This is a genomic window from Deinococcus fonticola, from assembly GCF_004634215.1.
In the GTDB taxonomy this organism is placed as follows: domain Bacteria; phylum Deinococcota; class Deinococci; order Deinococcales; family Deinococcaceae; genus Deinococcus; species Deinococcus fonticola.
Genome location: NZ_SMMH01000019.1, coordinates 1 through 56,271, shown reverse-complemented (window position 1 = coordinate 56,271; position 56,271 = coordinate 1). Strand labels below are relative to the sequence as shown.

Annotated in this window: 53 protein-coding genes (1 of these 53 only partly in view); 24 read left to right on the top strand and 29 right to left on the bottom strand. The window is 65.0% G+C overall.

Features of this window, described 5'->3' with window-relative positions:
* A protein-coding gene (locus E5Z01_RS12190) for an Mrp/NBP35 family ATP-binding protein (protein WP_135229606.1) crosses the window boundary here: on the bottom strand, positions 1–477 show its start. It extends 576 nt beyond the left edge of the window; 477 of the gene's 1,053 nt are visible here — the first part of the coding sequence; the start codon lies at positions 475–477; its stop codon lies off the left edge, out of view.
* 149 nt (positions 478–626) lie between these two features.
* Complete coding sequence (locus E5Z01_RS12185; RefSeq protein ID WP_119765962.1) at positions 627–1,130, bottom strand: LEA/WHy family protein; 504 nt, start codon at positions 1,128–1,130, stop codon at positions 627–629.
* 30 nt (positions 1,131–1,160) lie between these two features.
* Here E5Z01_RS12185 and E5Z01_RS12180 point away from each other — a divergent pair, with 30 nt between their 5' ends.
* From E5Z01_RS12180 to E5Z01_RS12135, 10 genes are all read left to right on the top strand, one after another.
* Entirely contained in the window at positions 1,161–2,132 is a 972-nt protein-coding gene (locus E5Z01_RS12180) for a hypothetical protein (RefSeq protein ID WP_135229605.1), read from the top strand.
* Positions 2,133–2,279: 147 nt separating this feature from the next.
* Positions 2,280–2,801: a hypothetical protein gene (locus tag E5Z01_RS12175; RefSeq protein ID WP_135229604.1), complete on the top strand. Its 522-nt coding sequence runs from the start codon at positions 2,280–2,282 to the stop codon at positions 2,799–2,801.
* 79 nt (positions 2,802–2,880) lie between these two features.
* The gene (locus E5Z01_RS12170) at positions 2,881–3,816 is read left to right on the top strand and encodes a carbohydrate ABC transporter permease (protein ID WP_135229603.1); all 936 of its coding nucleotides are present in this window, start codon (positions 2,881–2,883) and stop codon (positions 3,814–3,816) included.
* Positions 3,809–4,732 (top strand): carbohydrate ABC transporter permease, encoded by a 924-nt coding sequence (locus E5Z01_RS12165; RefSeq protein ID WP_240738357.1) that lies wholly within the window; start codon positions 3,809–3,811, stop codon positions 4,730–4,732. The genes E5Z01_RS12170 and E5Z01_RS12165 overlap by 8 nt, the downstream gene beginning before the upstream one ends.
* Before the next feature lie 139 nt (positions 4,733–4,871).
* On the top strand, positions 4,872–5,246 hold the full coding sequence (locus E5Z01_RS12160) for a hypothetical protein (protein ID WP_135229602.1): 375 nt from the start codon (positions 4,872–4,874) through the stop codon (positions 5,244–5,246).
* Between the two features lie 116 nt (positions 5,247–5,362).
* Positions 5,363–5,650, top strand: coding sequence for a hypothetical protein (locus E5Z01_RS12155; RefSeq protein WP_135229601.1), 288 nt, complete (start codon positions 5,363–5,365; stop codon positions 5,648–5,650).
* A complete protein-coding gene (locus E5Z01_RS12150; protein WP_135229600.1) occupies positions 5,647–7,143 on the top strand; it encodes an FAD-dependent oxidoreductase in 1,497 nt (498 codons plus the stop codon). Before E5Z01_RS12155 ends, E5Z01_RS12150 begins: the two co-directional genes overlap by 4 nt.
* A complete protein-coding gene (locus E5Z01_RS12145) occupies positions 7,140–7,673 on the top strand; it encodes a histidine phosphatase family protein (protein WP_135229599.1) in 534 nt (177 codons plus the stop codon). Before E5Z01_RS12150 ends, E5Z01_RS12145 begins: the two co-directional genes overlap by 4 nt.
* Positions 7,666–8,430, top strand: coding sequence for an alpha/beta hydrolase family protein (locus tag E5Z01_RS12140; RefSeq protein WP_135229598.1), 765 nt, complete (start codon positions 7,666–7,668; stop codon positions 8,428–8,430). The genes E5Z01_RS12145 and E5Z01_RS12140 overlap by 8 nt, the downstream gene beginning before the upstream one ends.
* A gap of 204 nt (positions 8,431–8,634) precedes the next feature.
* On the top strand, positions 8,635–9,573 hold the full coding sequence (locus tag E5Z01_RS12135) for a hypothetical protein (protein WP_135229597.1): 939 nt from the start codon (positions 8,635–8,637) through the stop codon (positions 9,571–9,573).
* Between the two features lie 213 nt (positions 9,574–9,786).
* On the opposite strand, the gene E5Z01_RS12130 is transcribed toward E5Z01_RS12135, so the two are convergent.
* Positions 9,787–12,387: a BamA/OMP85 family outer membrane protein gene (locus tag E5Z01_RS12130; protein ID WP_135229596.1), complete on the bottom strand. Its 2,601-nt coding sequence runs from the start codon at positions 12,385–12,387 to the stop codon at positions 9,787–9,789.
* Between the two features lie 334 nt (positions 12,388–12,721).
* A complete protein-coding gene (locus E5Z01_RS12125; protein WP_135229595.1) occupies positions 12,722–14,278 on the bottom strand; it encodes an ABC transporter ATP-binding protein in 1,557 nt (518 codons plus the stop codon).
* Between the two features lie 161 nt (positions 14,279–14,439).
* Between E5Z01_RS12125 and E5Z01_RS12120 the strand changes: the two genes are divergently transcribed.
* Entirely contained in the window at positions 14,440–15,660 is a 1,221-nt protein-coding gene (locus tag E5Z01_RS12120) for a 23S rRNA (cytosine(2499)-C(5))-methyltransferase (RefSeq protein WP_420810845.1), read from the top strand.
* A gap of 173 nt (positions 15,661–15,833) precedes the next feature.
* Here the strand turns inward: E5Z01_RS12120 and rnhA are convergent, their stop codons facing one another.
* The 4 genes from rnhA to E5Z01_RS12100 form a co-directional block, all read right to left on the bottom strand.
* On the bottom strand, positions 15,834–16,367 hold the full coding sequence (rnhA, locus tag E5Z01_RS12115; protein WP_119765973.1) for a ribonuclease HI: 534 nt from the start codon (positions 16,365–16,367) through the stop codon (positions 15,834–15,836).
* Positions 16,368–16,455: 88 nt separating this feature from the next.
* A complete protein-coding gene (locus E5Z01_RS12110; RefSeq protein ID WP_135229629.1) occupies positions 16,456–18,537 on the bottom strand; it encodes a single-stranded-DNA-specific exonuclease RecJ in 2,082 nt (693 codons plus the stop codon).
* A gap of 59 nt (positions 18,538–18,596) precedes the next feature.
* On the bottom strand, positions 18,597–18,929 hold the full coding sequence (locus E5Z01_RS12105; RefSeq protein ID WP_135229593.1) for a hypothetical protein: 333 nt from the start codon (positions 18,927–18,929) through the stop codon (positions 18,597–18,599).
* 99 nt (positions 18,930–19,028) lie between these two features.
* Positions 19,029–20,258: a collagen-like triple helix repeat-containing protein gene (locus E5Z01_RS12100; RefSeq protein ID WP_135229592.1), complete on the bottom strand. Its 1,230-nt coding sequence runs from the start codon at positions 20,256–20,258 to the stop codon at positions 19,029–19,031.
* A 466-nt stretch (positions 20,259–20,724) separates the two neighbouring features.
* Here E5Z01_RS12100 and E5Z01_RS12095 point away from each other — a divergent pair, with 466 nt between their 5' ends.
* The 5 genes from E5Z01_RS12095 (at position 20,725) to E5Z01_RS12075 (ending at position 27,489) form a co-directional block, all read left to right on the top strand.
* A complete protein-coding gene (locus E5Z01_RS12095; protein WP_338069146.1) occupies positions 20,725–21,543 on the top strand; it encodes an enoyl-CoA hydratase/isomerase family protein in 819 nt (272 codons plus the stop codon).
* Entirely contained in the window at positions 21,540–22,697 is a 1,158-nt protein-coding gene (locus E5Z01_RS12090; RefSeq protein WP_240738354.1) for a phosphohydrolase, read from the top strand. The genes E5Z01_RS12095 and E5Z01_RS12090 overlap by 4 nt, the downstream gene beginning before the upstream one ends.
* A gap of 182 nt (positions 22,698–22,879) precedes the next feature.
* On the top strand, positions 22,880–24,628 hold the full coding sequence (locus E5Z01_RS12085) for a VanW family protein (protein ID WP_240738352.1): 1,749 nt from the start codon (positions 22,880–22,882) through the stop codon (positions 24,626–24,628).
* Positions 24,629–24,852: 224 nt separating this feature from the next.
* On the top strand, positions 24,853–26,415 hold the full coding sequence (locus tag E5Z01_RS12080; RefSeq protein WP_135229591.1) for an acyl-CoA carboxylase subunit beta: 1,563 nt from the start codon (positions 24,853–24,855) through the stop codon (positions 26,413–26,415).
* Between the two features lie 198 nt (positions 26,416–26,613).
* Entirely contained in the window at positions 26,614–27,489 is an 876-nt protein-coding gene (locus E5Z01_RS12075) for an amino acid ABC transporter permease (protein WP_135229590.1), read from the top strand.
* Positions 27,490–27,577: 88 nt separating this feature from the next.
* Here the strand turns inward: E5Z01_RS12075 and argC are convergent, their stop codons facing one another.
* The 14 genes from argC to ald form a co-directional block, all read right to left on the bottom strand.
* Positions 27,578–28,627, bottom strand: a complete 1,050-nt coding sequence (gene argC, locus E5Z01_RS12070) for an N-acetyl-gamma-glutamyl-phosphate reductase (protein ID WP_135229589.1) — start codon at positions 28,625–28,627, stop codon at positions 27,578–27,580.
* A 211-nt stretch (positions 28,628–28,838) separates the two neighbouring features.
* Positions 28,839–29,495 carry an outer membrane lipoprotein carrier protein LolA gene (locus E5Z01_RS12065; RefSeq protein WP_233554679.1) on the bottom strand — a complete coding sequence of 219 codons (657 nt, stop codon included), beginning with the start codon at positions 29,493–29,495 and terminating at the stop codon, positions 28,839–28,841.
* A 309-nt stretch (positions 29,496–29,804) separates the two neighbouring features.
* Positions 29,805–30,233, bottom strand: a complete 429-nt coding sequence (gene aroQ / locus E5Z01_RS12060) for a type II 3-dehydroquinate dehydratase (RefSeq protein WP_135229588.1) — start codon at positions 30,231–30,233, stop codon at positions 29,805–29,807.
* A gap of 27 nt (positions 30,234–30,260) precedes the next feature.
* Positions 30,261–31,259, bottom strand: coding sequence for a 3-dehydroquinate synthase (gene aroB / locus E5Z01_RS12055; protein ID WP_240738350.1), 999 nt, complete (start codon positions 31,257–31,259; stop codon positions 30,261–30,263).
* Between the two features lie 76 nt (positions 31,260–31,335).
* Positions 31,336–31,932, bottom strand: a complete 597-nt coding sequence (locus E5Z01_RS12050) for a shikimate kinase (protein WP_119766626.1) — start codon at positions 31,930–31,932, stop codon at positions 31,336–31,338.
* A gap of 123 nt (positions 31,933–32,055) precedes the next feature.
* On the bottom strand, positions 32,056–33,204 hold the full coding sequence (aroC, locus tag E5Z01_RS12045; protein ID WP_135229587.1) for a chorismate synthase: 1,149 nt from the start codon (positions 33,202–33,204) through the stop codon (positions 32,056–32,058).
* Positions 33,205–33,332: 128 nt separating this feature from the next.
* Positions 33,333–35,498, bottom strand: coding sequence for a secretin N-terminal domain-containing protein (locus E5Z01_RS12040; RefSeq protein ID WP_135229586.1), 2,166 nt, complete (start codon positions 35,496–35,498; stop codon positions 33,333–33,335).
* 3 nt (positions 35,499–35,501) lie between these two features.
* Complete coding sequence (locus E5Z01_RS12035) at positions 35,502–36,860, bottom strand: hypothetical protein (protein ID WP_135229585.1); 1,359 nt, start codon at positions 36,858–36,860, stop codon at positions 35,502–35,504.
* Positions 36,857–37,495: a type 4a pilus biogenesis protein PilO gene (gene pilO / locus E5Z01_RS12030; RefSeq protein ID WP_135229584.1), complete on the bottom strand. Its 639-nt coding sequence runs from the start codon at positions 37,493–37,495 to the stop codon at positions 36,857–36,859. The genes E5Z01_RS12035 and pilO overlap by 4 nt, the downstream gene beginning before the upstream one ends.
* Complete coding sequence (locus E5Z01_RS12025) at positions 37,485–38,195, bottom strand: fimbrial assembly protein (protein ID WP_135229583.1); 711 nt, start codon at positions 38,193–38,195, stop codon at positions 37,485–37,487. Before E5Z01_RS12025 ends, pilO begins: the two co-directional genes overlap by 11 nt.
* Positions 38,188–39,366 carry a type IV pilus assembly protein PilM gene (pilM, locus tag E5Z01_RS12020; protein WP_119765988.1) on the bottom strand — a complete coding sequence of 393 codons (1,179 nt, stop codon included), beginning with the start codon at positions 39,364–39,366 and terminating at the stop codon, positions 38,188–38,190. Before pilM ends, E5Z01_RS12025 begins: the two co-directional genes overlap by 8 nt.
* Positions 39,367–39,670: 304 nt before the next feature.
* Positions 39,671–40,417: a hypothetical protein gene (locus tag E5Z01_RS12015; protein ID WP_135229582.1), complete on the bottom strand. Its 747-nt coding sequence runs from the start codon at positions 40,415–40,417 to the stop codon at positions 39,671–39,673.
* Positions 40,418–40,482: 65 nt separating this feature from the next.
* Entirely contained in the window at positions 40,483–41,778 is a 1,296-nt protein-coding gene (gene murF / locus E5Z01_RS12010) for a UDP-N-acetylmuramoyl-tripeptide--D-alanyl-D-alanine ligase (RefSeq protein ID WP_135229581.1), read from the bottom strand.
* A 165-nt stretch (positions 41,779–41,943) separates the two neighbouring features.
* Positions 41,944–43,050: an alanine dehydrogenase gene (gene ald / locus E5Z01_RS12005; RefSeq protein WP_135229580.1), complete on the bottom strand. Its 1,107-nt coding sequence runs from the start codon at positions 43,048–43,050 to the stop codon at positions 41,944–41,946.
* Between the two features lie 160 nt (positions 43,051–43,210).
* On the opposite strand from ald, the gene E5Z01_RS12000 reads away from it, so the two are divergent.
* The 5 genes from E5Z01_RS12000 (at position 43,211) to E5Z01_RS19530 (ending at position 46,572) form a co-directional block, all read left to right on the top strand.
* Positions 43,211–43,696 (top strand): Lrp/AsnC family transcriptional regulator, encoded by a 486-nt coding sequence (locus E5Z01_RS12000; RefSeq protein WP_233554681.1) that lies wholly within the window; start codon positions 43,211–43,213, stop codon positions 43,694–43,696.
* A 102-nt stretch (positions 43,697–43,798) separates the two neighbouring features.
* Complete coding sequence (locus E5Z01_RS11995; RefSeq protein WP_135229579.1) at positions 43,799–44,395, top strand: sulfite oxidase-like oxidoreductase; 597 nt, start codon at positions 43,799–43,801, stop codon at positions 44,393–44,395.
* Positions 44,388–44,966, top strand: a complete 579-nt coding sequence (locus E5Z01_RS11990; protein WP_135229578.1) for a mismatch-specific DNA-glycosylase — start codon at positions 44,388–44,390, stop codon at positions 44,964–44,966. Before E5Z01_RS11995 ends, E5Z01_RS11990 begins: the two co-directional genes overlap by 8 nt.
* A gap of 41 nt (positions 44,967–45,007) precedes the next feature.
* A complete protein-coding gene (locus tag E5Z01_RS11985; protein ID WP_135229577.1) occupies positions 45,008–46,393 on the top strand; it encodes an alpha/beta hydrolase family protein in 1,386 nt (461 codons plus the stop codon).
* A gap of 20 nt (positions 46,394–46,413) precedes the next feature.
* Positions 46,414–46,572, top strand: a complete 159-nt coding sequence (locus E5Z01_RS19530) for a hypothetical protein (protein ID WP_167757898.1) — start codon at positions 46,414–46,416, stop codon at positions 46,570–46,572.
* Between the two features lie 226 nt (positions 46,573–46,798).
* On the opposite strand, the gene E5Z01_RS11980 is transcribed toward E5Z01_RS19530, so the two are convergent.
* The 3 genes from E5Z01_RS11980 to hisF all read right to left on the bottom strand — a co-directional run bounded on the left by E5Z01_RS11980 (position 46,799) and on the right by hisF (position 49,072).
* The gene (locus E5Z01_RS11980) at positions 46,799–47,329 is read right to left on the bottom strand and encodes a phosphoribosyltransferase family protein (RefSeq protein ID WP_119765995.1); all 531 of its coding nucleotides are present in this window, start codon (positions 47,327–47,329) and stop codon (positions 46,799–46,801) included.
* Between the two features lie 201 nt (positions 47,330–47,530).
* Positions 47,531–48,196, bottom strand: coding sequence for a bifunctional phosphoribosyl-AMP cyclohydrolase/phosphoribosyl-ATP diphosphatase HisIE (gene hisIE / locus E5Z01_RS11975; protein WP_135229576.1), 666 nt, complete (start codon positions 48,194–48,196; stop codon positions 47,531–47,533).
* Between the two features lie 72 nt (positions 48,197–48,268).
* A complete protein-coding gene (gene hisF, locus E5Z01_RS11970; RefSeq protein ID WP_167757897.1) occupies positions 48,269–49,072 on the bottom strand; it encodes an imidazole glycerol phosphate synthase subunit HisF in 804 nt (267 codons plus the stop codon).
* A 208-nt stretch (positions 49,073–49,280) separates the two neighbouring features.
* On the opposite strand from hisF, the gene E5Z01_RS11965 reads away from it, so the two are divergent.
* The 3 genes from E5Z01_RS11965 (at position 49,281) to E5Z01_RS11955 (ending at position 51,304) form a co-directional block, all read left to right on the top strand.
* Complete coding sequence (locus E5Z01_RS11965) at positions 49,281–49,694, top strand: response regulator (RefSeq protein ID WP_135229575.1); 414 nt, start codon at positions 49,281–49,283, stop codon at positions 49,692–49,694.
* A 109-nt stretch (positions 49,695–49,803) separates the two neighbouring features.
* Entirely contained in the window at positions 49,804–50,637 is an 834-nt protein-coding gene (locus E5Z01_RS11960; protein ID WP_135229574.1) for a DUF72 domain-containing protein, read from the top strand.
* Positions 50,638–50,668: 31 nt separating this feature from the next.
* Entirely contained in the window at positions 50,669–51,304 is a 636-nt protein-coding gene (locus E5Z01_RS11955; RefSeq protein ID WP_135229573.1) for an MOSC domain-containing protein, read from the top strand.
* A 332-nt stretch (positions 51,305–51,636) separates the two neighbouring features.
* On the opposite strand, the gene ilvC is transcribed toward E5Z01_RS11955, so the two are convergent.
* From ilvC to E5Z01_RS11935, 4 genes are all read right to left on the bottom strand, one after another.
* Positions 51,637–52,647, bottom strand: coding sequence for a ketol-acid reductoisomerase (ilvC, locus tag E5Z01_RS11950; protein ID WP_135229572.1), 1,011 nt, complete (start codon positions 52,645–52,647; stop codon positions 51,637–51,639).
* A 262-nt stretch (positions 52,648–52,909) separates the two neighbouring features.
* The gene (gene ilvN / locus E5Z01_RS11945) at positions 52,910–53,527 is read right to left on the bottom strand and encodes an acetolactate synthase small subunit (protein ID WP_167757896.1); all 618 of its coding nucleotides are present in this window, start codon (positions 53,525–53,527) and stop codon (positions 52,910–52,912) included.
* The gene (gene ilvB / locus E5Z01_RS11940) at positions 53,524–55,230 is read right to left on the bottom strand and encodes a biosynthetic-type acetolactate synthase large subunit (RefSeq protein ID WP_167757895.1); all 1,707 of its coding nucleotides are present in this window, start codon (positions 55,228–55,230) and stop codon (positions 53,524–53,526) included. Before ilvB ends, ilvN begins: the two co-directional genes overlap by 4 nt.
* 269 nt (positions 55,231–55,499) lie before the next feature.
* The gene (locus E5Z01_RS11935; protein ID WP_135229570.1) at positions 55,500–56,201 is read right to left on the bottom strand and encodes a hypothetical protein; all 702 of its coding nucleotides are present in this window, start codon (positions 56,199–56,201) and stop codon (positions 55,500–55,502) included.
* Positions 56,202–56,271: the final 70 nt, after the last annotated feature.

Below are 56,271 nucleotides of genomic sequence, written 5' to 3'. Positions count from 1 at the left end.
CGCCTCGAGGGGCAGCATCTTGCGCTCCTCGTTCGCGGTGATGCGGGCGGCCCCCTGGCCCATCATGTGGGCCACGCTGGGGCCGTACACGTCGGCGTCGAGCAGGCCCACCTTCGCGCCGTCACGCGCCAGGCTGGCCGCCAGGTTCACGGCCACGCTGCTTTTCCCCACACCACCCTTGCCGCTTCCCACCAGCACCACGTGCTTGACCCCCGGCAGCGCGGGCTGGCTGGGCGCCCGCACCATCGCCCCGAACGTCACCACCACGTCCTGCACGCCCGGCACTTTCAGCAGCGCCTCCCTCACGTCCCCCTCGATCTTGCCCTTGAGAGGGCAGGCAGGCGTGGTCAGGTTCACTTTCACGCGTGCCACGCCGCCGCCGAGTTCCGCCGCCTCGATCATGCCCAGCGAGACCAGGTCTCGGTGCAACTCGGGGTCGTTTACAGTGCGAAGTGCCGCCATCAGCGCGTCATGCATACCCCGCCATATTGCGCGGAAACCGCCCGCCTGACAACCGACTGTGTTACAGACACGGAGGCCGAATGCTCAAGAGGCAGATGGGGGAGGGCAGAAGGCGGAAGGCTAAAACACCCTCAACATCACGTCCTTTCACGCTTGATGTTCCATCAAAACGGCACGATTGGGGCCTGCTTCCACACACCCTGCGCGAGCGTGAACGGCCCGAAGGTGGGGCGGCCCAACCCCCCAAGGTCGGCGGTAAAAGTGCCGTCCAGACGGTAACTGACCTGCTGACCACGGGCCACTTTCAGGAAGGCGCCGGCGGTGGGCAAAGTGACGGGGATGTCGAGGTTGGCGTCTTGCAGGGCTTCGCCGCTGGCGGGCAGGTTGACGTTGGGCAGATTCACGTCACCGACCTTCTCGCCGTCGATGATGACGGATGCAAAGATGTTCGCCAGCCGCACGGGAACGGCGTTGGGATTGTTCACGCGCAGTTTCAGGGTCACGTTCGCCGTGGCGGGGCGCCCACCACTCGGCAGGGTCAGGCGGTTCAGGCGAATCCCCTCGACTTTCATGGTGGGGACTTTCACCGCCTGCTGCAAGGGAGCGCAGGACACGAGGGCCGCCAGGGGCAGTAGAACCAGACGGGTGACGGCAAGGGGGGGGCGCATATTCATACCCTAGCGGGCTACCCTGAGGGCATGCACAGGACTTTGCTCACCATACTTTGCTTTTCCCTGGGCGCCTCCGGGGTCGGCGGCGCGACCAACGTGGATTTCGGCGTGACGTACCCGCTGACGGCGCGGGTGGGCGTGTCCGACTGGCCGGCACTGGGCGGCACGGTGGCGGCGGGGGTGTCCACGCGGGGGGTGGACGTGTCCTACGCCCGTGGTCTGAGCCTGCCGCCGCTGGGCGCGCTAAACACGAGTGTGCAGGCTCAGGTGGCCTGGGCTGGCGGTTTCCGCGTGGCCTCCGCCACATCAGGCGCGTTAGGCCCGGTGGCACTGAGCCTGTCGGGCACTTACTTCACTGCGTCCGCGGCCACGTTTGACCCACTGGCCGGCTGGACGCTGGCCCCCACCGATCTCCGGGGGAACGGTTGGAACGCCGATCTGGGCGTGCGCTACCGCGTGAACCGCAACCTGGTGGCGCTGCTGGGCACCGAACTGGGCGGCCCGTGGAACGTTTACGGCGGCGTGGAGCAGCGGCGTGACCTGACCCGCACCCTGCCCCGCGCGGAAGGCGACGACCCGGACGCCCCGCTGGAAACGGAAACCACCGGAACGCTGTCTTACCGCCTGGGGGCACGCGCAGGTACGGACGTGCTGGGCGCCACCGCCGGATTCACCTACACCACGGCTGACGGCCGGGCTTTTGCGCTCGACGCGCAGGTGGGGCCAGAACGCGGCGGCCACTCCGGGCTGGGCCTGGTCGCCAGCGTGTCCTTCGCGGACGTGCTGGGCGAGAACAGCCGCCTGCGCACCTACGCCGCCTATGAACCCTGGCGCTGGAACACCAACCCCCTGCGGGCCGGCGTGGAGATCACGAAACCCGTCGGCCCCGGTACCCTGAAACTCGACCTGCGCGGCGGCCTGAACCAGGCTGGAGAAACCGGCTTCGGCGCAGCGGCCAGCTACTCCTTCCCGCTGGGCCAGGCTGAGCAGGAACCCTGAATCAGAGGTTTCATGTTCCTGGCCACCGCCTCACTGACCTTTTCTCCCGCGCTTCACGCTCCCGAACCCCATAGCCCCCACCTTCTTCTAAACGTGACCTGAGCCTCTTTTCATTGTTCGAGCCGGTCTGGGGCGCATGCTGACCCCATGACGGACAGTAAAAAGGACAGGGGCCTGCTGGAATCGGTGCTGGACGTGGCGAAAGCCGGCGCGGACGAACTGGTCGACCGCACGAAGGCGGTGATACACGACGTGGCCGCCAACATCGGGAACGACCCGGAGGAAAATGCCAGAGACCGCGCCGACGCGGCGGCGGCCCGCGCCCGCGCCGAGGGGCACAAGACGAGCTACCAGGGCCATATGAAAGACGTGGATGCCCAGATGAACAGCGCCCTGACGGAGGCGAAAAGCAGGGCGAGCGAGTACGCCGACCGGGCGAAAGCCGAAGCGGAACGCCTGAAAGCCGAGGCGAGCCGGATGGCCGACAGGGCGCAGGAGGGGGCCAGCAAGGCCGGGCAGGACATGCAAGACGCCGCCCAGAAGATGGGCCGTGACGCCTCGGACGCGGCCGGGCGCATGAAGGATACGGCCAGCGACGCGGCTGACAAGGTCTCGCAGACGGCGAAGGACACTGCGCAGGACGTAAAAAACGACCTCGACAGATCGTAGCTCCAGGTTTGAGTCTGTCCTCTCCCTTCCCGGGGGGGTTTTTCATGCCTGGGCCGTCAGGGTTCGCTACACTTCCCGAATGACCTCCACTCCCCGGCGCGTTTCACGCCGTGCACAGCACCAGCAGGGGGCCAGCGGCGCGAAAGTCACCGCGAGAAACACCGTGATCGCCTACGCCTTCATGCTGCCGTTCCTGCTGCTGTTGCTGATTTTCCACACCTGGCCTGTCATCTTCGGAACTTTTCTGGCGTTCACGAAGTACAACATCATCAACCCGCCCGAGTGGGTGGGGCTGGAAAACTTCCGCGAACTGTTCCGCGACGAGCAGTTCTGGTCCGGCCTGAAAAACAGCCTGAAGTACATCCTGGTGGTGCCGGTCATTCAGGTCATCAGCATTCTGGTGGCTCTGCTGGTCAACCGCCCGCTGCGGGGCATCGGGTTTTTTCGCACCGCCTACTACGTGCCGGTGGTCACCAGTTTCGCGGTGGTGGGGCTGATGTGGTCGTGGCTGTACCAGCAGAGCGGCCCGGTCAACACGGTTCTGATGGCCCTGGGCCTGATGAAAGAAGACCGCGGCCTGCTGAACAACCCCGCCACGGCGCTGCTGGCGGTCATGTTCGTGACCCTCTGGAAAGGCATCGGCTACTACATGGTGCTGTACCTGGCAGGCTTGCAGAGCATCAGCACCGAACTGGAGGAAGCGGCCGTCATCGACGGGGCCACCCGCACCCAGGTCTTCTGGAACATCACCCTGCCCAGCCTGCGCCCCACCATTCTGGTGTGCAGCCTGCTCTCGACCATCAGCGCCATCAAGGTCTTCGAGGAAATTTACGTGATGACCGGGGGCGGCCCCGCCGGAAGCACGTACTCGGCGCTGTTCTACACCTACTCGCGGGCCTTCTACGACTTCAAGTACGGCCTGGCGGCGGCGGGAGGCATCATCATCGCGTTCATCAGCATCATCTTCGGCATCCTGAACTTCAAACTGACGCGCGGAGGCAAAGCCGATGCCTGACCCCAACCGCGCCGTCATGACCGACGAATTCGCCCGCACCGCCGCTGAACTCAAGGCGAAACGCCAGCAGCGCCAGCGCCTCAGCAACTTCCTCGCGTACCTGGTGCTGACCGTCATCGCGCTGATCATGCTGTACCCGTTCTACTGGACGATCATTACCAGCCTGGAACCCGGCGGCAGCATCTACGAGGCGAAAATCCTGCCCAGGGGCATCAGTTTCAAAAATTACCTGGAGGTCTGGAAAGGCACCACCGTCCCGTTCTGGCGGCTGATCCTGAACAGCGTCATCATCTGCACCCTCGGGATTACGCTGTCGGTCACGCTGGCCACCCTGGCCGCCTACCCGCTCGCCAAGATGCGTTTTCCGGGCCGTGACCTGATCTTCTACGCCATCCTGGCGCTGATGGTGTTGCCCAACGAGTCGGGCCTGATCGTGAATTACATCAGCACCATCAAGCTGGGGTTGCTGTCGCAGACGAACCCGATTCTGGACATGGTGAAGCAGTACTTCGCGGTGGTGCTGCCCGGCGCAGCGTCCATTGTGGGCCTGTTCCTGATCCGGCAGGCGTACCTGAGCGTGCCCATCGAACTGATCGAGGCCGCCCGCATCGATGGGGCCAGCGAACTGAAAATCTGGCGCAGCATCATGCTCCCGCTGGCCCTGCCCACCATCGCCGCCTTCAGCATCCTGGAGTTCGTGGCGTACTGGAACAGCTTCCTGTGGGCCAGAACCATGCTGCCCGACAAGAACCTGATGCCCCTCTCGGCGGGCCTGCTGGAACTGTCCGGCACGTTCAGCACCAACAGCCGCGCGGTCATGGCTGGGGCTGTGATCGCCATTCTTCCCATTCTGATCGTGTTCGCGTTCGGGCAAAAATACTTCATGAAGGGCCTGGAAGGCGCCGTGAAGGGCTAAGCTCGGGAAGAACGAAACCGCCCCGCGAGGACTGCGGCGGTTTTCCCGCTTTCCTTCGCCAGGCGGCATTCCCGCTGACGTCTACAATGGGGATAAATCCTCGACTGATCTTCGGGAGCCTTGAAGGAGGCGTACAAGCATGAAAAGACTCGTTTTGCTGGGCATTCTTGCCGGTCTGACCGCCTGCGGTGTCGTGCCGGTCTCGCGCACCGTGCCGCTGAACGTGGTCGCCGTGGACATCCCTGCTCTCCTCGCGCCCGGCGCAGACCTGAGCGTAACCGTGAAGTACAGCCTGGGCTGCAACGACAAAGACCAGCGTCTTCTGCTTGTCAAGCGTACTGCCAGCATCCTTTCCCTGGAGGCCAGTGCCACGAATAACGGCCTGCAAGTCGCCTGCCCCGCTGTTTACGCCGAGCAAACCCTGACTTACGTGGACTCCGGCGCGGTGGGCCGCACCAACCCCTTCGAAGTTGTGGTGAACGGCAAAAGCTGGGGCAAGGTCGAGGTCAAGTGAATCGGGTTCTTCTGCTCGGCCTGTTCCTTCTCACGGCCTGCCAGACGAAAAAAGACCCAGCGCCTGAGCAAGCGAAGGTGGAGGAGCCCCGGCACATGACGGCAGTTCGGGCCAGCATGCAGGAAGTTCCTGACCAGCCCGGCGCACGCCTGATCACCTGGGAAACGAATTACCATTCCTGCGATCCCTTCCAAAACCTGAACGTGAAACGTGAAGGAAATACTGTGAATATCGATCTTCTGACCACTCCACCACCTGAAGCCTGCACAACGGAAGCCGGAAGCATACAAAAAGTCAGCCTGATCCTTCCGCCGGGCACGTTTTACAGTGATCGTTACCGTATCAGTCAGGCCATTACTGTGCGCCTGAATGGGCAGGAGATCGGTGTGGTGCAACCAGAATGACCCTTTCATACACCACTTCCCAGCGAACCTGGGACGTGATCGTGGCCGGGGGCGGCACCGCAGGCGCTATGGCCGGAATTGCGGCGGCCCGCGCCGGGGCCAGCGTGCTGGTGGTCGAGGCGCAGGGCAGCCTGGGCGGTACCGGCACCAACGCCTGGGTGACGCCCCTGATGCGCAACGTGAGTGACGGGCAGAACCTGAACCGGGGCCTGACCGACGAACTCAAGCGCCGCCTGCATGGCCGGGGAGACGGGGCCACCGACGGGGGCGGCAACGACAACTGGTTCAACCCCGAGGGCCTGAAGTTCGTGCTGGAACAGATGCTGCTCGAAGCCGGCGGGGAAGTGCTGTACCACACGCAGGTCGTGAAACCGCTGCTGACAGAAAGCGGAAGGCCGCAGGCAGCAGGCCAAAAGATGATCGAGGAATTGAACGCCACATCCGTCTTTTCCCACGATTCACGATTCACGCTCCACGCCCTCTCCACACGCCACGCGCCACTAGCCACAAGCCGAATCTCCGCTCTCGTCATTCACAACAAGGGCGGCCTGCAAGCCCTTCGCGCCGCCGTCTTTATCGACGCCACCGGGGACGCGGACGTGGCGGCGGGGGCGGGCGTGCCGTTTCACGCGGGGGACGAGGACGGGCTGCACCAGGCCATGAGTCTGCGCTTCACGCTGGCAGGCGTGGACACGGCGCGGTTGATGGCTTTCCTGTGCGAGAACGGGCAGGGGCAGGAATCGCCGGAGTTCCTTCACTTCTGGATGGTGTGGGGGCGCAAGTCCACCCTGGAACCCCTCTTCCGGCAGGCGGTGCAGGGCGGCGTGCTGCTGGAGCGCGACGGCGATTACTTCCAGGCCTTCAGCGTGCCGGGCCGTCCGGGCGAGTTGTCGTTCAACTGCCCGCGTATTCGCGCAGACCTGAACGACGGCGCAGACCCGTGGCAGCTTTCGGCGGCGCAGACCGACGGACGGGCCGCCATCGAGCGCCTGACCGCCTTCTGCCGCCAGTTCCTGCCGGGCTGTGAGGCGGCGTTCGTCGGCGTGGTGGCCCCCATGGTCGGGGTTCGTGAGACGCGCCGCATCGTCGGGGAGTACACCTTGAGCGTGGAGGACATCCTGGATTGCCGCAAGTTCCCGGACAGCATCTGCCGCAACCACTACCCGGTCGACATTCACAGCGTGAAGGGCGGCGCGAAGCTGCTGCACGAGCGCGACGGTGAGGCCGCGTATTTCGCCAGGGACGCCTACCACGAGATCCCCTTCCGCTGTCTGGTGCCGCAGGGCGTGGGGAACCTGCTGGTGCCGGGCCGGGCGGCCAGCAGCACCTTCGAGGCGCAGTCCAGCATTCGCGTGCAGCAGAACTGCCACACCATGGGCGAGGCCGCCGGGATCGCGGCGGCGTGGGCCGCGAAAAACCATGCTGGAGCTGTCCGGGCGGTGGACGTGAGCGCGCTGCAAGCGGAGATGCGCCGTCTGGGGGGCCTGGTGTGAAATTCCCGGCTGGAACCGTGATTCTGATTCGTCATGCGCGGGCGGGTGGGCAGGAACCGGACGCGCCGCTGACCCCCGAAGGCGAACGGCAAGCCACGCAACTGGCCGAACAACTTGGGGAGGTCGACATTACCCGCATCGTCAGCAGCCCCTGGCTCCGGGCGGTGCAGACCATTCGGCCGCTGGCCGCCCGGCTGGATCTGCCGGTACAGATGGATGAACGCCTGACTGAACGAAGGTTGAGCGGCGGCCATTTACCGTCGTGGCAGACGGCCCTGAGACAGAGCTTCGACGCTCCGGCGCTGGCGTTTCCGGGGGGCGAGTCGGGCCAGGAGGCCAGCACCCGCGCACTGAACGCCCTGAACGCGGCGCGTGACCCGGCAGGGCTGACCGTGCTGGTCACGCACGGCAACCTGCTGGCCCTCCTGCTCGGCCTCGATTTTGGCGGCTGGGCTGCCCTGAAAAATCCGGACGTGTGGGTGCTGGAACCGGCCCGCGCCCCGTACCGGCTGGAGGACTGCTGTGCCTGAACCCTTGCCTGATCCGCCCGCTGCGTCGGAACTGGCGGGCGTGCCGTGCCGGGTGGAGCGGCGCGTCTGGGCGGGCGTGCCCTGCCTGCTGGAGCGTCCCCTGACCGACCGGCCACTGCGGGCGGTGTGCGTGGTGTTTCACGGGGCCTGGGCCAGCAAGGAAGGAAAACTGGGCGTGTACTCGGCCCTGACCGCGCAGGACGTGCTGGTGGTGCTGCCGGACGCGGCCCTGCATGGTGAGCGGCAGGAGGACACGCCCGCCGGCCTCAATGCCCGCGAGTACGTGTGGGAAAGCGTCTCGCGCACCGTGGCGCAGACGCCCGCGCTGCTGGACGCCGTCGCCGCAGAGTTCGGCGCGCTGCCGGTGTGGGTAATCGGTTCCAGCATGGGCGGGTACGTGGCCCTGACCCTGCCCCGCACCGAAGGGCGCGTGCAGAAGGTGGCGGCGGCCATCACGTCCGGCGTGTGGAGGGAACCGCTGGTCGCGCGCCCGGCCCTGCGCGACTTTCTGGACAGCTACCGGCCCGTCGAGCACGCCGCGTCCTTCCCCCCACGACCGCTGCTGCTGATCAGCGGGGCGCAGGACGCGGTGTTTCCGACCACCGAGCACCACGCTCCTACCGCGCAGGCGTTCAAACGCGCCTATGGGGCCGCGGGCCTTCCCCACCTGTTTCAGGAACAGGTGCTGCCGAACGTGGGCCATTACACCAGTCAGCGCCTGCGCCGCGAGGTGATTCGCTTCTTAACGGGCTCCTGATCAGCATCCCGTTTGTTTTGTGCTCCCTGCGGCGTTGTTGCGCAGGAAGCACTGCACTTCCGAGACCCTTGTTGTTCCATCTCGTTCCAGTCGGGTTGCCCAGTGATTGCATAACTGAGGGCCGGAATGCTTATGACTTCACGAAAGGCGTTTACCATGGGGGAATGCCAGTGAACAGCGTTTCAAGTGAACCGGTTGCTGCCCATGCCTGACCTGGGGTGGGCGGCTGGACTGCTGGGCGCGCTGACCACGGCGCACTTCGCGTCCACGGTGTTCTCGGGGCGTGGCAGGGACTTCAGGGGGCTCGCTCTGGCCTCTGGTCTGGTGGTGGTGAGCTGCCTGCTGGGCGCGGACTGGGTGGTTCACCCGGCGGCGGGTCTATTGCTGGCCTTCCTGTTCAGCCGGCTGGGCGGCGCGCGCCGTGGACACATGCCTCTGCCGCTGCTGGGGGTGGCGCTGCTCAGCGCTGCAGCGTTCATGTGGCTGGGGGCCGGCTGGCTGAAGTTCCCGCTGGTGGTCGTCCTGGCACTCACGGCGTTCTCGGCCCTCGGCCAAAGGGGCCAGGTGCGTGGCAAAACGGTCACGGAACGCCCCGAGAGGCCCGCCCAGCTTCCCCAGGGCACCACCGGCACGCCCGTTCAACCTGTCCAGCTTCCGGAAGGCCTTCCGGTGCCGACACCGTCAGCCAGACCGCCGGAGGCTACCCAGTACGCGGCCAGCTCGGGCCCCAACACGGGCCTGAACGCGCTTCATCAGGATCAGCGCCTTCCGGCGCAGGCGCGGGCGCTGCTGGTCGCCATCGACCTGCGCACCATCGAGGCGCAAAAAGCCCTGGCGGCGCAGGGCCAGACCGGTACGCAGGCGGCCTACGAAGCCCGCGCGATCCGCGAGGAGTACGCGCCCGCCGCCGTGCAGGCTTACCTGAAACTGCCGCCCACGCGCGCCGACACCCTGCCCATCGAGGGCCACAGAACCGGGCGTGACCTGCTGTGCGAACAGCTGGAACTGCTGCTCAGCGCCGCGCAGAAGCTGGTGGAATTCAGCACGCATGCCGGTGGACAGGAGCTGCTGACCAACGGCCGCTTCCTGCGCGATAAATTCGGTCAGGTCAGTCCGGACGAGCAGGACTTGAAGTTGAAGTGATCAGAATGCCGGCCCATCACTTACGAAGTCACTGGGCGGGGCCGGGCGGACTTGCAAAGTTGCAAGCAGAGCGAACAGGAGCAACCAGCGTCCCGGATGCTCAGGACGCCCGGTATACGGTTGACCCGGCAAGCTCACGCGGCCGCCTATAGAACGCTGCACGTAAAAGGGCGCTGAAGTCGCCTTCAACGCCCGATATGGAAATAACACGCTTTACCAGAAGTTGCCGATCTTGAACATGAACCGTGCGCCCTGCTGGTTGCCGTTGCCGTCGACCCGCTGGGGGCTCCAGCCGTAATCGAAGCGCAGGGTGGGCAGGCGCGTCCCGCCGATGCCCAGGTTGAGCTGCACGCCGGCCCCGAGGCCGTAAGCGCCCTCGAAGTTGCCGCCGGGCTTCCACACGCCGCCGGCATCGGCCCACAGAATGCCGTACAGGCCCTGCGCGAACCCGGCGTTCAGGCCGAAGTCGTGGCGGTACTCGACGGCGCTGGTGACGTAACTCGTGCCGAACAGTTGCCCGTCGTTCAGGCCGCGCAGTTCGCGCGGGGCGGCGGGGTTCACGCCCCCGATGTAGTACCCGGTGCCTTCGGGCATGGAGCCGACACTGGTGCCGTAGTTCAGGCGGGCGGCGAATACGTTCTTGTAGGTGTCGCTGCCGTACTCCTGCTTGCGCTTCGCGCCGAACCCGAAGTACTTGCTCGCGCCGAGTTCCGCGTCCGTCCAGCCCAGCGGGGTGCTGCCGCTGCGCCCGAAGTTGTAGGCGGCCAGGGCATTGCCGCGCCAGCCGGCGCCGGGGAACTCCTGGTTGTCGGTGCTGTCGTAGGCCAGGCTGCTTTCCAGGCGGGTGGTCAGGTTCTCTTTGGGCAGCAGGGTCGCGGCCTTCTCGTTGCTGGTGGTGGTGGTCTCACCGGACTGGATGGTTTCCAGATAGTAGGTCTTGTAGTTGATCTGGGCCCCCACGCTGGCACTCAGGTTGGGGGTGATGTTGCGGCCCAGGTTCACACTCAGGCCGGTGGTGCGCACGGTGTAGTCGCGCCCGGTGTCTTCCTTGGTGACCTTGCCCGCCAAGTCGGTGACGTTGTCGTACAGCGTCTGGTTGCCGCCCACGGTGCTGTACAGGTTGAAGCTGGCGGACGTGCGCCGGCGTTTGAAGTCCCCGAAATTCAGGTCCAGCCACGGAATGGTGTAGTTCAGGCCCCCGGAGAAGTTCTGCCCGGCCTGGTTCAGCCCCGCGGTCACGTTCAGGCCCAGGCGCTGGCCCAGACCCAGGAAGTTCGTTTCCTCGTAGCCGGCGCTGCCGTTCCAGCCGCTGACGGTGTCGTAGCCCAGCATCAGGTTGGGCGAGCGGCTGCCAGTGTCGGCCAGTTGAATGACGTAGGTGATGTTCTCGGGGTTCTGCGCGTCGTTGGACTTGGCCGAGGTGTTGCTGATGGTCACGAAGCCCAGGCGGCTCACGCGGCCCAGCGCCTCCTGAATCTCGTTCAGGTTAAAGAGCCGACCCGGGGCCGGAAGTTCGCGCAGAATCACATGGTCTTTGGTCTTGTGGTTGCCCTGCCAGGCCAGTTCGTAGCCGGCCACGCGCACTTCGCGGATGTTGAAGGTCAGCACGCCTTCCTTGAAGCTCACGGCGTCGCGGGTGCTGATCTCGTACCCGGCCTTGCGGTAGGCCTCGCGCAGCGCCACGAAGTCGTCCTGCGCCAGTTGCGGCGAGTACACGTCCCCGACTTTCGTCTTGAGGGCGGCGGCCAGCGTGGCGGTGGGCACCTGGGTGTTGCCGGCGAACTGAATGGTCTTGATGGGGCCGCTTTCCACTTCCGCCGCGCCGAAGAACACGGTCAGGCGGCCAGGGTTGCTCTGGTCGGGTTGCAGCGCGAACCCCACCGGTTGGCCGGTCTCGTTGGCCAGCGCGCGCACGTCGGCCTGCAGGGTGGCCAGGCGCACCGGGGTGCCCACGCGCGTTTGCAGGGCGCTTTTCACTTCTCCCAGTGCCGAGGTGTCGATGTCGGCCACCACACCCTCGGTCACCTGGATTTTCAGGACGCCCTTGTCGAGCGTCACACCGCCCGGCGCAATGCCGGCCTGGATGTACCCGGCGTCGGTGTAGGCCTTCTGAAGGGCGTCGGAGGCCGCAAAGAAGGCCTGGGTGGTGAATTTCTTGCTGTCGTACAGCGGTTTGAAGATGCTGGTGATGGTCGCCTGCGGCAGCAGCGTCGCGCCGCTCACTTCGACCCGCGAGATGGGTGCGGTCTCGTCGACCACGAAGGCCACCGTGACCGTGCCGTCGGCGTTGGTCTTCAGGGTGCTGCTGATGCTGGGCACGAACGGAAAGCCCTGCTGCTGGTAGTTTTGCGCCAGGGCCGTTTTGGCCTGGTCGATGCGCTGGGTGTTCAGGGTCGCGCCGGGGGCGATGTTCAGCAGGTCGCTGATGCTTTTCTTGAAGGCGTCGGCGGGCAGGTAGTTGAGCCCGCTGGCGTCCACCGCGCTGATGGTCGGGTTGGTCTGCACCGTGATGACCAGCGTGTCGCGCCCCTGCACGGTGCGCAGCTCGGCAATCGCGGACTTGAAGTAGCCGGTGCCCAGCACGTCCTGTTCGACCTGGCGCAGGTTCACGCTGGAGAGCGGCGTGCCCTGTTGCACGGTGATGGTGGACTTGATCAGGTCGCTGAGCAGGTCGGTGGAACCCACGATGCTGATGTCCTGCACGGTTCCGGCGCTGGCGGTTCCGACCGGGGCCGGCGTGGTGGCCGGGGCCGTCTGGGCGTAGGCGGGGGCCGCGAGGGCCAGGGTCACCGCAAGAGTTAAGGAATGTCGCATGCTTCTCCTAGTTTGACACAGCCTGCAAAATGCGCGTTGGGACACCACCTGCGGCACGTGTGCATGACACACAGTCGGACACGGCAAACTGAGAAGGGTGAACGTCGGTTGACCGGACACTCATGTCATATCGACTCTAATTGAATCGCTGGCGAAGGGATTCAATCCGAGCACAGCGAGTGGGAGCGGGGCGGGTTCCGGGCGTGGAATTCACCCACCGGTGAGGTTCTGGTTTGTTGACGGAACAGACGAAATTCGCACCATCCGTCCGACAGCCGCGCCCTGCCATCTGGGCGCGGGCAGGGGAGCCAGACACCCGCGTCGGGTGTGGGGTTCAGGCGGGCGCAGCGCTGCCGGTCATCATCAGGCCCAGCTGCGTTTCGGTGGCCTGCGCGGCTTCCACCTCGCCGGCAATGCGGCCCTCGTACATCACCAGAATGCGGTCCGAGAGGTTCATCACCTCGCCCAGGTCGGCGCTGATCAGCAGCACCGCCAGGCCCTCGTCGCGCGCTTTCACGATGCTGCCGTGAATAAACTCGATGGCCCCGATGTCCACCCCGCGCGTGGGCTGGCTGGCGACCAGAATCCTGGGCCGGCGGTGCATTTCACGGGCCACGATCAGTTTCTGTGCGTTGCCGCCGGAGTAGTTGCCGGCCGGCAGCGAGGTGCTGCGCGGCCTCACGTCGTACTCCTCGGACAGCTCACGGGCCGTCTTCTCGATCAGGTCGAGGTTCAGGAAGCCGAAACGGCCGGCATAAGGCGCGTCATCGTGTTCGCCCAGGATGTAGTTCTCGGCAGTGCTCATGTCCAGCACCAGGCCGCGCTCGTTGCGGTCTTCGGGAATGTGCGACACGCCCGCCGCCTCCACGCCCCGCACCCCGTGCGCCGGGCGGCCCAGGTAGGTGATCTGGCCCGCCTGGTAGGTTTTCAGGCCGGTGATGGCCTCGACCAGTTCGCTCTGCCCGTTGCCCTCGACCCCGGCAATCCCCACGATCTCGCCGGCGCGCACCTGGAAACTCACGCCGTCCACCGCGTTCTTGTGTTCGCCCTTCACCACCAGGTTCTGCACGTCCAGCGCCACCTCGGTGGGGTGGGCCGGGGTCTTGTCCACCTTCAGGCTCACGTCGCGGCCCACCATCATCTTCGCCAGCGTCTCGGTGGTGGCGCCCGCCGCCGGAATGGTGCCGATCATGCGGCCGTCGCGGATCACCGAGATGGTGTCCGAGATGTGCAGCACCTCGTGCAACTTGTGAGAAATGAAGATCACGGCATTGCCGCTCGCGGCATACTGTCCCTTGAGAAACTCGAACAGTTCGTCGGTTTCGCTGGGCGTCAGCACCGCCGTCGGTTCGTCCAGAATCAGAATGCGTGCCCCGCGGTACAGCGTCTTCAGGATTTCCACCTTCTGCTGGCGGCCCACCGGCAGGTCGCCCACCAGCGCGTCCGGGTCGAGGTCGAAGTTGAACTGTTTCACCAATTCGGCCACGCGCCGCCGCGCCGCGCCATAGTTGATGCTGGTGCCCTGGGTCGGCTCGGCGCCCAGGATCACATTTTCCGTCACAGTCAGCGTGTCGACCAGTTGAAAGTGCTGAAACACCATGCCGATGCCGCGCGCGATGGCCTCGGCCGGGCTGCTGAACACCACGCTCTCGCCGTCCACGATGATCCGCCCGCTGGTCGGCGGCTGCGCCCCATAGACAATTTTCATCAGGGTGCTTTTGCCGGCCCCGTTTTCACCGCACAGCGCGTGCACACTGCCCCAGTTCACGCTCAGGCTGATGTTGTCGTTCGCCAGCACCAGCGGAAAACGCTTCGTGATGCCCTGCAACTCCAGGGCCACCGCGGACTTGTGCTGCACCTGGCTCAGCACATCGGCAGAAGAAACGGTCATGGTCACAGTGTACGCGGTGCGTGGAAAGCGGTCATGGCCTGAGGAAAGATGGCTTGCGGCCTGCGCTGCATCAACTGCGCTGCACGCCCTGCTGCCCAGACCAACGTGACTTTTCCCGGGCGCGGCGCTGCACAACTGCGGTATGCTGTTTTCTTGTGAATTTGCCCGCCCAGCCCGCCCCCGGTTCGTCCCGCCTGCGCCTGCGCGTCACGAACGCCGCCGAGTCGCATATCCGGGCCGGTCACCCTTGGGTGTACGAATCGAGCGTCCGCGAGCAGAACCGCCCCGGCGAAGCGGGCGAACTGGCCGTCATCTACGACCGCCGTGACCGTTTTCTGGCGATCGGCCTGTACGACCCGGCGTCGCCGCTGCGGGTGCGGGTGCTGCACGCGGGGGCTCCGGTCAACATCGATACGGCGTGGTGGGCTGCCCGGCTCGACAGTGCGCTGGCTCGCCGCGCGGCGCTGTTCGGCGCGGTGGCCGAGGATCACGCCACCAACGGCTTCCGGCTGATCAACGGTGAATCGGACGGGTTTCCGGGCCTGGTGCTCGACCGCTACGCGCAGGTGCTGGTCATGAAGGTGTACACGGCGGCGTGGTTCCCAGTGTTGCCGCTGCTGCTCGACTTGCTGGCAGAGCGCTTTTCCGGCTTCGCAGTGGTGCTGCGCCTCAGCCGCAACATTCAGGAACAGGCGGCCAAGGTGGCCCTGATGGACGGCGCGGTGCTGCTGGGAGACGTGCCTGATGGCCCGGTCATCTTCAAGGAATCCGGCCTGCACTTCGAGGCCGACGTGCGCCGGGGGCAGAAAACCGGGTTTTTTCTGGATCAGCGCGAGAACCGCCGCCGGGTCGAAACCTTCGCGGCGGGCCGGCGCGTCCTGAACGCCTTCTCGTTCAGCGGAGGGTTCAGCCTGTACGCGGCCCGTGGCGGCGCCACCGAGGTCGTCAGCGTGGACATCAGCCCGCACGCCCTGGAAGGAGCGCGGCGCAACTTCCAGTTAAATCCTGGCCTGCGTGCCCGGCATGAAACCGTGCAGGCCGACGTGTTCGACTGGCTGGGGACCACCCCGCGTCAGTTCGACTTGGTGATCCTCGACCCGCCCTCGCTGGCCCGCCGCGAAAGCGAACGCGCAGGAGCCATTCGTGCCTACGCGAAACTCGCCACCGACGGCCTCAGTAAACTGGCGCCGGGGGGAATCCTGATCAGCGCCTCGTGCAGCGCCCACGTCAGCGCCGACGAGTTCTTCCAGGCTGTGCGCACCGCCGCCCGCCGCACCGGACGCTCCGTGCGTGAACTGCGCACCAGTCGCCACGCGCCCGACCATCACGCCAGCTTCCCTGAGGCCGAATACCTGAAAGCCATCTACCTGCGAGTCGAATAAGGAGCGTTCAAATCCGCCTCAACAGGGATGGAATGGCTGCTCATCGTAAACGGCAGAAGCAGAAAAAGGCGTCTTGGACGTGATATTTAACTTTGAGGGCAATCGGGATTCTTATGAGCTGGTGAATGCTTTCCTGGTTGCAGAACGCAACATGCCGGATCGCTGATCAGGGCTCACGAGTTCCGCAGTTTCAGACGTTCCTGCACGGCCAGCTCATCCACCCGCTCGTTTTCGCCGTGGCCGGCGTGTCCTTTGACCCACACGAAGGTCAGGGAGTGCGTGCGGGCCTGGGCGATCAGTTCCAGCCACAAGTCCTGATTTTTTACCGGTTCTTTGCTGGCGGTTTTCCAGCCGTTGCGTTGCCAGTTCAGAATCCAGCCATCGGTAAAGGCCTTGCGCAGGTACTGACTGTCGGTAATGACGCGCACCTGGCAGGGCCGCTTGAGGGTTTTCAGGCCCTCCAGCAACCCGCGAATCTCCATACGGTTGTTGGTGGTGTCGCGCTCGTTGCCGCTGAGCACCAGTTCCTTCTGGCCATAGCGCAGAATGGCGGCCCAGCCGCCGTGCCCCTTGGTGGTGTCGCAGGCCCCATCACTGAACAGTTCGACCACCTCGCCCGCAATGGGTTTCTCCGGTTGAATGCCGGCCCTGATGGGCAGGCGGTCACGGGAGGCACTGTGCTGGGGGCGGGCAGGGGAGGGGGGCATCGCCCCGGAACTGTAAGGACAGTGCCCGTCGCCTGTCAAGGGAAATGACTGGGTAAAGGGGTCAATCTGACCAGGCGCCCGGTGAGGCTCAGGCCACAGGAACGGCGGTGCTGTGGGCGGTTTCTGCCGGGGCGTCTAGCGGGCGGGGGATGCCAGGTTCCAGGCCCAGCATGGCGTACACGCTGGCCACCCAGCCGGCGTCGTTCAGCACCCGGTAATGGTGCGCCCACTGCCAGCGGCGGTAGGCGTCGGCGGCGCGTTCCAGACGTTCCTCGTCCTTCAGGGCGTCTGACAGCGGGTTCTCGGGCGGGGCCGCGAGGTGATGCAGGGTCAACGAACCCTCGAGTTCCGCCAGGGTTTTCGGCCCGAACGCAAAGGCCACGCGGGACGTGCCCAGCCAGCGGCGCAGGTCATCCTCGGGCGGCAGGGCGTACAGGATCAGTTCCGGCCCATGGAACGCCTGACCGACTTCCAGCAGCTGCACGCCGGGCACGTTGTCGCGCAGGAAGTCCACCACGCCGTTCTGCGCGTAGGCTGCGGCGCCCGCGCTGAGGCGTCCCATCGCTTCCCTGGGGTTCAGGCGCGGGGTGTCTTCCACACTGAGGCCATCTGCACCGTCCAGAGCGATGGTTCCGGGTGGGCGCAGGGCCTGGGCGTGCAATTCCAGGTTCACGCGCCCACGCCACTCGTTCAGGGTCAGGTGGGTGCCCAGGTCGCGCTCGCCGGGCGTGGCGTCGGTTTCGCTGTACTTCACACCTTTCAGGTGACCCAGCCGGAACTGCAGGCTGTTCCTGTTCTTGCCGACCAGCCGGGGCTCGGTGAGGGGGCCGCGCACGTGCCACAGCGGCGGAGTCATGCCTTCTCCGAACGGCTCGAAGGTGGCGGCCTGCGCGACCAGTTCAGCCGTGGCGCCCAGCGGCGGCAGGGGGGCGTCCAGCCGGATGGTCGGCACCGGCACCGGGAACTGCCGGGCGTACTCATGAATGCGTTCCTGAAAGGCTGCCAGGTTCGCCTCGTCCAGCGAGAAGCCGGCGGCGCCCGGGTGACCGCCGAACTTTTTCAGCAGATCCTCGGAGTTGCGCAGACCTTGCACGGCGCTGATGCCGGGCGTGCTGCGCACCGACCCCTTGCCCTGCGCCACGATATACACAGGTTTGTAAAAGGTTTCCAGCAGCTTGCTGGCCACGATGCCCATCACGCCCGCGTGCCAGTCCGGGTGGGTCACCACCAGGGCCGGGTCGCTGGGGTTCACGAGTTGCAGCGCCTGCCGGAACATGGTGTCCTGCAAGGTGCGCCGCTCCTGGTTGCGTGTCTCCAGATAGCTGGCCAGGGCCTGCGCCTCATGCAGGTATTCGGCGGTCAGCAGTTCCAGGGCGCGCTCGGCTTCCCCCATGCGCCCCGCCGCATTGATGCGCGGAGCCAGAATAAACGCCACGTCCCGCGCCGTCACCTGCTCCAGCCGGTGACCCTCTTTCAGGGCTTTTAAGCCCGGCAGTTCGGTGCGGTTCAGTTCCTCCAGCCCAGCCTGCACCAGGGCGCGGTTTTCCCCGACCAGCGGAGCCACGTCCGCCACGGTGCCCAGGCACGCCAGGGCGCTCAGCGCGCGCGGTTCGGGCAGGCCCAGCGCCTCGTTCACGGCCCACAGCAGGTGGTACGCCACGCCCGCCCCGGTCAGGTTGTGGCGGGCGGGGTCGAACTGCTCGGTCAGATGCGGGTGCACCACCAGGCACCTGGGGAAGTCCGGGCCGGGCGCGTGGTGATCGGTGACGATGACTTCCTTGCCGGCCGCCAGCAGCGCCTGGACTTCCTCGAGGTTGGTGACGCCGCAATCCACCGTGACCAGCAGGTCGCAGGCCCCGGCGTGCTCGGGGACGCGGCTCAGGTGAATGCCGTAGCCCTCGTTCAGCCGGTGCGGAATAAAGCCGTGGACATCGGCGCCGGCGGCCCGCAGGCCCAGCACCAGGATGGACGTGGCGGTGACGCCGTCCGCGTCGTAATCCCCGTGAATTCGAATGCGTTTGCCCGCGCGGATGGCGGCCACGATTCGCTCCGCCGCTTCCCGCAGACCGGGGTTGGGGGTCAGCGCCAGGGGCGGGCGCAGCAATTCCGGCGTCAGGTGCCGGCCGGCCAGCACCTGCGCCAGGGGTGGCGCCACCCGCCACTGCCGCATGGCCCGCAGCAATTCGGCCCGGCTGGCCGGACGTGCCAGCACCCAGTTTTCGGGGGGCTTCACTCGCCGACCTTCTCGCCTGGTTCGCTGGGCAGCGCCGCGAGCCTGGCCTGAAGGGTAGAGGCCAGGCGGTCTTCCAGGCTGCGCAGCGTCCGGGCTTCCATTCTGCTGTGTTGAAGCAGCCGCGCCAGCACGGGCAGGAAAAGCAGCGTGGCGTACAGCCCGCCCAGCACCGCGAAGCCGCCCAGGGCCAGACCGCCCGGCACCAGCCATTCCCCGCGCCCCATCGGCAGAGGAAACCGCAGCAGGATGGGATTTTCCAGGGCCACCAGCAGCACGTAAGCCAGGAGACCCAGCAGCAGCAGAACCTGAAGAAAGGACAACGCACGCATCCCCCCAGTGTAGAGCAAGCGCCTAGGGGAACGCTCAGGACAGCGCCGCTGGCAATAAAAAAGACCCCCAAGGAAGGGGGTCTATGAGGCAGGAGAGGCTTAGAAGTAGAACTTCACGCCGGCTTTCACGGCGCCGTTGAAGCCGCGGGTGGTGCTGCTGGCGTCACCGCTGATGCCGGTGCCGGTGCCCTTGTTGCTCAGGTAGTAGCGGCCGTTGCCTTCCACGAAGGCGGCGATGCTGTCGGTGAAGCGGTATTCCACGCCCACCAGGCCCAGGCCGTACATGTCGGTGGTGCTGCCGGCCGTGCCGGTGGTGGTGTAGGTGGGGCTGGCGGTCAGGCCCAGGCCCAGGCCGGCATACACGCCCAGGTTGGTGCCCAGATCCAGGTTGTAGGTGGCGGCCAGGTCGGCATTCACCGCTTTCTGACCGATGTTGTAATCCACGGCCACGCGGGCACCGATGGGGCCGAAGACACTCTTGGAACCGATCATGCCGCCGACAGTGGTGCAGTAACCCGCGTCTGCGCCGTTGCCACGCAGGCCGCTCTTGCAGGCTTTGGTGTCGACATCCGACATCTTGGCCCCGAAGCTCAGGCCGGCGTAAAGGTTCTTGTCAGCCATGGCAGGCGCCACGTCGCCGATCACCACGGTGGTGCTGGCGGCGGGGGTGGCGGGTTCGGTCACCACGGTGGTCGTGGTGCTGGTGGCGGGCGCAGGAGCGGCGGCGGTGCCGGCCGGGCCTTGGGGGCCAGCGGGGCCCTGGGGGCCGGCCGGGCCAGCGGGGCCCTGGGGGCCGGCCGGGATGTTCTTGATGGCGGCTTCCAGCGCGTCGATACGGGCGGTCAGGGCGGTCACGTCAGCGCTGGCGGCACCGGTGTTCAGGCCGGCGATTTTTTCTTCCAGGGCGGCGATGCGGGCGGCCTGGTCAGCGTTGGCTTTCTCGAGGTCGCCGACGCGGGTGCTGATGGCGGCCAGTTCTGTGCTGACTTCCTGCATGCCGTTGACGATGGTGGTCATGTCGCCGCTGCTGAATCCACACTGGGCCATCGCGCCGCTGGTCAGCAGGCGGTGGAAGATCAGGGCGGCCTGGTAACGGGTCAGGTTTTCGTTGCCACGGAAGGTACCGTCGGGGAAGCCCTGGATCAGGCCGCAGGAGACGATCTTGTCGACGGCGTCCTTGGCCCAGTGGCCGGCGGGAACGTCACTCAGGGTCACCTGGGCGGGAGCGGCCGTGGTGGTGGCGGGGGTGCTGGTGGCCGGGGCGGTCTGTGCGCCGGCAACGCCGAGGCTCAGGGCAACAATGGACGAAATCATGAGGGTGTTACGCATGCTGGTCTCCTTGCGTCGAAAATGAGCACGTGAAGCGCTCAGAACCGACTTTCCTGTCGTTCAACTTAGTCAGCTGGAATGAGGAGTCTGTGAAAAATTGTCTGCTGATGAGACCGAGCGACCCGTCCTTTGCGCGAATCTGATTGAGAACCAGGCACAATGAGAACGAAATGTGTAAAAGGGAGATTGTGATGTGAGCTGGAATTGCTTATCTTGCCGTTTAAATCCTTCCTTGGATGAGAAAGGCACAGCTTTTTTTACGTTCGGTGTTCATGAGAGGGACTTTCATGTGGTCGCGCCGTGCTCACTCTGGGAATGCGGGCGGTGCGTGATGGGCCATTTCAGGGATTGCATCACCTGACCTCAAGAAATGGACGGATTTTGCCTAGAGCTGGGCGGCTGAGTCCCGGCTTGCTGCGAACGGCTACCGTCCGTCCTGCCGCGCCGTTCATGTCACCATGGGGGCATGACGCAAAATCCGCAGGACATTCCGCACATGGACGAATACGAATTCGAGAACCTCACCATCGACCAGCACGGTCCGTTGGCTGTTCTGACGCTGAACCGCCCCAGGGCCCTGAACGCCCTGAACAGCGAAACGTTCAGTGAGATGAGTGAGGCGCTCGACCTGATCGTCGACAACGCCGAAATCGGTGCGCTGATCATCACCGGAGCGGGCGAGAAGGCCTTCGTGGCCGGCGCCGACATCAGCGAACTGAACGGGCTGGACGGTGTGTACGCGGGCCGTGAGGTGGCGCTGGCCGGACAGGACGTCATGAGCCAGATCAGCAACCTGCCTATTCCCGTCATTGCCGCCATCAACGGCTTTGCGCTGGGCGGCGGGTTTGAGCTGGCCCTCGCCTGCGACATCCGCGTGGCGTCCCCCCGCGCCCGCCTGGGCCTGCCTGAAGTCACGCTGGGCGTTATTCCGGGGTTCGGTGGTACGCAGCGCCTGCCGCGCCTGATCGGTGCGGGCCGCGCGCTGGACTTGCTGCTCACGGCCCGGCAGATCAGCGCCGAGGAAGCCCTGCAGATGGGCGTCGTGAATTACCTGGCCGACGAACCGCTGGCCAAGGCGCGTGAAGTTGCCGAGAACATCGTGAAAAATGGCCCGATTGCCCTCTCGCTGGTGAAAGAGGCGGTGCGGCGCGGCCTGGACACCACGCTGGACGCCGGGTGCGAAATAGAAGCCGACCTGTTCGGCATGGCGGTGGCGACCGCCGACTTTCAGGAAGGCACCGGGGCGTTCCTGGCCAAACGCAAACCCGAGTTCAAAGGCGAATGAAACGCGACCTCCAGAATGCGCGCCCGAACGACCTTCAGGAAGGGGGTGATACGGCGCCCAGTCAGGTCAGGCGCGGTAAGGATCATAAGTTCCGCCTGAGCGTGTCCGGCGGCACCGTCCAGGACGTGACGAGTGAAGCGCTGCCCCACCCCGCCGCTCCCCACCCCGGGGCCCCCCAGCCCGAGGCCGCTCAGCCACCGTCGCGCGTGGTGGAATTCACGACGCCCAGGTCCAAGCTGATTGAGGAAGCCGATGGGGCCATCCGTCAGGACCTGACCGATTACCCGCGGGCGCTGGCCGCCTACGAGCAGCTCCGCGCCGATCCGGAAGCGCTGGCGTGCTGGGACATGGCGAATTACATCACCATGCGCAAACTGGGTTACAACGACCACGGGCGCGTCCACGCCTTCATCACCGGGGCGGCCAGCCTGGCCATCACCGAACTTCTGCTGGATGCCGGCGTGAAACCGGACCTGATGGACAGCGGTATAGGCGACGCCGACGACGTGTTCCTGACCGTGATTCTGGGCACCATGCTGCACGACATCGGCAACCAGATTCACCGGGTGGGGCACGAAGCGCACGGCGTGACGCTGGCCCTGCCGATCATCGACCGCATCATGGGGCCGCTGTACCCCGATCCCTTCAAGCGCATGAAGGTGCGCTCGTTCATCCTGGGGGCCATCAACTGCCACGACCTGAACCCGCCGCCGCTGACGCTGGAGGGCGGCATCACGGCGGTGGCGGACGGTTCGGACATCACCAAGGGCCGGGGGCGCAAGGCTTTTGCGCTGGGCAGCGTGGACATTCACTCCATCAGTGCCCTGGCCGTCGACGAGGTGGTCATCGAGCGCGGCCGAAACGCCCCGGTGCTGATCGACGTGACCATGAACAATTCCGGCGGCATCTTCCAGGTCGAGGAAGTGCTGGCCCCCAAGGTCATTCGCACGCCCATGCGCCGGTACGTGGAGCTGCGGGCCAGCACCCGTCCGCAAGGTGAGGAACAGATCCTCTCGCGCGTGCGGCTGGACGGCGACCACTTCGTGATGGATCTGGAAGACGGTCAGCGCGTGGCCGTGGAGGTGCAGGACACCCAGAAGAAAGTCACTGAAGCCATTGCCGAGAACCTGGGCATCGGCAGCGACAGCCGCTAGGCGGCGTGCCAGACGGCCTTCGGGCGTGTCTGCGGGCCGTTCTTGCGGGCAGCGCGTGGAGTGATTAGCATGGGCAGGTCAATTCAGTCGGCCTGCCCATCCCCCTTCTCTTTTCTTTATGCAGCAGGGTTGTCCGGCCCGCTTTCATCATTGCGGCGCGGCATTCCTTACACTGGTCAGTGATGACAGTGGGGATGAAATATGCAATTGGTGGGGTGATTACCGCGCTGCTGCTGGGCGGCGCGTTGGCCATGGGCGTGGCCACCCAGGACACGGGTACGCTGGCCCCCGGCGTGCGGGTGGGCGGCGTGGATGTGGGCGGGTTGACCCCGGACGCGGCCGCACAGCGCCTACGTGATGCTGCCGTCGGCAAGGGCCGCCCGGTGACGGTCAAGGCCGCCGACCAGACCTGGACGCTGACCAGCACCGCCCTGGGCTGGCAGATCGATCCGCGCGCCAGCCTGCGGCCCGCCCAGGCCTACACGCAGGAACGCAGCATGCTGGAACGCCTTCAGAGCGCCCTGGGCCGTGCCGAACCGCAGAGCTTCCCGCTGATCACCTCGGTCGACACCGGCAAGACTGCCGCCACCCTCTCGAAACTGACCGCGCCGCTGGGCACCCAGCCCAGGCCCGCCACGCTGGGCTTCGACAAGAAGACCCTGAAGTACGCCGTGCTGACCCCAGACACGCCAGGCCGCCAGGCCGACGTGAAGAGCGCCGTGAACACTTTCAAGGACAACCCGAACGTGTCCACCCTGACCCTGCCGCTGATCACCTGGAAGTCCCCGCAGTCCGCCGAGAACCTCCAGAAACTGGCCGATCAGGGCAACCGCCTGATGCGCCGCATGGTCTTCAAACTGGAGGGCACCACCCGCACCGGCGTGCTTTCCCCATTGCAGGTCGCTGACCTGTACTGGGTAAAGCCCGAAGGGATCGTGCTCGACCCGGCCACCATCGACAGGGCTTTCAAGTTCGTATCGGGCTACATCAACGAACCCGCCCGGGACGCCCGCTACGCCTGGCAGGGCGGCAAGTACGTGCGCGTGGCCGAGAAGACCGGGCATGAAGTCGACCGGGCCGCCGCGCTGGACGTGTTCAAGAAAGCTCTGGTCGACCCGGACGCCAGGGCCGTGGTGTTCCCGGCCAGGGTGGCCCAGCCGAAACTCACGGCGGCGCAGTTACCCGACCCGAACAAGTTGCAACTGATCGCCGTGGGGCGCAGCACCTACTACCACAGCAGCCCCGAGCGCCGCACCAACGTGGCGAACGCCGCCCAGAAAATCGACGGTGCGGTGGTGCCCGCCGGTGAAGTCTTCAGTTTCCTGAATGCGCTGGGCGGCATTACCCCCGACAACGGGTTCGTGGGCGGCCTGATCATCAGCGGCGGGCGCACCGTGGACGGCCTGGGCGGCGGCGTGTGTCAGGTCAGCACCACCACCTTCCGCGCGCTGTACCAGGCGGGGCTGCCGGTGGTGGAGCGCAACCAGCACTCCTACCGCGTGGGCTACTACGAACCGCAGGTGGGCTTCGAGGCCGCCGTGTACGACCCTGGCGTCGACCTGAAGCTGAAGAACGATACCGGCGGCACGATCATGCTGAAAACGCAGAACAACAACAAGACCAGCACCCTGGTGGTGGAAGTGTGGGGCACCGTCAAACCCCAGCGCAGCGTATCCGTCAGCCCCGCTGTGATCCTGTCGCGCCAGGCGCACCCACCGGCCAAGTACGTGTACAACCCGGCTCTGGGTGGGCGGGTCGCGCAGGTGGACTGGGCGCAGGACGGCTACAACCTGTACATCACCCGCGCCATCAAGGACGCCAGCGGCGCCGTGAAATACGACCGTACCACCACCAACTACAAACCGTGGCAGGCCGTGTACGAATACGGCCCCGGCACCGCTCTGGCAAACAGCGGCCGGCCCCGCTCCTGAGAGAAGTTCACCATTGCCGCTGCTTCCTCAGCTGCTGCAGAGAGGTTAATCCGTCGTCATCTCAGCAGATGAGCCTCGCAAATCGCTACAGAACGTGACCTATCAGTGTTACGAGAACACAAATTATAATCCTGCCCTTTGACCCGGTCTAACGGCGGCCGTGTTCCCAGGACAGTCACCCGGATTGCCGCTTTCGCCTGCGGCAATCCGGGTAGATTAGACGCATGACACAGCCGAATATCGAGCTTCAGGAACTCATCGCCACTATGGAGCAAAAGCGGGCCTACGTCGAAGCCGGCGGCGGCCCGGAGCGCGCCAGGAAGCAGCGCGAGGGCGGCAAGCTGACCGCCCGTGAACGCATCGACAAACTGCTCGACCCTGGCAGCTTTCTGGAAATGAGCACCTTCGTGCAGCACGCCCGCAACCGCCTGATGGACGGCGTGGAAAGCCCTGGCGAAGGCGTCGTCACGGGCAGCGGCACCATCAATGGCCGTCAGGTATTTGTGTTCTCACAGGATTTCACGGTGCTGGGCGGCTCCCTGGGCAAGCGCAACGCCATGAAGGTCACGAAAATCATGGACCTGGCCGCCAAGACCGGTTGCCCAGTCATCGGCCTGAACGACAGCGCCGGTGCCCGCATTCAGGAAGGCGTGGACAGCCTTTCCGGGTACGGCGAAATCTTCTACCGCAACAGCATCTACAGCGGTTCGGTGCCGCAAATCAGCGCCATTCTCGGGCCGTGCGCCGGTGGCGCGGTGTACAGCCCCGCCATCACGGATTTCATCCTGATGAGCAAGGGCAGCAGCTACATGTTCATCACCGGGCCGGACGTGATCAAAACGGTGACCCGCGAGGAAGTCACCTTCGACCAGCTCGGCGGCGCGGACGTGCACACCCGCAAGAGCGGCGTGGCGCACCTGGCCCTCGACGGCGACGAGGCGGTCATTCAGGGCATTAAAGACCTGCTGGGTTACCTGCCGCAGAACGCCCGCGAGAAGGCGCCGCGTGTGGAATGCACGGACCCCATCGACCGCCGCAACGACCCCCTGCTCAGCGTCATCACGCCCGACCAGCGCAAGGCCTACGCCATGCACGACGTGATCAAGGACATCGTGGACGGCGGCGAATTCATGGAAATTCAACCCGACTGGGCCAAAAACATCGTGGTCGGCTTTGCCCGCCTGAACGGTCAGAGCATCGGCATCGTCGCCAACAACCCCAAGAGCATGGGCGGCAGCCTCAACATCGATTCGTCCGACAAGGCCGCCCGTTTCATCCGCACCTGCGACTGCTACAACGTGCCCATCCTGACCCTGGTGGACGTATCCGGCTTCCTGCCCGGCGTGCAACAGGAGTACGGCGGCATTATCCGCCACGGGGCCAAGATGCTGTTCGCCTACGCCGAGGCCACCGTGCCCAAAGTGACGCTGATTACTCGCAAAAGTTACGGCGGCGCGTACCTGGCCATGAACAGCCGCGACATGGGCGCCGACGCCGTGTACGCCTGGCCCACCGCCACCGTTGCCGTGATGGGCGCGGAAGGTGCTGCGAACATCGTGTACCGCAAGGAAATCAAGGAATCGGAGAACCCGGCCGCCAAACGCGCCGAGAAAATCGCCGAGTACAAGGACACCTTCGACAACCCGTACATTGCCGCCGGGAAGGGCTACATCGACGACGTGATCGCCATCGAGGACACCCGCAAGATCCTGATTCAGACCTTCGAGATGCTGGCCGACAAGGAAGAGACTCGCCCGTACAAGAAACACGACAACATTCCGCTGTAAACCAGTCAGCAAGAAAGCCGCCCCATTCCGGGCGGTTTTTTATGATGGGCACGGGAGAGTCGGCGCGGGTCTGGGCCAGCCCTCCTGCCTGTTCTTGCTCCACCTGTTTTCCGCAACCGTGAAATATGACATGATTCCCGCAATGTTCACACGCCTGTTGCTGTCAAGGCTGACCTTCCCGCCTGTGAGGGCGTCCCGATGACCACCCCCAGAAGCGTGCCTGCGCGTCAGGCGGCTCCGGGCAGCAACCTGCTGCTGTGGGTCATCGGGGCCATCGTTTCGTTTCTGGTGCTGTTCTGGCTGATTACGCTGGCGCTGCAACTGCCGGTCTGGCCCGAAGCGATTACCAAGAACGCCGCCCTGTTCGTGTCCGGCGCCAAAACGACGCTTTACCTGACGCTGGTGTCCGGGGTGCTGGGGCTGGTGCTGGGCGTGCTCCTGGGGCTGGGGAAAATGGCGAACACGTCCCTGTTCGTGAACACGCGCGGCAGTGTCGCCTACTGGATCGGCAGCCTCATTTCCGCCATCTGTACTTTCATCGTGTGGGTGGTGCGCGGCACGCCCCTTTTCGTGCAGCTGCTGTTCAGTTACTACGCCCTGCCTGAACTGTTTCCGCCTTTCGGAAAACTGCTGGAATGGGCGGACACCTGGCCTTTCCTGGAACTCGGCTCGGCGTTTGTCGCGGCCGTGTTCGCGCTCGCCCTCAACGTCGCCGCTTACAACGCTGAAGTGGTGCGCGGCGGGGTGCAGGGCGTGCCACGTGGACAGGTCGAGGCCGCCCGCTCGCTGGGCCTGGGCAGCCTGTCCACCATGACTACGGTGGTGCTCCCGCAGGCCCTGCGCCTCGCGCTGCCGGCGCTGGTGAACAACATCGTGGCGCTGCTGAAGGATTCCTCGCTGGCCGCCACCATCGCCGTGACGGAAATCCTGCGCATTGCCGATCAGGTGCGCAGCAGCACCTTCCAGCCCATTCCCGCGCTGCTGGTCGCTGCCGCCGTGTATCTCGCGCTGACCACCGTGCTGACCTTCTTCACGGACCAGATGGAACGCCGCCTGAAAATCGCCAGCCGCTGACCGCCCAGAAAAGACCACGCAGAAAAAATTGCACAGACAAGAGAGCAGCGAAGAGCGTGAAAGCCTCCGCTGCTCTCTTTGATTCCTGTTACGCCGGATGCAACCCGGCGAACTCCAGTCCGGTGGTCTCTTCCCAGCCGTTGGCGATGTTGAGGCTCTGGATGGCGTGGCCTGCCGTGCCTTTCACGAGGTTGTCGATGGCGCTCATCAGCACCACGCGGCCCGTGTCGGGGTCCATCTCAAAGCCGATGTCGCAGTAGTTCGTGCCGTCCAGCAGCATCGGATCCGGGTAACGGTGAATGCCCTTGGCGACCTTCACGATGCGAATAAACGGCTCAGCGCCGTACACCTCGCGGTAGGCGCTCCACACGTCGCGTTCGCTCCAGCCGTCCGGCACCCAGGCCTGCACAGTGGTCAGAATGCCGCGCACGCGGGGCGTGCTGATGGCGGTCAGGTGCAGCGGGAAATTGCCCGGCAGTTCCTGTTTCGCTTCCGCGCCGTGCCGATGACCTACGGGTTTATACACGCGCAGGCTCCCCGCCCGCTCCGGGTGATGCGACGAATCGCTGGCACTGGCACCTGCCGCACTGGAACCCACCAGACCCGTGGCGATGATGTCCTTTGGGGCCAGCGCGCCCAGCTTCAGCACCGGGTACAGCGCCAGAATCACGCTGGTGGCGAAGCAGCCCGCGCAGGCAATCCGGGTCGCGCCTTTCAGGTCTTCACGGTGCAGTTCCGGGTTGCCGTACACCCAGTCCTTCAGTTTCTCCGGCGTGGGGTGATCCTCGCCGTACACGGCCTTGTAAACCTCCGGGTCTTTCAGGCGGAAGTCCGCACTCAGGTCGACCAGCGTTTTGCCTTTCGGCTCGAACTCTGCAAGGCGCCTGGCGGCGCTGCCATGCGGCAGGGCCAGCACCACGATGTCTGCCTCGTCCAGGTCGGCGGCCTTCCTGAACTTCAGGTTCGTGCGCCCACGCAAATTCGGGTGAACCATGCCTACGGGCGTATTCGCACTGCGCTCACTGGTCACCTGCGTCACTTCCAGGTTCGGGTGATTCAGCGCCAGGCGTAAAAACTCCCCGCCCGCGTAGCCACTCCCTCCCACGATCGCCACCGTCTTCTTCTCAGATCCACTCACGCCCCGCAGTTTACGAAATGACCATAAAGAAAACGTGCCACCACCCAGGAACTGTCCAGAAGACCTGAGAAACATGGCAAGTGAAAGGTCGGGGGTGGGTGATCCGGTGTAGATCGGAGCTGATAGGAAAAGAAGGGTGGGTTGACCTGCTGCTCATGGCACAAAAAAAGCCCCCATCTTCGCGGGAGCTTCTTTGAACTTCGCTTTTGCTTTACTGCTTGATGATCTGGGCGTCTTTCGGGAGGGATTTCAGGGCGGTGGCGGTCAGGCCGCTGTTCACCTTGTAGTTGCTGATGGTCATGTCGGCCACCAGTTTGCCGTTCTTGTCGAAGGCCTGAATCTTGTTCGGACGCCAGCCCGCTTCGCTGATCCAGACGCGCGATTTCTCGGCGCTGCCACTCTTGGGCGTGGCTTCCAGCTGGAACACGCGGCTGCCGGCGCTGCCCGTCGTGCCGATCAATTTCACGTTGTAACTTTTGAGCATGTCGGACGTGTTGCCGAGGTTGTTGAAGTCCAGCCCGGAAATACCCACGCTACTGGCGGCCTTGTTGAGGGGGGTCACGGTGATCTGGTTGGTCAGGAACATGTACTGGCGCACTTCCTTGCTGTCGGCCACCACGATATTGTCGGCCAGGGCGTCCGGCGCCATAAACTGAATGCGGGCCAGTTTCTGCGCCGGGATGCTTTTCACGGTCAGGTCGATCTTCTGCGACTGGGTCTCGAAGTTGGCCGTGCCACTGAGGCGGAAAGAAACGTCTTTGGCGGCTTTCTGGGTGGCGTCCACTTTGTTGATGATGTCCTGCGCCGTCTGGGCCGAAGCGGCACCCAGCGCGGTCAGCACAGTCAGGGTGATCAGGGTCTTTTTCACGTCTGTCAGTATCTCGCCTGAAAGCATGAGAACACCGGAGAGCGCCTGACGGAGCATTTACACCAACTCCTACCTCATCGTTTATAAAACGGTTCAATCCGAGCGGAGCGAGAAGGAGAAAAACGGTTCCGGACGTGGAGTGAACCAACCAGTGACGTTCAGGTGGGTGAACGAAACAAACGGAATTCGTTTTACACGCCGGGGGCCAACCAAAAGAGAGCTTTTGACCCATCTTCCGCGGCGCGTCTTTCAGCATCTCCCGCTGGTCGGGTTTCATCGCCCAAGTGGGCGATTCAACCGCCATCGGGCTCACTCCTGTTCGGTCAGGGCCTCCATCGCCAGGCGGTAGCCCAGAAAGCCCAGGCCGCTGATTTTCCCCCTACACACGGCCGCCGTCACGGAGTGGTGGCGAAATTCCTCGCGGGCATCCACGTTGGAAATATGCACCTCCACCACGGGCACGGCCTGGCCGGCAATGGCGTCCCGCAGCGCGTAACTGTAGTGCGTCAGGGCCCCCGGGTTGATCACGATGCCCGTGAACCCCTGCTCCTGCGCCTCCTGAATCCACTCCAGCAGTTGTCCCTCGAAGTTGCTCTGGCGGCAGGTCACGGCCTCGCCGAGCTCCGCGCCCCACGTCTCGCACTGGCGTTCCAGGTCTTCCAGCGTCTGCGTGCCGTACACACCAGGTTCACGCAGGCCAAGGCGGTTCAGGTTCGGGCCGTTCAGCACCAGCAGCATAGGAGCAGGATACCTGTTCAGCCCCTGTCAGCGAGTTTGAATCTGCCCCAGCCATTCCCCGAACGAACGGCGCAGCACATCCTCCGGCACCCTCGTCAGATAAGGCTGGGCGACATCGCGCAGCAGCACGAAGCGCACGCCGTCGCTGTCGGCCTTCTTGTCGCGGTTCATGTAAGCCGTCACCTCATCGAACTTCAGGGCAGGCAGGGACGTGGGCTGCTGCCAGTCGAGGAACTTCCGTGTGTGCCCGGTCAGGTCGGCGCCGCCCATCTCGCGGCTGAGGATGGCGGCGTAATGCATGCCGTACCCCACCGCCTCGCCGTGCGCTATGCCCTGATGCGTAACGCCCTCGAGGGCGTGCGCCAGTGTGTGACCGAAATTCAGGAACGCCCGTTCGCCCTGCTCGGTCAGGTCACGGGTCACGACGGCGGCCTTGACGGCAATGGCATCGGCCAGGGTGCTTTCCAGCAGGGCGCCGCCGGGCCTGAATTCCGGGTCGAGCACACGGGTCAGGAGTGTCGGATCGGCAATCAGGCCATGCTTGAAGGCTTCCGCCGCGCCCTCACGGAATACGGCGGGCGGCAGGCTGGTCAAGGTGTCGGTATCGCACCACACGGCTTGCGGCGGCCAGAAGGCGCCCACCAGATTTTTACCCTCGGGTAAATTCACGCCTGTTTTGCCCCCCACGGCAGCGTCCACCATGCCCAGCAGCGTGGTCGGCAGGGTGTAAAAAGCCACCCCGCGCAGGTAAGAGGCGGCCACGAACCCTGCTAGATCCGTCACGGCCCCGCCGCCCAGACCGATCACCGCGCCGTCACGCGGCAGGTTCACCTGCGCCAGTTGTGACAACACGTTCGCGTACACGTCCAGCGTTTTACAGGCGTCACGCGCGGGGACGCGCACCGTCACGACAGGTTGCAGGCCGGCCTCCACCTCTTTTACGTACTCGCCCGGCAGATCTTCAGCGTGGATCAGGGCCACCTGACGCTCTTTGACCCTGATCTGCGAGAGCAACCCGGCACCCACGTGAACAGTGTACGGGTGCGGCCCGCCGACCTCGACCGTCCGCCCCTCAGTCGGTGACCCCTCAATCCGTGACCCCTCAATCGGTGACACAGTCGCTCCACTCCGCTTCCGTGATCTCCGGCCAGGCCTGATGCACCTCGGCCCAGCGTTCCAGGCGCTCGAGAATCTCCTCGACGATCTCCTCGCTGGGTCGTCCGTCACTGTGAACGTGAATGGTGCCCTCGCGGTAAATGCTTTCGCGTTCGTCCATCAGGTTCTTGATTTTGCTGAGGGGATCTTCCGACTTCAGCAGCGGGCGGTCACTGTTTTTCGTGCGCTGGTATACGGTTTCCGGTGTGGCCCACAGCACCACCACCGGGCCGCGTTGCAGCAGGCGGCGGCGGTTCTCCTCGTGAATGAAGGTGCCGCCCCCCAGGCTGATCACGGCGTGTTCCAGCCGCGTGACACGCTGCACCACCTCGTGTTCGCAGGCGCGGAAGTAGCCTTCGCCTTCCTGCGCGAACACCTCGGGAATGCTTTTGCCCACCACGCGCGTGATGAGTTTGTCGGTATCCACGAAGTGAAGCGCCAGCGCCCGAGAGAGTTCCCAGCCCACGCGGCTTTTCCCGGTGCCCATGAACCCAGCCAGGGCCACCCAGGTGACGGGTCGCTCGATCAGGCCGGAATTTGACATGGGGGACAGTTTAAGACAATTGTCCGGGAGAGGCTGAACTTCAGCTTGATCCAGAGTGAGCAGATGCGTCTCCAGGCTGTTTCGAACGTTCTCATCCAGTGCTGGTTCCAGCATGTCGGCAGCTCAGTACTCCCGCGCGAACGTCCGGGCGGCGGCCACGCGCTCCTGTAATTCGGGCAGGGTATCCCCACCGAATTTTTCCAGCAGGGCTTCGGCCAGCACCCAGCCGATCACGCACTGCAGGATCACGCCCGCTGCCGGCACCGCGGTGGTGTCGCTGCGTTCCCGCGCCGCGTCCGAAGGCTCGTGCGTCACGACATTCACGGTGGGGAGGGGCTTCATCAGGGTGGCGATGGGTTTCATGGCGACCCGCACGATCAACTCCTCGCCGTTGGTCATGCCGGCTTCCAGGCCGCCCGCGCTGTTCGTGTCGCGCGCGTAGCTGCCCTCGCGGTAGTACACGGCGTCGTGCACGCCGCTGCCGGGTTTCATGGCGTTCTCGAAGGCCCGCCCGATCTCCACGCCTTTCATGGCCTGCACGCTGAGGCACGCCTGCGCAATCCGGCCATCCAGTTTCCGGTCGTAATGCACGAAACTTCCAAGACCGACCGGCAAGCCCCGGAAGCGCACCTCCAGAATGCCGCCCAGCGTGTCCCCGTCCTTCTTGGCCTGATCGATCCGCTCGCGCATCTGCCCGGCCGCGTCCGCGTCGGGTGTACGCAGGTCAGAGTCCTCGATGGCGTCCAGCGCGTCCCAGCTGAATGCCTGTCGCGTCTCGATACCAGCCAGACTCGACACGAAGTTTGCGCCCTGCACGCCCAGTTCGGACAACAACTTCAGCGCCACGCTGCCCACCGCCACCCTGGCGGCCGTTTCCCGCGCCGAGGCCCGTTCCAGCACATCGCGCAAATCCCGGTGGCGGTACTTGATGCCGCCGGTCAGGTCGGCGTGACCGGGCCGCGCATCGGTCAGGGCCTTCTTGCGCGGCTCCCCACCTGCTTCCGGCGACATGATCTCCGTCCAGTTGCGGTGATCCTTGTTGGCAATCACCAGCGTGACCGGCGCGCCCGTCGTGCGGCCCGAACGCACCCCACTCAGGATGTCGGCCTCGTCCGTCTCGATGACCATGCGCCGCCCACGCCCGTACCCGCCCTGACGCCGGCGCAGCCACGGATCGATGTCCCCCTTGCCCAGCGGCAACTGCGAAGGCAACCCCTCGATGATGGCCGTCAATTGCGGCCCGTGCGACTCCCCGGCAGTCAAGTACCTCATAAGACCGACTCTAGAGCCTGGCCGCCTGGAAAACGCGCCCCTGACCAAACAAAAGCCACACGGCCATCAAAAGTACAGCCAAAAAACAGCAGACGCCCCACCAGGGAGCGCCTGCCCGAACCCGAACCTTACTTGACGATGGTGCCGGTGATGATGACCAGCAGTTGCGAGAACTTGCTGTCCTTGGTGGTCGTTCCACCGATACCGAACTTCGACAGGTAGGGAATCCCGGTGCTGCCGTTCGCCGCGGTGTTGCCCATCAGGCCGGCCAGCAGCAGCGTTTCGCCGCTCTTGAAGGACACCAGGCTCTGCGCCTCGCTGTTCTGGAAGTTCAGGACGTAGGGGATGTTGTTGGCCGTAATGTTGGCCGGCGGTGTGTTCACCTTGCCGCGCACGCGCACGGTGATGGTGCCGTCTGGGGCCACCTGCGGGCTGAAGAAATCCAGAATCACGCCGTAATCGATGGTTTTCTGAATGCTGGGAATGTTGGCCGCCTGGCTGGGAATGTTGATTTCCAGCGAACCGCCCGACTTGACCGAGGCGGCGGCGGTGGACGACGCATTTTCCGTCTGGCTCGTGCCGCCCAGAGCACGCTGGCCGCTCTGCATGGTGACGTTGCCGTCGTACACCCGGCGCGCCAGGTTCTGGGTTTCCAGGGCCGTCAGGGTGGGGAAGATGTTGAAGCCCATCAGCGTCTTGGTGGGGTCGAAGGTGGCGGCCAGGCCGGTGCCCGACGAGGTGCCGATGCTGAAGCCGCCGAAGTTGAGGTTGGCGTTCAGGCCCAGGCTGCGGGTCGCCGAGTCGGTCAGTTCCTGAATGCGAACCTGCACGTTGATCTGCGGCACCACCTTGTCGAGTTGCGGAATAAGTTCCGCCACCTGATCCACCTGAAGCGGCGTGCCGCGCACGATGATGGTGTTGGTGCGCTTGTCGGCGATGATGTTCGGCATGTCGGGCGCCGTGGTTGGCGTGGTGCCGCTCAGGTCCGTGGTCTTCAGGCCCTGCGCGTCGGCGCTGGCCTGCTGGCTGGGGGGCACCAGGGCGCTGATGGGGTTGCCGTTCACGTCCAGCAGGGTGGTGCCGGTGCCGCGCTGGGCGGTACTCGTCACTTCCTTTTGCAGGGTGCCTTCCAGCGTGGCCTTGACTTCCTCGGCGCTGGCGTTCACCAGTTGAAACACGCGCTGCACGGTGGTGGGCGCGGTGGCTGGAGCAATATCAATCTGAGCTAACAGGCTTTGGGCCTCTTTAATGTCAGATTGGGTACCATTGAGAATGATATTTGCTGTTCCTGCCAGTGGTGTGAAACGAACTCTGGGAAACTGGCTTGATAGGACGGCAGTTAGATTATTGGCATTTGCTGCACCCGACTTGGCAGTATAAACAATTCTAACCGTTTGGATAAGTGATGGGTCATTTTCCTTAGTTGCAATCTCTGCTAGATCGAACTGATTTAGCAATCCATCAATGTAACTAAGACGTTTTTCTGGGCCTTCAAGGAAAATTTTGTTAGTTCCGCTAAAAGTAGTTACTTTGATATCGGGGGCGGTAGATTCAATGAATTTAACAACAGATGCCGTGTCTTTATTGGCAATATATGTTTTTGATCCAGATACAGTCCTTTCCTGAACATCAACATTTTGAATCGCATTTATAACATCAATGACTTCTTTATTCGTACCAATGACGACAATACTATTTGTCTTATCGTCCCCAACAATCTTCAGTGAGGGTGAATTAAATTTGTAACCGACAATCTGTTTATTAAAACCTACTACATTGCCTGAAGCATCCCGTTGTGGGTTGTCTTGAACTATTGGCTCACCGAATAGGCGACTAACTTGTTCCACGACAGTTTTAGCGTCGGCGTTCTTCAGATTCACGATGCGCTGAATGGGGGCATTGCCGACGCGCAGCACCGGCTGGCCGCCCACCTGAATGACCTCGTAGCTCAGGCCGTACACGTCCATCAGCAGGGGCCACACTTCGTTGAACGGTTTGTCCTTGAAGGAGTACACCACCGGGCGACCCGTCGGAGCAGGCGTGGCGGCGCCGGAAGTGGGTGTGGTGGCCGGCGTCTGTTGCAGGTCGACATCCGTGTCGAGGATCAGGCCGTAGCCGGCCGTCTTGGCGATGGCGGCCAGCAGGCTGGACAGCGGGCCGGTGTAGGTGCCGGTTTCCACCGTGATCTTGTCGGTACGCAGTTGCGCGTCGGTGGGGGCCGACGACTGGGCGAGGACGGGGAGGGCGGCCATGCCCAGCACGGCGGTCAGGAGAAGAACGTGTCGTTTATTCATGGCTCACCTTTTGTCCAGTTGCAGGGTCAGGGTGTCTTGTCCCAGGGTCAGGGTCGCGGAGCTGGCCGTGACTTCCTTGAGGATGATCTTGGTGTCCGGCAGGGGCTGGCCTGCCGTGGCGACGACAAAGCCCTGATCGGAGCGGAGAATGGCGGTGTTTACAGGGCCGAGCACGGCCGCGTCGAAGACCATCTGGTGCGTTTTGACGTAGTTTTCCAGTTCACTGCTGGTGCTGGCACTGACCTGGCCTGAATTAGTCGGCGTTGGGCTGGTGGCCGTGATGGCCTGCGGTTCGGCGGGCGCCACAGTTCCCTGGGCGGCGCTCGCGCTGGCGGTGGCCGGGGCAGGGCTGGGTGCGGGGTTCAGGGCGTCCGGTACCGTGACCGCCGGTTCACGCACGGCGGTAATGGGGGGCACCACTGGCTTATTCGCTGGTGTGGTGGCCGGCTGGGCCGGGCGGCCGCCCGGCGCGGCATTGCCCCGGCTGCCTGCGCCGCCAGATGGAACCGTGACCGTGCGGCTGGGCACGTTGCTGGCAGTGGTGGGGCGGGCATTGGTGGGGCGGGCATTGGCTGTGGTGGCCCTGGAGCTGCCAGCGCTGCGCGAGGGCAGGGTGGGGCTGGGGATGCTGGCCGGGGTGCCGGGCAGGGGCGTAATGGGAATGGCGCCGCTGCTGCGCCCGGAGCGGCCAGCCGTGCTTGGGGGCGTACCGGGGATCGGGGCGACCGCAATGGGCCCACGTGAAGATGGGCTGGCCAGAGCGGCGTTGATCTCCTCGGCAGAACTGCTGGGCCGCGTGATGGTCACGGCGGGCGAGGCCGCCTCGCCGCTGGAGCTGGGGGCCGTGGCCAGGGTGCCGCTGGCCTGCGAGCCACCCTCGGGGGCTTCGAGTTTGATGGGCTTGAAAGGATTGTTGCCGTTCAGGCTCAGCAGGGGCGTATCGGGGTTGATGCCGCTGGGGGCGGGGGTGGGCACCGTGGGGTCCGGCGTGCTGCCGTTCGGGTCGGTGACCGGGAAGGGCGGCGCGGCCACCACTTCGCCCGTTTCACCGTTCAGGGTGCCGGGGGCGACGGGAACCTCGCCGGACGGGGTGCCAGAGGGGGTGCCGGTCGCGCCTTGCGGCGCAGTGGTGGGCGTCCCGTTCGTGGCGGCATCTGTCCCGGCAGTGCTGGACGTGCCGGACGCGGCAGTATCGGTGCCGGACGCAGCGGGGTCAGTCGTGGCAACGGCTGGGGCGACACTGGTGTCCACGTCGGCTTGCCGGTTGTTCATGACCAGCCAGCCGCCCAGCAGGGCCAGCATCAGCAGGGCGATCAGGCCTATTTTCATCTCGCGCGACAGGGTAACGGGGGCGCGGCTCATGGGGTGCCTCCGCTGGCGGGGGCCGCTGGGGCCGCCGTTGTTCCGGCCGGCGCGGCGTTCGTGGGCAGGGCCGCCTGGGCAGGATCGAAGGTGTAGACGGTCAGCGCCAGCGTGCCCTGCAGGTTCGGGTTGAAGCTGTCGGCCTTGGGCAGTTGCAGGTCAAGGGTGTTCAAGGTCGTGAAGCGGTTCTGGGTTTCCATGCGGCGCATCAGTTGAAAGAGCTGCCCGAACTGGCCCTGCACGGCCATGTTGACGTTGATGGGCCGCACGCCTGCCGGCAGGTTGGGGGCCTGGCTGTTGGCGAATGTCAGGCTGGTCACTTCGGTTTTGCTGGCGCTGGCGTTGGCCCGCAACTGGTCGACCACCTGCCCGAACTGCTGGGTGGTGGGCAGCGCCCGCACGAACTCCGCCCGTTCCTGCTCCAGTTTGCCGACCTTGGCCGTCAGATCCGGAATGGCGGCGGCGGCGGCGCGGTACTGTTCGGCGGTGTTCTGTTTGGCCGCCAGGTCGTCGCGCATCATGGTCAGGGTCTCCTGCTTGGGCTTGTAGTAGTACAGGAAGAAAGCCAGCAGGGCCAGCAGGCACAGGGCGGCCACCAGCAGGAACTGTGTTTGAGGAGTGAGTTTAGTTGCCATTGGTTCCCCCTGCCGGCGCAGCGGGAGCTGCCGGTGCGGGCGCAGTAGCCGCCGTGCCTGGTGCGGCCCCTGGGGCGGCTGGCGTAGCAGTAGCTGCCGGGCTGTCACCGACGATGCCGACCCTGGCATTGAAGGTGTAGGCGCCGCTCTTGTCGTCGCGCTGCATGCCCTGGAAATTCACGCCGAATCCGGGGCTGTTCTCGAAGGTGTTCAGGAAGTTGATGACCGCCTGCTGGCTGCTGGCCGCGCCGCTCAGATCCAGTTCGCGGCGCACCGCCTTGCCGATGAAAATGCCGTTCCCCTGATCGGTGGTCAGTTCCTCGGGCTTCTTGTCGCGCATGGTCAGTTTGGTCAGGGCCACGCCGGAAGACGCCGGGATTTCGCGGCTGAAGACCGCCAGGTCGTTCGACCAGTAGGTTTTGGTGCCCTTGAGGGTCTGTGCGACGCTGGTGACTTTTTCCAGGTTCTGCTGCTGGGTGACCAGTTCGTCGTACTTCTGCTTCTGCGGCGTCAGGGCCGTGATGTCGCCCTGCACGCTGTCGATCTGGCCCTGAAGCTGGCGCACGTTCTGGCTGGTCAGGCCCCACATGACGCCCATGGCGGCCAGCGTCACGGCCACGGCGGCCACCGAGCCGTACTTCCAGGCGTCTGGAGCCGACTGCTTGCGGTATTGCTGCGGAAGAAGGTTGATTTCAACCACGGCCAGTCACCCCCCGGAGGGCCAGGCCCAGCGGCACGGTAAATTCGGGGGCGTTCGTTTGCAGGTAGCCGGTGTCCACATTGGCCTGGTCGGTCTGCACGGTCAGCCAGGGGCTGGCGACTTCCACCCGGAAGCCCAGCGCGTCGCTGATGGCCGAGGACAGGCCGCGCAGTTTCGCGCCGCCGCCTGCCAGGAAGGTACGGTCGACCACCACGTCGCCGCTTTGCACACGGTAGAACTCCAGGCTGCGGCGAATCTCGGTGATCAGGTCACCCAGCACCGGGCGCACCACCTCGAACACGCGCGCGGGGCTGTACTGTTCGCGGCTCATGTCGAAGTTCAGCAGGTCTTCCTCGTCCTCGGTGGGGGTGGTGGCGGTGGCGTAGCCCAGTTTCACGTCCTCGGCGGCCGTGAAGTCCAGGTCGAAGGACTTTTGCAGGGCGGTGGTGAAGTCGTCGGCACTGACGTTGATGTTGCGAGTCATGAGAATGCGGTCGCCGCGCACCAGGTTGATGACGCTGCTGCTCGCGCCGATCTCCATGACCAGCGCGACCTCGCCGGACTCGGTGTAGTTGCTGCCGGTCAGGGTGCTTTTGGTGAGGTGCTCGCCCAGCAGGTTGCCGCGCAGGGCGCGCAGCGCCGCGAAGCTCTTGAGGTCGATGACGGTGGGTTCCAGGCCGGCCAGGCGCAGCACCTCGACCTGCCGCGCCACGTGCTCGGTGGGCGCGGCGGCGATCACGGCTTCCATCTGGCCGTTCTCGGGAATCTCTTCCGGGTCGTCGAGCAGGTCGAAATCCAGGCTGACTTCATCGATGGGGTAGGGGATGTAGCGCTCGGCTTCCCACTTGATGGCTTCCTGTAAGTCCTTGCGGTCCATGCGCGGCACCATGATGTTGCGCGTGACCGCCGACTGGTTGGGCACGGCGGTCACGGCGTACTTGGTGGTGATGTGGTGCTCGGCCAGGAGACTGCGCAGTTCGCTGGCCACAGCCTGCGGCTCGACGACCAGGCCGTCGCGCATGCTGCCGATGGGCGTGGGCACCATCACGGCGTGTTGTAAGGATGGCGGCGAACCGGCGCGTAGGGCCACGACCTTGATGGCACTGGTGCCAATTTCGACGCCGATGGCCGCCGGGCGCGGGTTCAGTAGACGGTTGATAAAGCTCGACATTCTCCCTCCAGGATCAGGCGGATTTTAGCATTCACTCATGTTCGAGGGGACGGTGCCTGACGGAGTAGAGCAATCGGTCAAGCCAAACGGACGGCGCGCAGGTGAGGGTACGGACGGGTCAGTCATTGCCCTGTCATCCAATCATTCGGCTGCTTACGGAACTCTGACACCTGCCGGGTACGGCGTTGGCAGCGTCCCCGACGCAAATGTGAGCCCCTCTACTGTTGAACGCGCAGCAGAAGGGCAAGATCAGGCAATTCTCATTTTTCTAATGTGGTCTCACAAAGCATCAGTTAAAGATTCCTTAATAGTTCAGGGGCACTTCCGTCAGATCGGTGCCGAATGCCCGTACCTGTCCCCCGCTTGAGACGGTGACCACCAGCGAGCCCACCAGGCCGACCTGCCCATCCGCGTGAGGCACACTGGCCAGCACCTTTCCGGCAGCGTCTACCCGTTCCAGCCGGCTATTCCGTAACCAGTAACTGCCGAACGCCGTGTCCACCGCCGGAGAGGAGGTGACGCGCACGCCCGAGGGTGTCAGCGCCAGAAATGGGCCAGCCAGCGGATCCAGCACCCGGCCGTCGCCCACCCGAACCAGTTGCCCCCCCAGCAGCACGTAATCCAGGCCGTCGCCGCCCGTGACGGCCAGACTGGGCCGGCCCGGCACACCCGCCGCCGCCGCGCCCGCGTAGGTCAGCGCCGAACCGTCCTCGCGGTAAATGCTCTGTGCACTCAGGGCCACCACCGCGCCCACTGCTAGCGTCTGCGGTGCACCGTCGAGGGTCGCCACCAGGCCCAGATCCGGACTGGCCGCCCAGGCCTGAGCGGCATGCCAGTTCACGTCCACCACCCGCCCCACCGCCGGGCACGCCCGCACGAAAGAGGGCGCCCGCGCCACGCAGGCCCGGCCGCCCTCCGCCCACACCACGCCCGCGTCACTGAAGGCGGCCCGCAACCCATTGCCCACCGGCGGCTGAACTGCCCGGGGCGCACACGCCGTGAGCAGGGCGGCGAAGGTCAGCGTCAGCAGGGAGCCAGTCGTGAAGCGCATAGCCCGCATTGTGGCGCTCCCGCATAGGAAGGCCGTGAGTGGCCGCGCCGCTGCAACCCAGGGCTTCAGTCGCCCCGATACCCCAGCAGGGCCTCGACCACGGTGTCGAGCCCCACGCCCTGCGCCGCGCGGCGTTCCGGCGTCCAGCTGATGCCGCGGCTGGCCTTCACCAGCACGGTATCGCCGTCCTGAACGGTGCCCAGCAGCGCCTCGGTCAATTCCGGCACGCTGCGGTAAGCCCGCTCCCCCAGTTCGGCGGCAAATTCGCCCACCCCGAAGGTCAGGTCGGCCCGCTGGCGGGCGTAAGCGCCCACTTCGGCATGTAATTCCCGCTCGGTCGGGCCGAGTTCCAGCATGCGCCCCAGCACGCTGATGCGCCGCCCAGGCAAGGCGTGCAGGGCGTCCAGCGCGGCCTTGACCGCCACTGGGGAAGCGTTGTAAGCGTCGTCGATCACGGTAAAGCGCCCCGGCAGCACGCGGTAACGCCCCCCCGGTACGCTCACACCCGCCAGGCGCCGCGCCGCTTCCTGCAGCGGCACCCCCGCCCACCCGGCCAGCGCCAGCCCCAGCACCGCCGCTTCGGCCTGCACCCGCGCGGCCAGCGGCAGGTGAACTTCCACACTGCCGCTCCCCCCGCCCTGCGGGTAACGGAACGAAGCGCCCTCTGGGGTCAGGGTCAGGGCTTCACCCGCCCAGTGCGCGCCCGCGAAACCGTAGGACGGCGCGTCCGGATACCAGGCGGCGGCCTGCTGCCCCACCAGCGCCAGTTCGCGGCCCTGCAGGATCAGGCCCTTCTCGGACGCGATGCGTTCCACGCTGCCCAGTTGCTCCAGGTGCGCCGGGCCGATCGAGGTGACCACGCCCACGTTCGGATTGACCAGGGCCATCAGTTCCGCCATCTCGCCGGGGCGGTCGATGCCCATCTCCACCACCAGCGGTCGGCCCAGGCCGCTGGCCTCGATCAGAAAGCAGGCGATGGCCGGAATGGTGTTGTAGACCGGCATGTACAGCGCGTCCAGCGCCGCTGCCACGTAGCTTTTTGCGGTGGTCTTTCCAGCGCTGCCGGTGATGCCCACCACCAGCGCATTGCTGGCCCGCTCGTGGCGCGCCCACGCCAGCAGCGCGGCCTGGGCGTCCGGCACGCGCACGGCGCGCGGCACCTCCAGGTCGGTCAGCACGAAGGGCGCCCCCGCCGCCAGCGCCTGCTCCACGAAGCGGTTGCCGTGCATCTGTTCGCCCGGCAGGGCCACGAACGCCGTGTCCGGCCCGGCCCCGCGCGAATCCCAGGTGAGCCGCTGCGCCGCGCGGGCCTCCGGGTGAACAGCGGCGGCGAACGGCAGAGCAGCAAACGGATCAAGCATGACAGGAAAGTAGCAAAAGGACGAGGTTGGTCGACAGGTCAGGGGCAGAGGAGAGGCCGCCCCCTCCCTTTGCCACGCCTCAAAAAAAGCAGGACAGCTGTTCGCTGTCCCACTCCGTGTGATGTGTCCTCTGGGTGCTGTGTCCGGTGGCGCAGGCCAGCGCGTTCAGGCCAGCGCGGTTCTGGGCTCGACGCTGGGCAGGTCGAAGGCTTCGCCCACGGCGGCGTACGTGAGTTTGCCGCGGTAGGTGTTGAGGCCCAGCAGCAGCGCCTGGTTTTTCTCCAGGGCGCCTGCGCCCTGCTCGGCCAGCATCAGGACGTAAGGGAAGGTGGCGTTGGTCAGCGCGAAGGTGCTGGTGCGCGGCACCGCCCCCGGCATGTTCGCCACACCGTAGTGGACGATGCCGTCCACGACGTAGGTGGGGTCCGTGTGGGTGGTGGCGTGAATGGTTTCCACGCAGCCGCCCTGATCCACCGCCACGTCCACGATAACGCTGCCCTCGGGCATCAGCGGCAGCATGTCGCGCGTGACGAGGTGCGGGGCTTTCGCGCCGGGAATCAGCACGCCGCCGATCAGCAGGTCCGTGTCGGGCAACAGGTCGCGCAGGTTGGCCTCACTGCTCATCATGGTGGTCAGTTTGCCGAAGAACACGTCGTCCAGGTAGGCCAGGCGGCGCTGCGACACGTCCAGAATGGTGACTTTCGCGCCCAGGCCCATCGCCATCTTGGCGGCGTTGGTGCCCACCACACCGCCGCCCAGGATGGTCACGTGACCGGGCTGCACGCCGGGCACGCCGCCCAGCAGCACGCCGCGTCCGCCCACCGGTTTCTGGAGGTGGTAGGCGCCAGCTTGCACGCTCAGGCGGCCCGCCACTTCGCTCATGGGCGTTAACAGGGGCAGGCTGCCGTCGTCGAGCTGCACCGTCTCGTAGGCCACGCCCGTCGTGCCGGACTGCATCAGCGCTTCGGTCAGCGGGCGGTCGGCGGCCAGGTGCAGGTAGGTGAACAGCAGCAGGTCGTCACGCAGGTAGGGGTACTCGCTGGCGATGGGTTCCTTGACCTTCACCACCATGTCCTGCGCCCAGGCGTCGGCGGCGCTGCCCAGGGTGGCCCCGGCCTGCTCGTAGTCGGCGTCCGGCAGACCGCTGCCCACCCCGGCGCCTCTTTCCACCACGACCTGATGCCCGCGGCGCACCAGGGTGGCGACCCCACCGGGCGTCATGGCCACGCGGTTTTCTTTGACTTTGATTTCCTTGGGAAGACCGATTTTCATATGTGCACCTCGGGCGCGCCGCCTGAGGATCTTCGGCCACGCCTTTTCTGTTCTTTCGCGCAATGCTAGCAGAGGAACACGCCTCTCCGATTGCCTGAAGGGGCAGCATGGCAGGGGGGATCTGCAACATCGTTGCGCGGCGCGGTGTATTCTGAGGGCAATGATGCCGCAGCCGCCCAACCCCGTTCACCTGGACGCCACCGACCGCAAGATCCTGACCATCCTGCAACGCGACGCCCGCATTCCCAACACCGACCTGGCCGACGAGATCGGCCTGACGCCCGCCCCCACCCTGCGGCGCGTGCGGCGGCTGGAGGAGGAAGGCATCATTCACCGTTACGTGGCGCTGCTCGACCCGAAACTGGTGAACCGCGACCTGATGGTCATGGTGCGCGTCACGCTGGACAAGCAGACCAAACAGGGCTTCGAGGACTTCGCCGAGAAGATGCGCTCGCGGCCCGAGGTGCTGGAATGCTACCTGTGCCTGGGCGACACCGATTACCTGCTGAAAGTATGCGTGCCGAACCTCGATGCCTACCAGAGCTTCCTGGTGGACGTGCTGGCCGCCATTCCTGGCGTCAGAAACACTGACAGCACCATCGTGGTGAAGCAGGAGAAATACACCACCAGCCTGCCGCTGGAGTGAGCGGTTGAAGGAGGTGGAAGCTCTATTTCCTGCTCCTTCACCTTTTCCTTGAAAAGTGCTTTGGCCGCCGCGCCGCCAGGCGACTTATCGCCTAATGCGCTTATGCTCGGCAAATTCTTCAAGAAACCGAAAGACGACCTGAATGGCCGGATTCCGCCGGGGCAGACGCTCTCGGTGCGTTTTCCGGTGCTGACCTACGGCCCCACGCCACACTACGCGCCGCAGGACGTGGTGGTACGCATCACGGGGCTGGCGCAGCCGCGCGAATTCACCTGGGCGGATCTGCTGGCCCTGCCGCAGACCACCCTGACCTACGACATTCACTGCGTGACGCACTGGAGCAAGCTGGACACCACCTGGACCGGCGTGCGCGTCACGGACCTGATGGCCCAGGTGCAGGTTGATCCTAGCGCGACGCACGTGATGCAGCGCAGCGTGGGCGGCTACAGCACCAACCTCAGCCTGGACGACTTCACCCGCCCCGAGAACCTGCTGGCGCACACGTACGAGGGCGAACCGCTCGACCCGGAGCACGGCGGCCCGCTGCGCCTGGTGGTGCCGCACCTTTACTTCTGGAAGTCGGCGAAATGGCTCACCGAACTGGAGTTCATGGGGGAAGACCGTCCCGGCTTCTGGGAAGAAAACGGCTACCACATGCGCGGCGATCCCTTCAAAGAAGAGCGGTACGACGATGACTGAAGCTGGCCGTTCCGGGGCGCCCGACCTCACGGGGGGCGGCGAATACCTGGTGCCGGACGTGTTGCAAGCGGGCCTGACGCTGGTGCTGGTAGGCACGGCCCCCAGCAAGATCAGCGCGGCGCGCCGGGCGTACTACGCCAACCCGATGAACAAGTTCTGGCGCACGCTTTTCGATGTGGGCCTGACCCCCCGGCAACTGGCGCCGCACGAGTTTCCCTTGCTGCCTGGATTCGGGATCGGCCTGACCGATGTCGCCAAGCGGCACTCGGGCGTGGACGCCGCGTTGCCGGGCGAGGCCTGGCGCCCCGACGAACTGCGCCAGAAGATTATTCAGTACCGCCCGGCGCTGGTGGCTTTCACCAGCAAGCGCGGCGCCTCCGAAACGCTGGGGCAGCCCACCGCGAAGCTGCCTTACGGCCAGCAGGACTTCAGGCTGGAGGGCGCCGAGGTGTGGGTGCTGCCTTCCACCAGTCCGCTGGGGCACAACCACTTTCAACTGGGGCCGTGGCAGGCCCTGGCCGGGCGCTTTCACCAGTTGCGGAAGATCCAGCAGCATCAGGAGATAAAGTGAGCCTCAACACGCCTTTCGCCCCGGCCCGTCAGGATGGAAGCATGAAGCGTCTTGCCCTGACCCTGCTGGGGTTGACTTCTCTCACTCTCGCCCGGGCGGCTCCCACCGAACCGGCCCTGCAACGGGTGCCGGTGCAGCGCGTCCTTCGCCCCGGCCTGAGCGTCGCGGGCACCCCCGCCAATCTGAATGTCAGCATTACCCTGCGCTACGGTTCCAAAACCCCAGGGACGGTGCTGCTGCTGATGCCCGGCTATCTGGGCGGGGCGGGCAGTTTCGACCGGCTGGCCCGGCAGATCGTGGCCCTCGACCCGAAAGTGGCGGTGTGGGCGGTCGACCGGCGTTCCAACCTGCTGGAACCGCAAAACCGCGTCCGGTTCGCGTCACGGGCGCAACTGGAAACGCTGGCGCGCGAGGGGCTGCCCGTACTGCCGGCCGAGAAGGTCGCCTACATGAAGGACTGGGGCCTGAACGTCACCCTGAACGACTGGCGCGCCGCCGTGCAGGAAGCCAGGAAACTCACGCCCCGGGTGTTCATCGGCGGTCACTCGCTGGGCGCGGCCCTGAGCGGCCTGTACGCCGCCTACGATTTTGGCGGCCAGCGCGGCTACGACGACGTGCGCGGCCTGGTGATGCTGGACGGTTACCCTGGCCTGCTGAGCGGCAATGCGGTTACCCCGCAGGAGTACCAGCAGGGCGCCAGCAACATGATCGGCCCCATTCCCGGCATCGACAACCTGGCCAGCGCGCCCTACGTGAACACCTTTTTCTATGGGCCACAACTGGCCAGCCGCGCCGCCGCGCAGGCCCGCCTGGCCGCGCAGTACCCGCAGGCCCCTGCGCCCCCGGGCGCCTTCCTGAAGTGGCCGGCCACCAACCTGGCCGCTGCCATGACCACCATCTCGCAGCGTTACACCTTCGTGCCGTTCCTGGCGCTGACCACCGGACGCGCCACCAACGTCCGCGAGACGCCCAACCCACTGCCGCGCTTTCTGGGCGGCCAGGACAGCCAGCGCATCGAGGGGCCACAAGACCCGGAGGAGCTCATCGGATGGCAGGGCGATGCGCAGAGCCTCAGCGAAGCGCAGGATTTCGCCCGGCGCTTCTGGCTGCCGCTCAGCGACGCCACCGAGTGGTACTTTCCGCAAAAACTGGCGCTGGACGTGGCGGCCGCCCGCCTCAGCACCACCGGCACTCCCTACGAACAGACCCTGCCGGTGCTGTACAACGCCGCCGTGACCCTGCCCCTGCTGGGCATTACCGCGCAGAACGGCGTGACCACCGATCAGGACTTCCAGCAGTACGCCGAGGGGCACATCAAAGACTTGACGCTGCACACCCTGCCCGGCGCGGCCCACCTCGACATGACTTACGCCAAAAGCGATCAGGTGGCCCGCTGGATCACCGAGTGGCTCGCAAAGCACCCGTAACTTCTCTACAGGAAAAACGCATGGCCCGTAAAAAGACCAAAAAACCGGCAACGCCGGAGAAACCAACCATCCGCAGCACCCTGCATCAGGTGCTGGCCGGCCGTAAGAATGCCGCCCACCGCCCCGCACACGAGAAACGCGCCGCCCAGAAACTCAGGCGCGAACTCGAAGATCAGTAGGAAGGGCCCGGAAGAAGAGAAGGGTTATCTCTTCTTCCGGGCCAGTGGTGAGTAAAAGAAAACAGCTTCTGGACGACGCGCAGAAAATTCGGATGGCCTTCTCGAATCGGCGCAGTAAAGTCCAGACTTGTAGAAGAACGGCGCCGGCTTCCGTAAGCCTATCGAAAGAGCGCCGCAAGCCAACCGTAGGCTTGCGGCGCTTATACCGGCCCTGTGGCGCTGTTCTTTACAGCGAGGTCGGCAGTTCCTGGAGGAACGTCACGGGCAGGTCGGAGTCACCCTGCTTGAAAGCGGCGAGGTAGCCGATGACGCTGCCGCCGGCGCGTTCCACGAAGCGGGCCAGGGCCCGGGCGGTGCCGCCTGAGGCCATCACGTCCTGCACGATGGTGACCTGGCGGCCGGCCAGCCGGGCGGCCTGGTGGCTGTCGAGCCACAGCGTTTCGCTGACGCCCAGGGTCATGCTGGGCACGTCCTGAATGATCGGGTCGGTCATGTAGGTGCGGCGTTTCTTGCGGGCACACACGTAAGGAATGCCGCTGCGGTCACTCAGCTCGTGCGTCAGGGGCAGGGCGTTGGTGACCACGGTCAGCAGCACCTCGGTGCCAGCCGGGATCAGGGGCAGCATGGCCTGCGCCGTTTCGTTCGTGAATTCGCTGTCCCCGATGAACTCCACCAGGGGAACACGGTTGACGCTGCCGACCTTGACGGTGGGCAGGTCACGACTGACGGGGCCGACGGTGACGTTGAAAGACTCCATGCGCTCAGCATACGCGGGTCACGTCAGGCCAAGTCCTGCCACCGTTCAAGGAAGGCAGACGGCCGCTGATACAGGTTCCGTTTGTTTCGTTCACCCGCCGAAACCTCACCGGTGAGTGAACTTCACGCCCGGCACCCGTTTTTCTCCTTCTCGCTTCGCTCGGATTGAATCGTTTTGTCAACGGTTCGATCCGAGTTGGTATCACCCCACTTCTTTCGGCCCCTTCAGGCCGGTCTGGCCTTCACGGGCCTGGAGCACGCGGGCCACGTCGCCGGGCGACACGCCGACTTCGGCCAGCGCGAACAGCGTGTGAAACAGCAGGTCAGCGGCTTCGGTCGCCAGTTCGGCCCGGTCGCCGTTCTTGGCGGCCAGCAGCACTTCACCCGCCTCCTCGCTGATCTTCTTGAGGACGCGGTCCAGGCCGCCCGCGTGCAGCCGCGCCACGTAACTGTTTTCCGGCAGGGTCGCCAGGCGCTCGCTGATGGTGGCGTACACGCGCTCCAGCGTACCGTCCAGGCCCTCCTGCCCCTCCTCAGCCCTGGTTTCGTCTGCCAGCAGCGGTTGGTGAAAGCACGAATATGCCCCGGTGTGGCAGGCCGGGCCGGTCTGCTCCACGCGGTACAGCAGGCTGTCGCCGTCGCAGTCCGCCGTGACGCTCAGAACCCGCTGGGTGTGCCCGCTGGTCGCGCCCTTCACCCACTGCCCCTGGCGTGAGCGGCTGTAATACGTGGCCTCGCGGGTTTCCAGCGTCCGTTGTACCGCCGCTGCGTCCGCGAACGCCTGCATCAGCACCGCGCCCGTGCGGGCATCCTGCGTGACCACGGGAATCAGGCCATTGGCATCAAATTTCAGTTCATTCAGGTTCATGGGAACTCCGTTGCTTCAGGTGGTGGATAGTCGGCAAAGGGAAATGTCCTGCCTGAGGGGTGGTTTCGCCGTTTACAAGCCCTCACCGACTCCCGGCCACTCTGGCCTGACCGCCAGGCCCTCGCCTTGCAGGTACTTCTTCACCTGCGGCACGGTCAATTCGCCGAAATGGAAGACGCTGGCGGCCAGGGCGGCGTCGGCGTGACCACCGGTTTCGCCGCCCAGCAGCACGTCGCGGAAGTCTTCTATTTTCCCGGCGCCCCCTGAAGCGATCACCGGAATATCCACACTGCGGGCCACTTCCCGCGTGGCTTCCAGGTCGAAGCCGGCGCGGGTGCCGTCGGCGTCCATGATGTTCAGGCACAACTCGCCCGCGCCCAGGGCCTGACCCTGCACGGCCCACGCCAGCAAGTCCAGGCCGGTGTCCACCCGCCCGCCTGCCAGGTGCACCGTCCAGGTAGACGTCCCGGGGCGGCGTTTGGCGTCGATGCTGAGCATCACGCACTGGGCCCCGTAATGGTCGCTGGCCTCACGGATCAGTTCGGGCCGCTTCACGGCGCCGCTGTTCACGCTGATCTTGTCGGCGCCCGCGCCCAGCAACTCGCGGAAGTCCGAGAGACGGTTCACGCCGCCACCGATGGTCAGCGGCATCATGACCTGCTCGGCCACCCGGGCGGCCACATCCAGCATCAGGCCGCGTCCTTCAACTGTGGCGGTGATGTCGTAAAACACCAGTTCGTCGGCCTGCTGAGCCTCGTAAGCCTGCGCCAGGGCCAAGGGGTCGCCCGCGTCACGGTGATTCTCGAAGAACCGCACGTTCTTGACCACGCGCCCGTTTTGCACGTCCAGACAGGGGATGATGCGCTTGGCTAACACGCCCCGCAGTGTAGCGTCCCGTCTGACAGAGTCATTTTGGTGCCGGCGCAGTTGTGCAGATCGCTGTCTGCGCCGGGCAGCGGCCCCGGTAAATGTCCCCACTTCACGTTTACTTGAAAAATTTCTAATAAACTATCAGCAGAGATGGGTTCCCTCACCCCCACCCCTTCTCAGAGCCCGTGCTTTGCCAGGCACGCAGGAGCCGGACATGGAACGTCACATACTGCTGGTCGACGACAACCCCAATGACGTGGAACTTGCCCTGACTGCCCTGAGTGAAGTCGAGGCGCAGCAGGTCACGGTGGCGCATAGCGGCGAGGAGGCGCTGAACATTCTGCAAGCCCCCAGCCAGCCGGCCCCGGACCTGATCTTGCTCGACCTGAACATGCCCCACATGGACGGCCTGGCGGTGCTGGACGCTGTGCGGGCCGACCGGCGCCTGCGCGAGATTCCCGTGGTGATGCTGACGACCAGCGGCGAGGAAGGCGACATCAAGGCCTGCTATGAGCACGGAGCCACCGCCTACGTCGTCAAGCCGCTGGACTTCACGCAATTTCGGGACGCCCTGAACACCATTCTGCGCTTCTGGACGACCCTCAACCGCTCCCCGCGCGTCAGTTGAGGGCAGACACCAGCCCTTCTCGCTTTTGCGGGCTGTAAAAAGCGGGATGTGAAGTTTACGGAAGGGAGTGTCAGACCGCCCGTGCCACGCCATGCCCTAAGCTGTCGCCATGCGCGTTTACATCGGTTGCGGCGGCTATACCAACGACGACTGGGCCGCCCCCGGCCTGATCTACGAGGGCGTTCGCAAAGAGGATTACCTGACCACCTACACCGGGCATTTCGACGCGGTGGAACTCAACAGTTCCTTTTACGCCATTCCTGGCCTGAAGGCCTTCGAGGGCATGGCCCGCAAATCGGGTGGGCGGGTGCGCTTCGCCGTGAAGCTCAACAAGGTCTTCACGCATGACCGCGCCCCCACCGACGCGGACTTCGACCGCATGCTGCAAAGCCCCGAGCCCCTGCGCGAGGCCGGGGTCATGGGGCCTTACCTGGCGCAGTTCCCTTACTCGTTTCACCGCACCGCAGAGAACCGCAAGTATCTGGCCCGGCTCACCGAACGCTTTGCCGGGCACGACCTGGCGGTCGAACTGCGCCATGCCAGCTGGGACAAGAGCGAGGTGCGTGAAGGCATGGCCGAGTTCGGCGTGATCTGGGTCAGCCCCGACTATCCCCCGGTGGGCGGCATGCCCGAGCCGCAGGTGCACGTGACTGGCGACATCGGATACCTGCGCCTGCACGGGCGCAACCGGCAATCGTGGTGGGAGGGCCAGAGCGCCAGCGAACGCCACGACTACCGCTACAACCGCGCCGAAATGGACGAATGGGCCGAGAAAATCGCGCTGGTAGAGGGCGACCTCAGCGAGTTGTACGTGTTTTTCGAGAACACCACCAAGGGCCACGCTCTGGCCAACATCCCCATGCTCCGCGAGGCCCTGAACGCCCGTGGCGTGCCGGTGAGTACGCCCGAACCCCTCGACGTGGACGAGGGCCGCCTGCTGTAACCGCCGCCCGGCAGGTAAACTTGGTGGCAACATGAAAGTCATCAGCGTGAACGTCGGGCAGCCCACCGCCGTGCAGGTCGGCAACCACACCACCATCTCCGGCATCCGCAAGCATCCCGTGCCAGGCCGCGTGCAGGTCGGTGCCCAGGGCGTCGTGGGCGACCGTGTGCTGAACCGCAAACACCACGGTGGCCCGGATCAGGCCGTGTACGTGTACACCCGCGAGGACTACGACGCCTGGACGGACTTGCTGGGCCGCCCCCTGCCCGAGGGCAAGTTCGGCGAGAACCTGCTGATCAGCGGCGCCGAGTCCGCCGGGGTGAAGATAGGCGAGCGCTTCCAGGTGGGGAATGTCATTCTGGAAGTGAGCGGAGTGCGTGTCCCCTGCGGCACGCTGGGCGCCGTCATGGAGGACGCCGGGTTCGTCAAACGCTTCGTGCAGGCCCGCCGCCCCGGCTTCTACACGCGGGTCATTCAGGGCGGCGAGATCGGCCGGGGAGACGACGTGGCCCGCATCCCCGGCCCGGACGGCGCACCGACCATCGGCGAGGTATTTGACGTCTGGTACGCTAACTCCAGCGAACGCCAGGACGCCCGCCTGAAGGAGTGGCTGACCTACCCACTCGCCGAGCGCTTGCGGGCCACCGTGCAGAGCTGGCTGAACTAGCCAGGAAGCGGGGCAAGCGATCAAAGCCAGTTCGGGTGTTTGCACCTGTGCTGGGGCCACAACGCTAAAGCCAGGAAAGGACGCTCCGCTTTCCCCGAACTCGGGCGGCCAGTGCCCGTCTGAAAGGGTTTCGGTTGAACAGTGAGGCAATGGCCGTAAACCCGATTGAAGGAAGAAAGAAAAGCGTCCCGGATGTGCAGTAAGCCCTCTGTTCAGGGGCAGAACGCAACAAACGGGACGCTGATGAAAGGCTGGGGGGTGAATCAGGGCGCTCTAGCTAACTCGCCCTGGCTTTGCCCTTCAGGATCAACCCGCTGGGTCGGGGCCGTTGCTCAGACTTCCAGGGCCTTCTTGTTGATGAACGGCATCTTGTCGCGCAGTTCTTTGCCCACTGTTTCGAGTTTGTGGGTGCGCATCTTGCCGCGTTGCTCCTCCATGTACGGGAAGCCGCTTTCGGCGTCGTCGATGAAGCGCTTGGCAAACTGGCCTTCCTGAATGTCTTTCAGCACGCGGCCCATTTCGGCCTTCGTTTCATCGGTGATGATGCGCGGCCCGGTCACGTAATCCCCGAATTCGGCGGTGTTGGAGATGCTGTGGCGCATGCCCTCGAAGCCCTTTTCGTAGATCAGATCGACGATCAACTTGACCTCGTGCAACGTCTCGAAGTAGGCGATTTCCGGCTGATAACCGGCTTCCACCAGCGTCTCGAAGCCCGCCTGAATGAGGTGCGTGACGCCGCCGCACAGGACGCTCTGCTCTCCGAACAGGTCCGTCTCGGTTTCTTCCTTGAAGGTCGTTTCCAGCACGCCCGCTTTGGTGCACCCGATCCCACGGGCGTAAGCCAGCGCGAGGTCACGTGCCTGGCCGCTCGCGTCCTGCTGCACGGCAAAAATGCCCGGCATGCCCGCGCCGTCTACGTAGACGCGGCGCAGCATGTGCCCCGGTCCTTTCGGGGCCACGAGAAACACGTCCACCTCTGCCGGGGGCTTGATGCGCCCGAAGTGAACGTTGAACCCGTGACCGAACGCGATGGCTTTGCCCGCCGACAGATGCGGCGCAATGCTCTGCTCGTACGTTTTGGGTTGCTGCTCGTCCGGAATCAGCAGCATCACCACGTCCGCTTCCTTCGTGGCGTCCTCGATGCTCGCCACGCGCAGGCCCGCCTGCTCGGCCTTCGCCTTGCTGGCAGAACCCTCGCGCAGGCCCACCACCACGTTGAAGCCGCTGTCCCGCAGGTTCTGCGCGTGCGCGTGGGCCTGAGAACCGTACCCGATAATGGCGATCAGCTTGTCTTCGAGAATGCTGGTGTCAACGTCCCTGTCGTAATACATTTTTGCAGCCATGAAATGAATTCTCCTGTATTGAGCGCGCGAAGATGAAATGTGGGCTAGGGCAGTACTCCGAATGACGCGCTCTGAGGAAGGGCACCCCAGAGCGCTCCATTCTCTCCTGCGGAGCTGTGCCAGTCCGTCCTGCTCATTTAAATTCACTCGCTCTGCTCGGACAAAATCACTGCGTTCTTTTGTCAAATGCTTGAGGGAAGATTACGCCAGAGGCGAACTCTCCGGGCCATCTCTCTTGTCGTGAAGCCGGGAAGTCGCCTTCTTAGAACAGATTCGGAACATGCCGTGCCCGTTCTTCCCTGGCTTCGACGCCTTCCACGACGGGTTTGAGGGTCTGGGTTTCGCCGTCGTGGTAGACGTGCGTGGCAATGTCAGCGTTGCTGCCACGGGTCAGGGCAATGCGTCCGGTGCGCATGGTTTCCAGAATGCCGAAGGGGCGCATCTGCTCGATAAAGGCAGTGATTTTGCCCTCGTCGCCGGTCACCTCGAAGGTCAGCGCGTGCCGGCCCACGTCCACGATGCGGGTGCGGAAGTCCTCGGCGATCTGGCGCACTTCCACGCGGGTTTCAGGGGTGATGGCGACCTTCACGAGCACCAGCTCGCGGTCGACGAATTTCTCCAGGCTGTGGTCGATGACTTTCACCACGTCGATCAGGCGCTCGAGTTGCTTGATGGCCTGCTCGACCACGCCCCGGTCGCCGTTCACCACGATGGTCATGCGCGAGATGCCGGGGTGCTCGGTCTGCCCGACCGACAGGCTCTTGATGTTGTACCCGCGCCGGCCGAACAGGGCGGTAATCCGGGTGAGGACTTTGGGTTCGTCGTGAACGAGGATGCTCAGAAGCTGGTCACGCTGCGGGTCGCGGGAGTGGGAGCTCATGCGTTGTTGGCCTCCTCGGCGGCTTTCTCCATCTCGTCGGAGAGGTCCGGGGTGCGCCCCGGCTCCGTTTCGATCATTTCGTACAGCGCGGCTCCGGCGGGCACCATCGGGAACACGCCGTGCTCGTTGGGCACGACGACTTCCAGCAGGGCAGAGTTCGGGTCATCCAGCCAGGCGTCGATGGCGGCGGGGAGGTCGTCGGCAGTTGTGGCGCGGTAAGCCGGAACGTCATAAGCGGCGGCCAGTTTGACGAAGTCGGGGTTGCTGTCTCCCAGCCACACTTCGCTGTAGCGCTTTTCATGGAACAGTTCCTGCCACTGGCGCACCATGCCCAGAAAGCTGTTGTTGACGATGCAGATCTTGACGTTCCGAATATTCGCGTGTTTCAGCGTGGCCAGTTCCTGCGCGGTCATCTGAAACCCGCCGTCCCCGGCAATGACCACACTGCGCACGCCCGGCTCCGCGAGTGCGGCCCCGATGGCCGCGGGAAAACCAAACCCCATGGTGCCCAGCCCGCCCGAATTCAGCCAGCGGCGGGGTTTCTCGAAGCGGGCCTCCTGCGCGGCAATCATCTGGTGCTGCCCCACGTCACTGCTGAGGATGTCGTCGGGGGTCAGGCGGTCGCACACGGCCTTGATGGCGTACCCCGCGCCCCAGTGATCCGGCGTCTGTGTACGCGACTTCCACTCGGCAATCTGCGCGTCCCATTCGGGGTGTTCCAGCCGCGCTGCGCCGGCCAGCAGCGCCCGGGCGGTCTCTTTGGCGTCCCCGCGCACCGGGACATGGGTGCGGACGATCTTGCCGATCTCGGCGGCGTCCAGTTCCACATGAATGATCTGGGCGTGCGGGGCGAAGCCGTTCACGCGGCCCGTCACGCGGTCATCGAAGCGCATGCCGATAGAGAGCAGCACGTCCGCGTCACTGATGGCGCGGTTGGCGGCCACGCTGCCGTGCATGCCCGGCATGCCCAGCCACAGGGGGTCACTGGCGGGAAAGGCGCCCAGGCCCATCAGGGTCGTGGACACGGGAACGTTCCAGGCGCGGGCCAGCTGGGTGACTTCCTGCGCGGCGTCCAGGGCGCCGCCGCCCAGCATCATCACCGGCCTTCTGGCGCTGCGCAGCACTTCCTGGGCGCGTTCCACCACTTCCGGCGCGGGTTTCAACGCATCGCGGCGCGGCAGAGGGGGCAGCAACTCGCCGTGAAAGGCCGCCAGTTGCACGTCCTTCGGAATGTCCACCAGCACCGGGCCGGGCCGCCCGGTTCGGGCGATGTAGATCGCCTCGGACAGAACGCGCGGAATGTCCTCGACTTCGCGCACCACGAAGTTGTGTTTGGTGATGGGCAGCGTGATGCCGGTGATGTCCGCTTCCTGAAAAGCGTCGGTGCCCATCAGGTGCCGCGCCACGTTTCCGGTGATCGCCAGGAGCGGCACGCTGTCCAGCATGGCGTCGGCCAGGCCCGTGACCAGGTTCGTCGCGCCCGGCCCGGACGTCGCCATGCACACCCCGAGCTGTCCGGTGGCTTTGGCCCAGCCTTCGGCCGCGTGCGCCGCCCCCTGCTCGTGGCGCGTCAGGATGTGCCGCACCTCCGGGTAGAACGTCAACGCGTCGTAGACGGGCATAATCGCCCCGCCCGGATACCCGAAGACCGTGGTGATGCCGTGGTTCGCCAGGGTCGCCCACAGCGCCTTGGCGCCCGTCATGTCACCCCGCTCCAAACCCGTACTTTCCGCCTTCTGTGCCATTGCCCCCTCCTAAGAAAAACCCCCCGCCACCTGGTGTGGTCGGGGGTGCGGGTCGCGGTAACAGTACGCTTAGCCTCGGACTCCCCGGAGACTAATAATAAGTACCACCACGCTGCTCGCTTGCATGACAAGAGCTTAAACCGCCCAGCTTGAGAAAGGAAAGCAGGCGTATAGATTTGCAGTCAGTACGAAGTGAGGAACAGAGCCGGAACGTTGACGCAGAACCGTTACGCGGGCGTAATTTTCAGCCTTCCCAATTCAGCATGTACATAGTGCATCACCGTTTCCTCCAGGGCCGCCGGATAGGGAAAATCCAGCGCCTGTGCGGCCTGCCGTCCGTGAATCTTGACGATTTCCGTGAGGTGCAGGTGTGCGCGGGCCAGGTGCGGCGGGGTCATGGAAGGCGGCAGCACGGCCCTTTCCAGGGCCTCACGCAGGTCATGGGGCAGGTACTCGTTCAGGTTCTTGACGCCCCGGTCACGCACCGCCCCCGCTGCCAGCATCAGCAGTTCGGTGACCAGGCCCAGTTCCACGCTCAACCCCTGAAACGCCATCAGCCACTCCCCACGCCCGATCACCGCAGGCAGCAGCGAAAGGCAGCGCCAGAACTCGCTGATGACGCTCAGCGCCCGCGCTCCGGCCGCTTCGGGGGTCGGTCTGGGAGCGGTGCCACCGGGCAAAATGACTCCAGGTCGCGCGTGCAAGACCTTTACCTTCTGCGCGTCGAGCGAAATAGACAGCCCCACATGCGGCCAAAGATCAATGCGCAGGGCGTCGATCGTCATGGCGTTGACCATCGCTCCGCCAAACATCAGGTTAAACAGCACCAGCGGCCGAAGTTCACCCAGCCAGGCTTCCCAGTCAGGAGTGTCGGTAATGCTCCAGGGATTCCTTCCAAAAATCGCCTGACCGATAGGAGGGTCAGGCAAACTGGAGGAACTCTATGGGAAAGCAGCGCAAAACTTGGGCATCTGGGGTCAAGGAAGAAATCGTCCTGGC

What these genes read in the sequence shown, in the direction of transcription:
- ilvN (WP_167757896.1), bottom strand. Translation starts at nt 53,527, where the DNA reads ATGAGCTCCCACTCCCGCGACCCGCAGCGTGACCAGCTTCTGAGCATC.
- E5Z01_RS12165 (WP_240738357.1), top strand. Translation starts at nt 3,809, where the DNA reads ATGCCTGACCCCAACCGCGCCGTCATGACCGACGAATTCGCCCGCACC.
- E5Z01_RS12110 (WP_135229629.1), bottom strand. Translation starts at nt 18,537, where the DNA reads ATGCGGCAGTGGCGGGTGGCGCCACCCCTGGCGCAGGTGCTGGCCGGC.
- E5Z01_RS11980 (WP_119765995.1), bottom strand. Translation starts at nt 47,329, where the DNA reads ATGGAGTCTTTCAACGTCACCGTCGGCCCCGTCAGTCGTGACCTGCCC.
- E5Z01_RS11990 (WP_135229578.1), top strand. Translation starts at nt 44,388, where the DNA reads ATGACTGAAGCTGGCCGTTCCGGGGCGCCCGACCTCACGGGGGGCGGC.
- rnhA (WP_119765973.1), bottom strand. Translation starts at nt 16,367, where the DNA reads ATGCCCCCCTCCCCTGCCCGCCCCCAGCACAGTGCCTCCCGTGACCGC.
- E5Z01_RS11965 (WP_135229575.1), top strand. Translation starts at nt 49,281, where the DNA reads ATGGAACGTCACATACTGCTGGTCGACGACAACCCCAATGACGTGGAA.
- E5Z01_RS12130 (WP_135229596.1), bottom strand. Translation starts at nt 12,387, where the DNA reads ATGCGACATTCCTTAACTCTTGCGGTGACCCTGGCCCTCGCGGCCCCC.
- E5Z01_RS19530 (WP_167757898.1), top strand. Translation starts at nt 46,414, where the DNA reads ATGGCCCGTAAAAAGACCAAAAAACCGGCAACGCCGGAGAAACCAACC.
- pilM (WP_119765988.1), bottom strand. Translation starts at nt 39,366, where the DNA reads ATGTCGAGCTTTATCAACCGTCTACTGAACCCGCGCCCGGCGGCCATC.
- E5Z01_RS12015 (WP_135229582.1), bottom strand. Translation starts at nt 40,417, where the DNA reads ATGCGCTTCACGACTGGCTCCCTGCTGACGCTGACCTTCGCCGCCCTG.
- E5Z01_RS11955 (WP_135229573.1), top strand. Translation starts at nt 50,669, where the DNA reads ATGAAAGTCATCAGCGTGAACGTCGGGCAGCCCACCGCCGTGCAGGTC.
- E5Z01_RS11995 (WP_135229579.1), top strand. Translation starts at nt 43,799, where the DNA reads ATGCTCGGCAAATTCTTCAAGAAACCGAAAGACGACCTGAATGGCCGG.
- E5Z01_RS12105 (WP_135229593.1), bottom strand. Translation starts at nt 18,929, where the DNA reads ATGCGTGCGTTGTCCTTTCTTCAGGTTCTGCTGCTGCTGGGTCTCCTG.
- E5Z01_RS11960 (WP_135229574.1), top strand. Translation starts at nt 49,804, where the DNA reads ATGCGCGTTTACATCGGTTGCGGCGGCTATACCAACGACGACTGGGCC.
- E5Z01_RS12050 (WP_119766626.1), bottom strand. Translation starts at nt 31,932, where the DNA reads ATGTCAAATTCCGGCCTGATCGAGCGACCCGTCACCTGGGTGGCCCTG.
- E5Z01_RS12175 (WP_135229604.1), top strand. Translation starts at nt 2,280, where the DNA reads ATGACGGACAGTAAAAAGGACAGGGGCCTGCTGGAATCGGTGCTGGAC.
- E5Z01_RS12075 (WP_135229590.1), top strand. Translation starts at nt 26,614, where the DNA reads ATGACCACCCCCAGAAGCGTGCCTGCGCGTCAGGCGGCTCCGGGCAGC.
- E5Z01_RS12095 (WP_338069146.1), top strand. Translation starts at nt 20,725, where the DNA reads ATGACGCAAAATCCGCAGGACATTCCGCACATGGACGAATACGAATTC.
- E5Z01_RS12035 (WP_135229585.1), bottom strand. Translation starts at nt 36,860, where the DNA reads ATGAGCCGCGCCCCCGTTACCCTGTCGCGCGAGATGAAAATAGGCCTG.
- E5Z01_RS11985 (WP_135229577.1), top strand. Translation starts at nt 45,008, where the DNA reads ATGAAGCGTCTTGCCCTGACCCTGCTGGGGTTGACTTCTCTCACTCTC.
- E5Z01_RS12100 (WP_135229592.1), bottom strand. Translation starts at nt 20,258, where the DNA reads ATGCGTAACACCCTCATGATTTCGTCCATTGTTGCCCTGAGCCTCGGC.
- E5Z01_RS12000 (WP_233554681.1), top strand. Translation starts at nt 43,211, where the DNA reads ATGATGCCGCAGCCGCCCAACCCCGTTCACCTGGACGCCACCGACCGC.
- E5Z01_RS12125 (WP_135229595.1), bottom strand. Translation starts at nt 14,278, where the DNA reads ATGACCGTTTCTTCTGCCGATGTGCTGAGCCAGGTGCAGCACAAGTCC.
- E5Z01_RS12170 (WP_135229603.1), top strand. Translation starts at nt 2,881, where the DNA reads ATGACCTCCACTCCCCGGCGCGTTTCACGCCGTGCACAGCACCAGCAG.
- ald (WP_135229580.1), bottom strand. Translation starts at nt 43,050, where the DNA reads ATGAAAATCGGTCTTCCCAAGGAAATCAAAGTCAAAGAAAACCGCGTG.
- aroC (WP_135229587.1), bottom strand. Translation starts at nt 33,204, where the DNA reads ATGAGGTACTTGACTGCCGGGGAGTCGCACGGGCCGCAATTGACGGCC.
- E5Z01_RS12185 (WP_119765962.1), bottom strand. Translation starts at nt 1,130, where the DNA reads ATGCGCCCCCCCCTTGCCGTCACCCGTCTGGTTCTACTGCCCCTGGCG.
- hisIE (WP_135229576.1), bottom strand. Translation starts at nt 48,196, where the DNA reads ATGAACCTGAATGAACTGAAATTTGATGCCAATGGCCTGATTCCCGTG.
- E5Z01_RS12135 (WP_135229597.1), top strand. Translation starts at nt 8,635, where the DNA reads ATGCCTGACCTGGGGTGGGCGGCTGGACTGCTGGGCGCGCTGACCACG.
- pilO (WP_135229584.1), bottom strand. Translation starts at nt 37,495, where the DNA reads ATGGCAACTAAACTCACTCCTCAAACACAGTTCCTGCTGGTGGCCGCC.
- ilvC (WP_135229572.1), bottom strand. Translation starts at nt 52,647, where the DNA reads ATGGCTGCAAAAATGTATTACGACAGGGACGTTGACACCAGCATTCTC.
- E5Z01_RS12155 (WP_135229601.1), top strand. Translation starts at nt 5,363, where the DNA reads ATGCAGGAAGTTCCTGACCAGCCCGGCGCACGCCTGATCACCTGGGAA.
- E5Z01_RS12150 (WP_135229600.1), top strand. Translation starts at nt 5,647, where the DNA reads ATGACCCTTTCATACACCACTTCCCAGCGAACCTGGGACGTGATCGTG.
- aroQ (WP_135229588.1), bottom strand. Translation starts at nt 30,233, where the DNA reads ATGCTGCTGGTGCTGAACGGCCCGAACCTGAACCGCCTTGGCCTGCGT.
- E5Z01_RS12180 (WP_135229605.1), top strand. Translation starts at nt 1,161, where the DNA reads ATGCACAGGACTTTGCTCACCATACTTTGCTTTTCCCTGGGCGCCTCC.
- E5Z01_RS12160 (WP_135229602.1), top strand. Translation starts at nt 4,872, where the DNA reads ATGAAAAGACTCGTTTTGCTGGGCATTCTTGCCGGTCTGACCGCCTGC.
- E5Z01_RS12080 (WP_135229591.1), top strand. Translation starts at nt 24,853, where the DNA reads ATGACACAGCCGAATATCGAGCTTCAGGAACTCATCGCCACTATGGAG.
- E5Z01_RS12090 (WP_240738354.1), top strand. Translation starts at nt 21,540, where the DNA reads ATGAAACGCGACCTCCAGAATGCGCGCCCGAACGACCTTCAGGAAGGG.
- E5Z01_RS12040 (WP_135229586.1), bottom strand. Translation starts at nt 35,498, where the DNA reads ATGAATAAACGACACGTTCTTCTCCTGACCGCCGTGCTGGGCATGGCC.
- murF (WP_135229581.1), bottom strand. Translation starts at nt 41,778, where the DNA reads ATGCTTGATCCGTTTGCTGCTCTGCCGTTCGCCGCCGCTGTTCACCCG.
- ilvB (WP_167757895.1), bottom strand. Translation starts at nt 55,230, where the DNA reads ATGACGGGCGCCAAGGCGCTGTGGGCGACCCTGGCGAACCACGGCATC.
- E5Z01_RS12085 (WP_240738352.1), top strand. Translation starts at nt 22,880, where the DNA reads ATGACAGTGGGGATGAAATATGCAATTGGTGGGGTGATTACCGCGCTG.